Annotated in this window: 43 protein-coding genes and 3 pseudogenes (1 of these 46 running past the window's edge); 16 read left to right on the top strand and 30 right to left on the bottom strand. The window is 56.6% G+C overall.

The genetic code is table 11. The features are described from left to right. From Q1K07_RS17275 to Q1K07_RS17255, 5 genes are all read right to left on the bottom strand, one after another. On the bottom strand, positions 1 to 491 hold the beginning of the coding sequence (locus Q1K07_RS17275; protein WP_300313827.1) for a xanthine dehydrogenase family protein molybdopterin-binding subunit. Its footprint begins 1,774 nt before the window's first position; 491 of the gene's 2,265 nt are visible here — the first part of the coding sequence; its start codon is at positions 489 to 491; its stop codon lies off the left edge, out of view. Positions 492 to 499: 8 nt separating this feature from the next. Continuing rightward, on the bottom strand, positions 500 to 1,486 hold the full coding sequence (locus Q1K07_RS17270) for a xanthine dehydrogenase family protein subunit M (protein ID WP_300313825.1): 987 nt from the start codon (positions 1,484 to 1,486) through the stop codon (positions 500 to 502). A 3-nt stretch (positions 1,487 to 1,489) separates the two neighbouring features. After that, on the bottom strand, positions 1,490 to 2,167 hold the full coding sequence (locus tag Q1K07_RS17265; protein WP_300313822.1) for a 2Fe-2S iron-sulfur cluster-binding protein: 678 nt from the start codon (positions 2,165 to 2,167) through the stop codon (positions 1,490 to 1,492). 239 nt (positions 2,168 to 2,406) lie between these two features. Then, positions 2,407 to 3,306, bottom strand: coding sequence for an AraC family transcriptional regulator (locus tag Q1K07_RS17260; RefSeq protein ID WP_300313820.1), 900 nt, complete (start codon positions 3,304 to 3,306; stop codon positions 2,407 to 2,409). A 710-nt stretch (positions 3,307 to 4,016) separates the two neighbouring features. Beyond that, complete coding sequence (locus Q1K07_RS17255; protein WP_300313817.1) at positions 4,017 to 5,828, bottom strand: NAD(P)/FAD-dependent oxidoreductase; 1,812 nt, start codon at positions 5,826 to 5,828, stop codon at positions 4,017 to 4,019. Between the two features lie 333 nt (positions 5,829 to 6,161). On the opposite strand from Q1K07_RS17255, the gene Q1K07_RS17250 reads away from it, so the two are divergent. Next, positions 6,162 to 8,147: a sigma-54-dependent Fis family transcriptional regulator gene (locus Q1K07_RS17250; RefSeq protein WP_300313815.1), complete on the top strand. Its 1,986-nt coding sequence runs from the start codon at positions 6,162 to 6,164 to the stop codon at positions 8,145 to 8,147. Positions 8,148 to 8,189: 42 nt separating this feature from the next. On the opposite strand, the gene Q1K07_RS17245 is transcribed toward Q1K07_RS17250, so the two are convergent. The 3 genes from Q1K07_RS17245 to Q1K07_RS17235 all read right to left on the bottom strand — a co-directional run bounded on the left by Q1K07_RS17245 (position 8,190) and on the right by Q1K07_RS17235 (position 12,843). Further along, the gene (locus Q1K07_RS17245; RefSeq protein ID WP_300313812.1) at positions 8,190 to 10,082 is read right to left on the bottom strand and encodes an ABC transporter ATP-binding protein; all 1,893 of its coding nucleotides are present in this window, start codon (positions 10,080 to 10,082) and stop codon (positions 8,190 to 8,192) included. A 124-nt stretch (positions 10,083 to 10,206) separates the two neighbouring features. Beyond that, on the bottom strand, positions 10,207 to 11,478 hold the full coding sequence (locus tag Q1K07_RS17240; RefSeq protein ID WP_300313809.1) for a glycerate kinase: 1,272 nt from the start codon (positions 11,476 to 11,478) through the stop codon (positions 10,207 to 10,209). A 21-nt stretch (positions 11,479 to 11,499) separates the two neighbouring features. Then, a complete protein-coding gene (locus tag Q1K07_RS17235; protein ID WP_300313806.1) occupies positions 11,500 to 12,843 on the bottom strand; it encodes an SLC13 family permease in 1,344 nt (447 codons plus the stop codon). A gap of 696 nt (positions 12,844 to 13,539) precedes the next feature. Here Q1K07_RS17235 and Q1K07_RS17230 point away from each other — a divergent pair. Then, positions 13,540 to 14,820, top strand: coding sequence for an MgtC/SapB family protein (locus Q1K07_RS17230; protein WP_300313803.1), 1,281 nt, complete (start codon positions 13,540 to 13,542; stop codon positions 14,818 to 14,820). Positions 14,821 to 14,905: 85 nt separating this feature from the next. Here Q1K07_RS17230 and nhaC read toward each other — a convergent pair whose 3' ends face one another. The 5 genes from nhaC to Q1K07_RS17205 form a co-directional block, all read right to left on the bottom strand. Then, a complete protein-coding gene (gene nhaC, locus Q1K07_RS17225; RefSeq protein WP_300313801.1) occupies positions 14,906 to 16,426 on the bottom strand; it encodes a Na+/H+ antiporter NhaC in 1,521 nt (506 codons plus the stop codon). 214 nt (positions 16,427 to 16,640) lie between these two features. After that, positions 16,641 to 16,907: a DksA/TraR family C4-type zinc finger protein gene (locus Q1K07_RS17220; RefSeq protein ID WP_300313798.1), complete on the bottom strand. Its 267-nt coding sequence runs from the start codon at positions 16,905 to 16,907 to the stop codon at positions 16,641 to 16,643. 301 nt (positions 16,908 to 17,208) lie between these two features. Continuing rightward, positions 17,209 to 17,796: a gamma subclass chorismate mutase AroQ gene (gene aroQ, locus Q1K07_RS17215; protein WP_300313796.1), complete on the bottom strand. Its 588-nt coding sequence runs from the start codon at positions 17,794 to 17,796 to the stop codon at positions 17,209 to 17,211. 172 nt (positions 17,797 to 17,968) lie between these two features. Then, a complete protein-coding gene (locus tag Q1K07_RS17210) occupies positions 17,969 to 18,877 on the bottom strand; it encodes a methylenetetrahydrofolate reductase (protein ID WP_300313793.1) in 909 nt (302 codons plus the stop codon). A gap of 14 nt (positions 18,878 to 18,891) precedes the next feature. Next, a complete protein-coding gene (locus tag Q1K07_RS17205; protein ID WP_300313790.1) occupies positions 18,892 to 20,088 on the bottom strand; it encodes a glycine cleavage T C-terminal barrel domain-containing protein in 1,197 nt (398 codons plus the stop codon). Between the two features lie 398 nt (positions 20,089 to 20,486). Here Q1K07_RS17205 and Q1K07_RS17200 point away from each other — a divergent pair, with 398 nt between their 5' ends. Beyond that, positions 20,487 to 23,054 carry an FAD-dependent oxidoreductase gene (locus tag Q1K07_RS17200; protein ID WP_300313787.1) on the top strand — a complete coding sequence of 856 codons (2,568 nt, stop codon included), beginning with the start codon at positions 20,487 to 20,489 and terminating at the stop codon, positions 23,052 to 23,054. Between the two features lie 59 nt (positions 23,055 to 23,113). On the opposite strand, the gene Q1K07_RS17195 is transcribed toward Q1K07_RS17200, so the two are convergent. Further along, positions 23,114 to 24,193 (bottom strand): GlxA family transcriptional regulator, encoded by a 1,080-nt coding sequence (locus Q1K07_RS17195; protein WP_300313784.1) that lies wholly within the window; start codon positions 24,191 to 24,193, stop codon positions 23,114 to 23,116. A 267-nt stretch (positions 24,194 to 24,460) separates the two neighbouring features. On the opposite strand from Q1K07_RS17195, the gene Q1K07_RS17190 reads away from it, so the two are divergent. The 4 genes from Q1K07_RS17190 to Q1K07_RS17175 all read left to right on the top strand — a co-directional run bounded on the left by Q1K07_RS17190 (position 24,461) and on the right by Q1K07_RS17175 (position 32,641). Continuing rightward, positions 24,461 to 26,188, top strand: coding sequence for a formate--tetrahydrofolate ligase (locus Q1K07_RS17190; RefSeq protein ID WP_300313781.1), 1,728 nt, complete (start codon positions 24,461 to 24,463; stop codon positions 26,186 to 26,188). Positions 26,189 to 26,327: 139 nt separating this feature from the next. Beyond that, positions 26,328 to 28,520: a YccS family putative transporter gene (gene yccS / locus Q1K07_RS17185; protein WP_300313778.1), complete on the top strand. Its 2,193-nt coding sequence runs from the start codon at positions 26,328 to 26,330 to the stop codon at positions 28,518 to 28,520. Positions 28,521 to 28,811: 291 nt separating this feature from the next. Next, complete coding sequence (locus Q1K07_RS17180; RefSeq protein WP_300313775.1) at positions 28,812 to 29,003, top strand: hypothetical protein; 192 nt, start codon at positions 28,812 to 28,814, stop codon at positions 29,001 to 29,003. A gap of 251 nt (positions 29,004 to 29,254) precedes the next feature. Beyond that, positions 29,255 to 32,641: a hypothetical protein gene (locus tag Q1K07_RS17175; protein WP_300313772.1), complete on the top strand. Its 3,387-nt coding sequence runs from the start codon at positions 29,255 to 29,257 to the stop codon at positions 32,639 to 32,641. Positions 32,642 to 32,755: 114 nt separating this feature from the next. Here the strand turns inward: Q1K07_RS17175 and Q1K07_RS17170 are convergent, their stop codons facing one another. Both Q1K07_RS17170 and Q1K07_RS17165 read right to left on the bottom strand, forming a co-directional pair. Next, entirely contained in the window at positions 32,756 to 33,181 is a 426-nt protein-coding gene (locus Q1K07_RS17170) for an organic hydroperoxide resistance protein (RefSeq protein WP_300313769.1), read from the bottom strand. 130 nt (positions 33,182 to 33,311) lie between these two features. Further along, the gene (locus Q1K07_RS17165) at positions 33,312 to 33,767 is read right to left on the bottom strand and encodes a GFA family protein (protein ID WP_300313766.1); all 456 of its coding nucleotides are present in this window, start codon (positions 33,765 to 33,767) and stop codon (positions 33,312 to 33,314) included. Positions 33,768 to 34,098: 331 nt separating this feature from the next. Here Q1K07_RS17165 and Q1K07_RS17160 point away from each other — a divergent pair, with 331 nt between their 5' ends. Continuing rightward, a complete protein-coding gene (locus Q1K07_RS17160) occupies positions 34,099 to 35,739 on the top strand; it encodes a BCCT family transporter (RefSeq protein ID WP_300313763.1) in 1,641 nt (546 codons plus the stop codon). A gap of 175 nt (positions 35,740 to 35,914) precedes the next feature. Here the strand turns inward: Q1K07_RS17160 and Q1K07_RS17155 are convergent, their stop codons facing one another. Further along, a complete protein-coding gene (locus Q1K07_RS17155) occupies positions 35,915 to 36,910 on the bottom strand; it encodes a phytanoyl-CoA dioxygenase family protein (protein ID WP_300313760.1) in 996 nt (331 codons plus the stop codon). A 206-nt stretch (positions 36,911 to 37,116) separates the two neighbouring features. Between Q1K07_RS17155 and Q1K07_RS17150 the strand changes: the two genes are divergently transcribed. The 3 genes from Q1K07_RS17150 to Q1K07_RS17140 all read left to right on the top strand — a co-directional run bounded on the left by Q1K07_RS17150 (position 37,117) and on the right by Q1K07_RS17140 (position 39,466). Continuing rightward, positions 37,117 to 38,091, top strand: coding sequence for an MFS transporter (locus Q1K07_RS17150; RefSeq protein ID WP_300313757.1), 975 nt, complete (start codon positions 37,117 to 37,119; stop codon positions 38,089 to 38,091). Then, positions 38,016 to 38,330, top strand: a complete 315-nt coding sequence (locus Q1K07_RS17145) for a hypothetical protein (RefSeq protein WP_300313754.1) — start codon at positions 38,016 to 38,018, stop codon at positions 38,328 to 38,330. Before Q1K07_RS17150 ends, Q1K07_RS17145 begins: the two co-directional genes overlap by 76 nt. A gap of 203 nt (positions 38,331 to 38,533) precedes the next feature. Continuing rightward, entirely contained in the window at positions 38,534 to 39,466 is a 933-nt protein-coding gene (locus tag Q1K07_RS17140; protein ID WP_300313751.1) for a CysB family HTH-type transcriptional regulator, read from the top strand. A 231-nt stretch (positions 39,467 to 39,697) separates the two neighbouring features. On the opposite strand, the gene Q1K07_RS17135 is transcribed toward Q1K07_RS17140, so the two are convergent. The 5 genes from Q1K07_RS17135 to Q1K07_RS17115 all read right to left on the bottom strand — a co-directional run bounded on the left by Q1K07_RS17135 (position 39,698) and on the right by Q1K07_RS17115 (position 45,928). Then, positions 39,698 to 40,378, bottom strand: coding sequence for a phosphoadenosine phosphosulfate reductase family protein (locus tag Q1K07_RS17135; protein WP_300313748.1), 681 nt, complete (start codon positions 40,376 to 40,378; stop codon positions 39,698 to 39,700). Between the two features lie 148 nt (positions 40,379 to 40,526). Continuing rightward, positions 40,527 to 42,137: a sigma 54-interacting transcriptional regulator gene (locus Q1K07_RS17130; protein ID WP_300313745.1), complete on the bottom strand. Its 1,611-nt coding sequence runs from the start codon at positions 42,135 to 42,137 to the stop codon at positions 40,527 to 40,529. Between the two features lie 59 nt (positions 42,138 to 42,196). Beyond that, on the bottom strand, positions 42,197 to 43,648 hold the full coding sequence (locus tag Q1K07_RS17125; protein ID WP_300313742.1) for a hypothetical protein: 1,452 nt from the start codon (positions 43,646 to 43,648) through the stop codon (positions 42,197 to 42,199). 210 nt (positions 43,649 to 43,858) lie between these two features. Further along, positions 43,859 to 45,007, bottom strand: a complete 1,149-nt coding sequence (locus Q1K07_RS17120) for an iron-containing alcohol dehydrogenase (RefSeq protein WP_300313739.1) — start codon at positions 45,005 to 45,007, stop codon at positions 43,859 to 43,861. 396 nt (positions 45,008 to 45,403) lie between these two features. After that, a complete protein-coding gene (locus Q1K07_RS17115) occupies positions 45,404 to 45,928 on the bottom strand; it encodes a MarR family transcriptional regulator (RefSeq protein WP_300313737.1) in 525 nt (174 codons plus the stop codon). Between the two features lie 279 nt (positions 45,929 to 46,207). Between Q1K07_RS17115 and Q1K07_RS17110 the strand changes: the two genes are divergently transcribed. From Q1K07_RS17110 to Q1K07_RS17095, 4 genes are all read left to right on the top strand, one after another. Continuing rightward, the gene (locus Q1K07_RS17110; protein WP_300313734.1) at positions 46,208 to 48,097 is read left to right on the top strand and encodes an FAD-dependent monooxygenase; all 1,890 of its coding nucleotides are present in this window, start codon (positions 46,208 to 46,210) and stop codon (positions 48,095 to 48,097) included. Between the two features lie 178 nt (positions 48,098 to 48,275). Then, positions 48,276 to 48,893 carry a glutathione S-transferase gene (locus Q1K07_RS17105; RefSeq protein WP_300313731.1) on the top strand — a complete coding sequence of 206 codons (618 nt, stop codon included), beginning with the start codon at positions 48,276 to 48,278 and terminating at the stop codon, positions 48,891 to 48,893. A gap of 659 nt (positions 48,894 to 49,552) precedes the next feature. Further along, positions 49,553 to 49,894, top strand: a complete 342-nt coding sequence (locus Q1K07_RS17100; RefSeq protein ID WP_300313728.1) for a type II toxin-antitoxin system RelE/ParE family toxin — start codon at positions 49,553 to 49,555, stop codon at positions 49,892 to 49,894. Between the two features lie 10 nt (positions 49,895 to 49,904). Then, positions 49,905 to 50,207, top strand: coding sequence for a helix-turn-helix transcriptional regulator (locus Q1K07_RS17095; RefSeq protein WP_300313726.1), 303 nt, complete (start codon positions 49,905 to 49,907; stop codon positions 50,205 to 50,207). Between the two features lie 533 nt (positions 50,208 to 50,740). Here the strand turns inward: Q1K07_RS17095 and Q1K07_RS17090 are convergent. Next, on the bottom strand, positions 50,741 to 52,519 hold the full coding sequence (locus Q1K07_RS17090) for an AAA family ATPase (protein ID WP_300313724.1): 1,779 nt from the start codon (positions 52,517 to 52,519) through the stop codon (positions 50,741 to 50,743). Between the two features lie 671 nt (positions 52,520 to 53,190). Here Q1K07_RS17090 and Q1K07_RS17085 point away from each other — a divergent pair. Next, positions 53,191 to 53,423, top strand: a pseudogene (locus Q1K07_RS17085) (transposase); the annotation flags it as partial. A gap of 156 nt (positions 53,424 to 53,579) precedes the next feature. Here Q1K07_RS17085 and Q1K07_RS17080 read toward each other — a convergent pair. The 7 genes and pseudogenes from Q1K07_RS17080 to Q1K07_RS17050 form a co-directional block, all read right to left on the bottom strand. Continuing rightward, a complete protein-coding gene (locus tag Q1K07_RS17080; RefSeq protein ID WP_300313721.1) occupies positions 53,580 to 54,587 on the bottom strand; it encodes a zinc-binding alcohol dehydrogenase family protein in 1,008 nt (335 codons plus the stop codon). Between the two features lie 117 nt (positions 54,588 to 54,704). After that, positions 54,705 to 55,055 carry an antibiotic biosynthesis monooxygenase gene (locus Q1K07_RS17075; protein WP_300313718.1) on the bottom strand — a complete coding sequence of 117 codons (351 nt, stop codon included), beginning with the start codon at positions 55,053 to 55,055 and terminating at the stop codon, positions 54,705 to 54,707. Positions 55,056 to 55,098: 43 nt separating this feature from the next. Continuing rightward, positions 55,099 to 56,073: a zinc-dependent alcohol dehydrogenase family protein gene (locus Q1K07_RS17070; protein WP_300313715.1), complete on the bottom strand. Its 975-nt coding sequence runs from the start codon at positions 56,071 to 56,073 to the stop codon at positions 55,099 to 55,101. A gap of 61 nt (positions 56,074 to 56,134) precedes the next feature. Next, entirely contained in the window at positions 56,135 to 56,437 is a 303-nt protein-coding gene (locus Q1K07_RS17065; RefSeq protein ID WP_300313712.1) for a metalloregulator ArsR/SmtB family transcription factor, read from the bottom strand. A 214-nt stretch (positions 56,438 to 56,651) separates the two neighbouring features. Then, positions 56,652 to 56,845 (bottom strand): annotated as a pseudogene (locus Q1K07_RS17060) (IS5/IS1182 family transposase); the annotation flags it as partial. A 13-nt stretch (positions 56,846 to 56,858) separates the two neighbouring features. Further along, positions 56,859 to 57,008 (bottom strand): hypothetical protein, encoded by a 150-nt coding sequence (locus Q1K07_RS17055; RefSeq protein WP_300313857.1) that lies wholly within the window; start codon positions 57,006 to 57,008, stop codon positions 56,859 to 56,861. A gap of 214 nt (positions 57,009 to 57,222) precedes the next feature. Beyond that, positions 57,223 to 57,671, bottom strand: a pseudogene (locus tag Q1K07_RS17050) (hypothetical protein); the annotation flags it as partial.

Here is a 57,671-nt window from a genome sequence, read left to right as displayed (position 1 = left end):
GTCTCGTTACCGGCATTGGCCATCTCAGGCGCATAGGTATCGTCAAGATGCGCCTCCTGATCGAAGACACCCGCCTCTTTCTCGTAACGTACTTCGATCAATGCCGCCGCCGCACGCGCCGCTTCGAAGCTTTCCGCCACCACCAGTGCCACGGGCTCGTCGTAATAGCGAATGCGATCACTGGCCAGCACAGGGCGCGCCCGGGTGAAGACTTCAGCACTGACAGGAGGCCCGAACTCGGCCTGAGCAGGCGCATTGCGGTGGGTCATGACATGCAACACCCCCGGCGCCTGCTCTGCGGCTGTGGTATCGATGCCAGCAATGCGCCCCTTGGCAATGGCCGCACCCAGCATGTAGCCATGGGCAGGTGCCCTGCCATCGATATGTTCATAGGCATAGGTGGCGCGGCCCGTGACTTTCAGGGGGCCATCGACACGCTCAACAGGCTGACCGATGGCGCCTTGCTGTGCTTCATTCATGCTGTCCGTCATGCCACACCTCACACCGGTTCGATGGCCGTTGCCAACGTGTGTCGCAACGTCCGCTTGGCCAATGGAATCTTGAAGTCGTTACCGCCATATCCCTGGGCCCCTTCAAGCGCGGCCTCGGCAGCTTCACTGCAGGTCCGCGCGCTGGCGGGTGCAGCCGACAATGCCTGCTCGATGTCCCGCGTGCGCCACGGCTTCGCGGCAACGCCTCCCATGGCGATGCGTGCATGCTCGATACGGCCACCACTCGCGTTGGCGATGATGGCGACCGACACCAGAGCAAAGGCATAGGAAGCACGATCGCGCACCTTGCGATAGAGCTGGCGGCCAGCCGGTGGCGGCGGCAATGTCACTGCCGTGATCATTTCGCCATGGGCCAGCGATGTTTCCACGTGAGGATCTTCACCCGGCAATTGGTGCAGCTCGGCAAGCGGTATGCGCCGCTCATTGCCATCGGCACTCAGCGTTTCGACGCTGGCATCCAGCGCGGCCATGGCCACCGCCATGTCGGAGGGGTGAACGGCAATGCAGGCTTCGCTGCCCCCCAGCACGGCATGCATGCGATTGAAGCCTTCGAGTGCCGCACAGCCGGACCCCGGCTCGCGCTTGTTGCAAGGCATGTTGCGGTCGTAGAAGTAGTAGCAGCGTGTACGTTGCAGCAGGTTGCCAGCCGTGGATGCCTTGTTGCGGATCTGCCCTGAGGCACCCGCCAGCAGTGCTTGTGCCAACAGCGGGTAACGCGAGCGCACCTGGGGATGCGCGGCCAGGTCACTGTTACGCACCTGTGCCCCGATACGCAGGCCGTTGTTCTCGGTCGTCTCGATCCTGGCCAGCGGCAGACGGCTGATGTCGATCAGATGCGTTGGCCGCTCGACCCCCAGCTTCATCAGGTCGAGCAGGTTGGTTCCACCGCTGATGAACCTGGCTTCTGGATGAGAGGATGCCATGGCCACCGCTTGCTGCTCGTCCTCGGCACGTTCATAGGAGAATGGCTGCATGACTCATGCCTCCTCGGCCACGTCGCGGATCGCCGCGACAATGTTCGGATAGGCGGCACAGCGACAAAGGTTGCCGCTCATGCGCTCACGGATCTCGGCATCACTCAGTTCCACCGTCGTGGCGGTGACGTCCTGGCTCACATGGCTCGGCCAGCCGGCTTCGGCTTCATCCAGCATGCCCACGGCAGAGCAGATCTGCCCCGGTGTGCAATAACCACACTGGAAACCATCCCGGGCAACGAAAGCCGCCTGCATGGGATGCAGGACACCGGGTTCGGCCAGCCCCTCGATCGTGGTGATCTCATCGCCATCATGCATGACCGCCAGTGTCAGGCAGGCATTGATGCGGCGGCCATTGATCAGCACCGTGCACGCGCCGCACTGGCCATGGTCACAGCCTTTCTTCGAGCCGGTCAGCGCCAGTTGATGACGCAAGGCATCGAGCAGTGTCGTGCGGGGGTCAAGATCGAGCGTCACTTCACACGCATTGATACGCAGGTGCGTCGACACAGGCGTGATCGCGGCGGCGTTGCCGCTAGCGGTTCCCGCGGTGCGAGCAGCTTCTGCCTGCGCCTGTTGTTCACCCGGCCGCAGCCCCGTTGCGCACAGGAAACTGGCGGCGATCCCCGCCTTGAGCACACTGCGACGCGTCGGCCCGGCATTGTCATCTTGGTCGGTCATCGGATCATCCTGGGCTAGTGGTGATTGGTCCAGCGGTGATACGCGGGCCCCGTCATGTATCCACAAGAACTCGTGGGCAGAGCACGAAGCCCACCCTTTGGCAGCCTAGGCAGGAATCCCTTTGGGTTCTTTCAGGAAAGCGGAGGAACTATCAGTATTCAGGAATAAATTCCGGCAATATTCAGGAACAAACTTGAGCAAGGCTCGGGGGACGAACCAGGCAAGACTCATGAATGAACTCACCCGCCGGGAAGGAACTGCGCGCGGAAGGTTCTCGGTGTCATGCCATTCAGACGCCGAAACGTGGTAGTGAAGTGGCTCTGGCTGGAGAACCCCAGTGACAGCGCCAGCTGACCGATGGGTGTATTGGTCGTGGCCAACAGCTGCCTGGCTCGAGCGATGCGCCGTTCTATCACATAAGCGTAGGGTGCCTGTCCCGTCGCAGATCGAAAGCGTCGAGCGAAGGTATCCACGGGCATGTCGGCAAGGGCGGCAAGATCGGACAGAGAGATATCGCCATCCATATGCGCCTCGATGAAGTCATCCACTCGCGCCAGGGTACGACGATGCAACGGTGCATGCCGCAATACCGGCGACAGCGGTACGTTCTGCGCACTTGCCAGTGAAGACGACACGCGCAGCGCAGCGAGTACGGCCAGATGTTCGATATACGCGGAATCAGGCTGATGTCCCGCCGCCAGTTCCGTGAACAGGCAACGCAGCAGTGTCTCGATCACCGTATCGCTGCCGTTCACCATGGTAGGCAAGTGCGCCAGCTTCTCGCATCCAGGAACCTGGCAATCCGGGTCGATCCACAGCGCGCTGTATGTCAGATCGGCATTTTGATACATGCCTTCCCGCTCCACCCCCGCAGGCACGAAGGAAACCGCCCCAGGACGGTCTTCGCCGTCGTATACCAATGAGCCCCCGGCCTGGATTCGCGTGCGCGAGGTTCTGCCCTGTTCGGTCAGGATGATCACGTGCTGTGGAGCGGTCCAGTGCAGCTCCGTTTCATCACACACCCAGCGCCGGCGGTCGAGGGTAATGGAAGCATCGACCCAGGACGACCTGTGCATGAACTCGGTATGCGAGTCCCGCGAACGAACGCCTCCTTCACCATAGATAGGCCTGATCGACATGCTACCTGTCCTCCCGTGGATAACGGATCTCTTGGATCATGGATCGGAGCCAGGATCCTTCAGGACATTGAACAAGAAAGGAATGACATGATGGTTGTCATTCCTTTACTGGGCAAAGCACTACTAGACAACTCGTTCAAGCTGTCTGGTAATCACCATATCGGAAAATCAGACAGCTCATTATGCATGTTGAGTAATAAGGTGTGTCCGCAAACGCCCAAGACGGCCTGCCGACAGCTGAAACGGCCTGCAAGGACCTGGTACTTCGGCATTCAAACAGACCTACAGCCCTGGAATGCCGATGGGGCCGGGAAGATCGGGAATGGGAGAGCAGCCATTCAACATCATGGTACCCATTGCGAGCAGGGTAAACAGCAGGAACAGCTTCGCTTTTAGCATGTAACGAGTCTCTTGTTGTTGGCCAGGCAATGGCCGCATTGTCAGGGTCGTCTCATGGACGCGGCATTCTGATGAAATCCTTATTGCGCCCAGCACACAGCCGACTCTGTCTGTCCGTGGAAGTTCACTCATTCGCCAGAATGGATAGCCAACGCGACCTGTTCTGAATGACCTGCCCGGAACGACAGGCCTGAATGACGAAGGCCCCGGCATGTTGCCGGGGCCTGTACATGATGGAGAGTCCACGAAACGGTACCGGCCTATACACTTGCCACGCCAGGTGTCACCTCTGGCGCGCACACGTGTACCGATCAGGACAGGTGATGAACTTCCTGCAGCCCATAGACAGGCGTCGGAATATCTTCCATCCGGGCCTTGAGCTGCAGCGCCAGGTACTTGGAGTAGTGACGTGACTGATGCAGGTTGCCGCCATGGAACCACAAGGCTTGCTGCTGGGTCGGTTTCCACATGTTGCGTAACTCGCCTTCCCAGGGCCCGGGGTCCTTGGGCGTGTCGGAGCCCAGCCCCCAGCACTTGCCCACCTTGTCGGCCACTTCCTGGGAGATGATACGGGCCGCCCAGCCGTTCATGGAGCCGTATCCGGTGGCATAGACGATCAAGTCCGCAGGCAGCTCCGAGCCATCCGTCAGGGTCACGGAGCGTGGATTGATACGCTCGATGCTGACACCGCTGCGCAACTTGATGTCACCATTGGCCACCAGGTCGCAGGCGCCTACATCGATGTAGTAGCCGGATCCGCGCCTCAGGTACTTGAGGAACAGACCGGAATCGTCTGCGCCAAAGTCCAGCAGGAAGCCAGCTTTCTCCAGCTTGCGGTAGAACTCGGCATCGCGTTCGCGAATCGCATCGAACGCCGGTCGCTGGAAGTCGGGCAGCACCTTGTAGGGAATCGAGGCAAAGATGAGGTCGGCCTTGTCATGGCTGATGCCATTGCGCACGGCCTCTTCGGAATAAAGCGGCCCGAGCGCCTCCTCCATGAGCGAATCGGATTTCACGACATGCGTGGAGGACCGCTGCAGCATGGTCACATCAGCATCGTGTTCCCACAGCGCTGCACAGATGTCATGGGCGGAGTTGTTGCCTCCCACGACAATGCACCGCTTGCCGCGATAGGCATCCGGCCCGGGGTGACGGCTGGAATGATGCTGCTCGCCCTCAAAGGTTTCCGCTCCGGGAAAGCTCGGGACATTGGGCATGCCGGACATGCCAGTGGCCAATACCAACTGTTGTGGACGCAGAGTGATGTGCTCGCCATTGCGGTTGACCTTGACGATCCACTCGCCGCTGGCCTCGTCAAAGCGGGCACCTTCACATTCCGTGGAACTCCAGTAATTGAGTTCCATCACCTTGGTGTACATTTCCAGCCAGTCGCCGAGCTTGTCCTTCGGCGCGAATATCGGCCAGTTCTCGGGGAAAGGAATATAGGGCAGATGGTCGTACCATACCGGATCATGCAGGCACAACGACTTGTATCGGTTGCGCCAGGAGTCGCCAGCGCGAGGATTCTTCTCGATCACGATGGTCGGCACATCCAGTTGCTTCAGCCGGGCCGCCAACCCGATACCGCCCTGGCCGCCGCCAATGATGACGCAATAGGGCTGACGGCTATAACCCAGCTCAGCCTCTTCACGCTGACGCGCCTCTAGCCAGGTCTCGCGTTGCTTGTTGGCCCCATGCCTGGCCCCCATGGGGCGATGCAGGCCAAGTGACTCGGGATAATCCTTCAGCTCCTGCATGGTGGTCAGCAGCGTCCAGCACTGACCATCTTTCAGGCGCAACATCCCCCGCCCCCTGGCCACCGCCGTGTCGAAGGTGATCCATGCCTCGATGACGCCATTTACCTCACTGGCATCGCCGTCAAGTTGCCAGTTGCAGGGGCAGGTCTCCGGCAAGGTGGCATTGAGCATGGACTGAATCTCGTCCTTGCCCTCCATGGTCTTGAGGTTCCAGGTAAAGGCCACGAGGTCCCGCCAATAGCATTCCTCACCGAACAGAGACATGACCTGTAAAATATCGCGCTGTGCCAGGGATGATTCGAAACGTTCCAGCCACTGTCGTACGTCTTGATTGAGTACGTCTTGATTGAGCGTGCGTGCCATCATCGTTGTTCTCCACTTGTTGTTCGTGGTGATGCAACGTAGCCAACGCAGAATTCATGCCAATCATTCACCTGGCAGGACAAATGCTGTCAAACCACTGAAATACCAATGTAATTTTTACGTCAGATGCAACCTGGCACAAAGCAGCAGGGCCGAATCGATGTAACAGCTGTCACCTGTACTCCGTGACAGCCAGCGTTACACCTGTAACCCCCGACCAAGGGTGAACACCCACGTCATTGACTCCCACTGACGGCAACTTAGGATGAAACTTGTCGCCAGATAACAAACAGGCCGCCGTTCGTGAAGAGCGAAGCAGGCCAAGCGGAGGCAGACATGGCCCTGCGCATCGAGCAACGCCAGCATATCAGTAACCTGATCCGTCTTAGTGAAGGCCACGACATCGGCCTTGGCACCTACCGCGAGGTGATTCATCGCTCCTGGCAACGCTGTGTCGGCGAGTACCAACTGGATCCTGGCTGTCCACGCCCGGTTCGAGTGCTGACCCAGCAGGCCCTACGTGATCACCAGGAACCCATAGATGAGCTGTTGCACGTGGCCCGGGCCGGTGTTGACCAGCTCTATGGCCAGATCGCTCAGTTGGGCTATGTGCTGCTGTTGACTGACCCGCGCGGCATCACGGTGGATTACCGGGGACAATATGATCAGGCGCTACGCCAGGCTGGCCTCTATCTGGGCTCCGACTGGAACGAACGTTACGCCGGTACTTGTGCGGTAGGGACTTGCCTGCATGATGGGCAAGCCATTACCTGCCACCATGATGAACACTTCGATGCGACGCATATCAGCCTGACCTGCACGGCAGCACCGATCACCGACCCTCAGGGACAGATGATGGCCGTGCTGGATATTTCCGCCCTGCAATCGCCTCGCTCCCAGGACAGCCAGACCTTTGCTCTGGCGCTGGTGAATCTCTATTCACGGATGATCGAGGATGCCTATTTCCTGCACCGCTATCGCAACTGCCTGATTCTGCGTTTCGACACGACACGGGAGCTGGTGCATTTCAATGGCCGCGGATTGATCGCCATGGAAGAAGATGGACGCATCATCGCCGCCAATGGCAATGGCCGAGCCCTGATCGAGAAACACCTGCTGCGCTGGCCATCCTGGTCTGACGACAGCAGCCTCAAGGCCACTCAGCTGTTCGACGCCGAGATCGGGGACCTGCTGAGTATCCTGACTTCCCGCGAAGACCAGATCCGGGCCTTCCGCGTGCGGGCCAACGAGATAACCTGCTTTGTCACCCTGGTCGAGCCACGTGGTCGCCAGTTGGCTTTGCATAAGCTGAAGGCGTCTTCCGATCCCGTACCAGCCCTGGACCGCCTGGCCTCGGATGACCCGATGATGCGCCGTGTACTGAAGCTATCGCGCCGCCTGCGTAACGAAGACGTGAGTGTCCTGATCACCGGGGAGACAGGCACAGGCAAGGAGGTACTGGCCCGAGCGCTGCACGACAGCGGCAAGCGCGCCAATGGCCCCTTTGTGGCGGTGAATTGTGCCGCCATTCCGGAATCCCTGATCGAGAGCGAACTTTTCGGTTATCTGCCAGGCGCCTTTACCGGTGGACAGCGCAAGGGAATGCGAGGCCTGATCCAGCAAGCCCACGGAGGCACGCTATTTCTTGATGAAATCGGTGATATGCCGCTCTCACTGCAGACTCGCCTGTTGCGAGTACTGGCCGAACGGGAAGTGATGCCACTGGGCGCCGACACCCCAGTGAAGGTCGACATCCGAGTCATTACCGCGACGCATCGGGACATGAGCAAGCTGATCAGCTCAGGCCACTTTCGCGAAGATCTCTACTACCGGCTCAACGGCGCCCAATTGAAGCTGCCGGCACTACGCGAACGGGTCGATCGCCATTATGTGATTCGTGGTGTCTACAACGCCTTGCTGGAAGAACGTGATCAAAACATTCATCTACGCGCCGATGCCATGAGCGCGCTGTTGAGCTATGACTGGCCTGGCAACATCCGGCAACTCAAGAATGCCTTGTCCTTCGCGTTGGCCACCGCAGAAGGCGAGGAAATCACCTTGCATGACTTGCCGGAAGAGTGTCAGTGCAACCGTCTGCCTGTCACGCTAGCAACAAGAGCTTCCACCAGCACCGCTCTTTTCGCGTCTACCATGGGCCAGGCAAAGGCCCAGACGGATGGCCGTGACCTTCTGGAACTCCTGCAGCGCTCGGCATGGAATGTCAGTCATGTTGCCCGCCAGCTGGGCGTCTCCCGCCCCACCATCTACCGGCGCATGCGCCGCCATGGGCTGGTTCCCCCCAACCAGCGCCAGGTGACATGACAGGCAACGTGGCATGACAGGCAACGTGGCCAAGCCACCGGCTCACGATGCCACCACCGCCTCGCGGGAAGATGTCTCATCCGAATCATCCTCTGCCTCGATACCGAGGAAGCCACCAGACTGCCGCTGCCACAGGGCAGCATACAGGCCATTCTGAGCCAATAACTGCTCATGGCTGCCACTCTCGATAATGCGCCCTTCATCAATCACGACCAGACGATCGAGCATGGCAATGGTGGATAAGCGATGGGCAATGGCAATGACGGTCTTGCCTTCCATCAGGGTATAGAGCTGTTCCTGGATAGCAGCTTCCACTTCCGAATCCAGCGCTGAGGTCGCCTCATCGAGCACCAGAATCGGCGCATTCTTGAGCAGCACACGAGCAATGGCAATGCGTTGCCGTTGGCCACCGGACAACTTGACGCCACGTTCACCGACATGGGCATCCAGGCCACGCCGCCCGCGAGGGTCGACCAGTTCCTCCAGGAAGCTGTCAGCGTGCGCCTGACGCACCGCCCACCAGATGGCTTCTTCGCTCGCCTCGGGGCTGCCATAACGAATGTTGTCGCGCACCGAACGATGCAGCAGAGAGGTATCCTGGGTGACCATGCCGATGCAATGCCGCAATGACTCCTGGGTGACAGCGGCAATATCCTGGCCATCGATACGAATGCTGCCGCCCTCCAGATCATGAAAGCGCAGCAGCAGATTGGCCAGCGTCGACTTGCCGGCACCAGAGCGGCCGATGATACCTACCTTCTCCCCCGGCGCGATGGTCAGACTCAGTCCATCGAAGACCGGCCTGGCCTGACCGCTCGGAAGGTCATAGCCAAAACGCAGGGCCTCGAAACGAATCTCGCCCTGTCTCACGACCAGTTCATCAGCTTCCGGGGCATCCAGCACCACTGGCGTGCGGGCAATGGTGTTGATGCCATCCTGTACGGTGCCGATATTCTCGAACAGGCTGGCCACTTCCCACAGAATCCAGTCGGACATGAAGCGAATACGCATCACCAGGCCAATGGCCACTGCAATCACACCCAGGGATACCGCTTCCAGATACCAGGCGCCTACCGCCATGGCAGCGATACCAACCAGCAATAATGAGTTGAGTAGTGTCAGGCTCACCGACAGCTGGGTCGCCAGACGCATCTGACGATGTACCGTGATCATGAAGGCCTCCATGGCATCTCGGGCATACGCCTGCTCGCGGCGGGTATCGGCGAACAGCTTGATGGTCTGGATATTGCTGTAGCTGTCCACGATACGGCCAGTCATCCGCGCCCGGGCATCGGCCTGGGCCATTGAAACGTCTCGCAGACGCGGTACAAAGACCTTCATGATGCCGACATAGCCCACCAGCCACAGCACCAGCGGGGCCATCAACCATGGCTCGGCACTACCCAGCAACAGCATGGCACCCGTGAAATAGACGGCTACATAGACCAGCAGGTCCATCAGTTTCATGACCGTCTCGCGGACAGCCAGCGCCGTCTGCATGACCTTCTGGGACACACGACCAGCGAACTCATCCTGAAAGAAGGACATGCTCTGACGCAGCATATGCTGGTGTGATAACCAGCGACCCAGCATCGGATAGTTGCCGAAGATGCCCTGATGCGTCAGTAACGATTGCAGCAGTACCAGCAACGGCAGCCCCAGCACCACCAGCAATCCCATTCCCACCAGGCGCACGCCATGCTCGGCGATGAAGTCTTCACGCTCGGCATTGGCAAGCCAGTCGACCAACTCGCCCATGTAATGGAAGAACGCCACTTCCGCCGCCGAGACCAGCGCCGTGGCCAGGGACATCGCCACCAGCAGCCCGGCTACCGGTCGGGAGAAGTGAATGATGAAGGGCAGCAGACCTCGTGGTGGAACCTGCGGCTCTCCCTCGGGGTAAGGATTCACCAGATTCTCGAAAAAACGGAACATATCGACGCTCTCCAACATTGAGCCATGTGTTCACGCACGATATTTCCTCAAGTTAACTTGAGGTCAAGGATCGATCGAGATATCGCTCTGATGGAAAACGTCTATGGCAACGCGCCAGTCCCTTTCACTGTCGACGGCTGCTCAAGCAGAGCGGAGCGCGCTGCAAACCTGCCGGCGGGCTGTCCATGTCTCGCGATAGGGAGACGCTGACCGGGTATAGCGGACATCCCAAGCTGGCAGGGCCTGCCAGGCGCATGCCGACATCGACCAGCCTTACGGCGTCTTCCGTGGCTCTGGTCAGCAGTTTGGCAGCATTGTCGATCGCCTCATCCAGCGTACAAGGACGTTTTAGAATGCAGGAAAAGGCATCAATGCCATGTTCAAAGTTCAGCGCCACACCTTTACCGATGGTGCCCGCCAGGGCAATGACCGGTAGTTTCCGCTGTTTGGCTCGCCGTGCCACCTCGGCAGGCACCTTGCCGAAAGGGGTCTGGCCATCCAGGCTGCCTTCGGCGGTAATGACCAGGTCCGCCTGAGCCATCAGCCGATCGAGGTCGAGATACTGCATCACGATATCGTAACGCGGGTACAGCCGCCCCTTGAGAAGCCCCATGAAGCCTGCCCCCAGTCCACCTGATGCCCCGGCTCCCGGTGCCTGCCCGACCTCGATCCCTGTTGTCTGTGCAATGACCCGAACGTAATTCTCCATCGCCTGTTCCAGAACGACGACTTGCTCCGGTGTTGCCCCCTTCTGGGGGCCAAAGACTCTCGCCACGCCCCTGGGCCCAAGCAGATGGTTATGCCAGTTGACGGCGGCATCCAGACGCACGCTGCTCAGGCGCGGATCAAGCCCCGACATGTCGATTCGGGCAAGATGGCATAGCGCGGCTCCTCCCCGCGCCAGGGGACGCCCTTGCCTGTCGAGAAACCGTATCCCCAGAGCCTCCGCCATACCGGCACCGGCATCATTGATACCACTGTCACCACACCCCAGCAGAATACGCTTCGCGCCAGCATCCAGCGCTGCGCAGATCAGTTCTCCGACGCCATGGCTGGTCGTGAGACATGGATTACGGCGATCGCGGGGTACCAGCCGAAGCCCTGCGGCCGCGGCCATCTCAATGACAGCCGTGGGCATATCCTGGCCTTCGAGGAGACCAAAAAAGGCATCCACGGGCTTTCCTATCGGGCCAGTGACCACAGCAGGGTGCAGTGTTCCTCCCACAGCAGACACCAGGGTCTCGACAAAGCCCTCTCCCCCATCGGCCATTGGTGCCTTGAGAATGTGCGCTTCAGGCATGGCACGCAGCAACCCTGTGGCAATGCAGTCGGCCACCTGGGCGGCTGACAGACTTTCCTTGAACCCGGAAGGCGCAACCAGAACCGTTATCGACATGACGGACCTCTTATCCTTGAGTTATCGGTTTTCCATGGAGACAGGCCCCATCCAGTCGCTATCGACAGGTAGTCCGAGGAGAGGCCAGATGAAGATGGCCAAGACAATCAACAACCCCATGAAGATGGGCAGCAGGATGGTCGCCAGCCGTAGCAGGTCAGGCTTTTCGAACCCTCCTTCTACCGCTGAACTGAACAGAGCAACGGGTTTGGCGGATACCGGTAATGTCTGGCAGAAGCCGGTTCCGAGTGTGATGACCAGCATCAGCGTCACCGGGTTGACTCCCGTCGCGGCAAGCGGAAACGCTACTGCAGGAATGAGCACACTGGCCCGAGCCGTACGCGATGTAATCAGCAGGTGAGCCAGGCTGGCAATCAAGGCCGTGAGCGTAATCACCAGCCAGGCTGCTGGCCCTTGTGGCCCCGTCAGCATCCGCGCAAGGACATGCTCGGTGATATAAGTGATGGCGCCGGAAGTCATCAGGGCCTGGCCAAGCATCAAGGTCGATGCCATGAACAGCAACAGCCCCCATTCCACATCCTTGAGCGCCGTCTTGAGAGACACGCCGGATACCGCCGGGGTCGACAGCGCCAGAGCACTGACCAGCGCAATAATGGCCATGCTCTGACCATGCAACGGGCTGGTGATCCACAGACCAATGGTCAGCACCATGATGGCGATCACTGCAGGTGTGCTGGCAGATGCTGCGGGCCCGGGAATCGCGAGTTCACCCAGCGGTGCGCTGCGGTCTTCACGCGAAAGGAACAACCACTGGATCAGGGCACAGGAAATCAGGCTGGTGAGTAGCGCAAAAGGACCCGCAAGCATGGCCCAGCGCACGAACCCTATCTCCTCGTGGGAGAATTTCGCCATGAAGTCCATGGCAACGAGGTGAGCGCCGGCTCCGGTCAAGGAAGCCCCGGCGGACAGCAGGATCACGCTTGGAAACAGCAAGGAAAGCGCCCGTGTCACACGGGGCCTGCCTATGACTTCCGCCAGTGCCATGAACAGCGGCAGCATGATAGCGGCACGCGCCGATGTCGATGGAATCAGGAAGGCAGTCGATGCGGTGACCAGGGTGATGGTCCAGAAGACACTCGACACCCTGCCGCAGCGAGCGACGCATCGTGATGCCAGCCGCTCTGCGATACCACTTCTGCTCAGCACCGAGGCAATGACGAAGGCGGCAATCAGCAACCAGATAATGTCATTACCAAGGCTCTGGAACAGAAGATTCTCATCGACGACGCCAGGCACAACCAGTGCCAGTGCAGCCAACAGGGCAACTGCGGTGTCCGAGACATCGAGCTTTACCCAGGCGATCAACGCAGCGCAGAACACTATCAGAGTCCATCGACCCGCCATGGGCATTCCATCGAGCCCATAAAGAATGCCAAGCCCACCACACCCCATGAGCACGATGGAACTTATGGTTCGGTAAGAACACCAGGGATTTCGTGGGTAACACGCTAAAGAAGGACGACCTGAAACCCGCGGAGATAATTTTCTCTGCATTGAAACATTACCTCTCTAGCCTTCCTGATCCTGCAAGGAAAGCCGCCAACAATTCATTCCTCGCCTTTTTCTATGAAGGTAAAGAAAAAATCATCTTTTTATCAAAAACCTTTAATATACTGTCGCAAATGAAGCCAAAGATCATGACAAAAACATGACACGACGATTAAAAGAAAATTAACTCTTAATTTTCTTTATTTTTATATATAATCAATGAATAAAAAAAGAAGACAAAAAAGAAAGAATAAGTAACAAACCACTTTACGAAGGAAGGTAGAAAAACAACAAGAAGAAAGTAATCAACAAGAAATAAGAACTTAATGAGCAATGAGCACTTAATGGCAATTCGTCTACCCAGACGCTCTGAATACCATGATGCTGATCCAGAAAGAGAACCGCTTCAGTGGCAGGTTCTCATCAGCGCGCCTATCGTATTGGATAGATAGGGAAATTCTTTCATTCTGCGCCCTCTCGCACTGTCAGTGCCGCTGCCATGCAAGTAATGGCAGCAATTCAAGAGAGCCTGGCAAGGTATCAGCATTGCTCATGGATAATGTCACCAGCCAATTCCTTACTGCCAATGAGACCGCCTTTCGCCTCGGGATAGCCCTGCTGTTGGGTGCCTTGATCGGTATCGAACGAGGCTGGGTGGCACGAGAGCGGAAGTCCGGTGAGCGAGTGGCGGGTATTCGCACTCATGCATTGGTGGGGCTGCTTGGCGGAGTCGCTGCGCTACTGTCGAAAGCGGTCACCTCCTGGGCATTTCCACTGATTTTCCTGGCCGTGGCTGCGATAAGCCTGGTTGCCTGGAGGGAACGTGTCGCTGAAAGTCACGACTACAGCATCACCGGCTTGATTGGGCTATTGCTGACCTTCTGTTTTGGCGCCATCGCCGTCTCCGTTGACCCGGCACTTGCGACGGCCATCGCGGTCATTACCGCGGTGATTCTCGACAACAAGGATGAAATCCACGGTCTGCTGAACAAGCTGCAATCCCATGAGCTCGATGCTGCCCTAAAGCTGCTGGTGATCAGCGCCGTGATGTTGCCACTACTCCCCGATCAGGGTATGGGACCAGGCAAAGTACTCAATCCCTACGAAATCTGGTGGCTGGTGGTGTTGATCGCCTCGATTTCCTTTGTTGGTTACTTTGCTATCCGCGTCGGTGGTGCTGAAAAAGGCATTCTCTTCACTGGGCTGTTCGCCGGTCTCAGTTCATCCACTGCGCTGACACTGCACTATTCCCGTCAGTCGCGCCGCCACCCTGAATTGGGGCCCATGCTGGCAGCGGGAATCCTGGTGGCCTGCGGTACCATGTTTCCTCGCATCCTGCTGTATGCCGCGGTTATCAACCCGACCCTGCTGCCGCAACTATGGTTGCCGGTAACCACTATGGGAGTCGGGCTCTACGTTGCGGCACTGTATATCTGGCGCACCCAACATCGGACGCTCAAGGTCGACCGAATCCAACTGAGCAAGAACCCTCTGGAACTGCGTACCGCACTGCTGCTTGGCACCTTGCTGGCCATGATCATGGTACTAGGCACATGGCTACAAGATTGGCTGGGTAATGCCGGTATCTATCTCCTGGCAGCCTCATCCGGTATCGCCGACCTGGACGCCATCACCCTCTCGCTGGCGCGTATGGTGCCGGATAGAATTGATGCTTCTACCGCTGTTCTCGGTATTGTCATTGCTGCAACCGTCAATAATGTGTTCAAGGCTGGGGTCGCCGTCGTCATCGGTACCCCCCGACTGAAAAGCCGCGTTGCAGTACCCATGGTATTTTCCTTGCTGATAGGTCTGGCGCTGGCCTGGTTGGCTTGAGCAATCCAGAAAGAGCGGCAAGACGAAAACAAAGGCGCCCAGCTCGACAGGCTGGGCGCACTCTTCACATCACACGATGTCAGCTTCAGGGCATTCGAGTGGCGACATCGGCGCCTCTGACAGCAGCGTCAGATTGGCTGGAGACATTGAAATCCATGATTTCCTCGCCATTGGCATGCCACTGCGCCACTTCACTTTCGCTGGCACGCGGTGAGAACCAGCCCAGCCAGGCATACGTCACTCCGATCAGAGGAGAGATCCAGCAGGCAAAGGCCAGGGGAATGTACATCAGACTTTCCAGGCCACCAGCCCCGCTGTTCAGACCCAATGCAGTGATGACCACTGCTCCGCCCGCGTTCCATGGAATCAAGGGGGAAATCAAGGTACCGCCTTCTTCCGTGGCCCGCGATAGATTGAGCAGTGAATACCCTTTACCGCGATAGACAGGACCGAACATGCGCCCAGTCAGCGTGATGGAAAGGTAGGGGTCACCTGCCACCAGGTTGGTGCTGATGGAACTGGCGATGGCTGAGGTCTGCAGCCCGCCAAAGCTTCTTACTCGGCGCACGATGGCCGAGATGATCGCATGCATGCAGCCCGTCCGCTCGAGGATGCCGCCAAACGACAGGGCGATCAGCAGCAAGGTGATCACCCAGGTCATCGATTGCAGGCCGCCACGGTTGAGCAGCCCATCGATCTCGGCCACGCCGGTTTCAATCGAATATCCCGAGAAAGCAAAGGTGAACAACGTACTGATGCTTTCTCCCTGCTGCAGGAATGCCATGACACCCCCCAGCAGCACACCGACGAACAGCACCGGCAGTGCCGGGAAGCGCAACACCGCCAAGGCGATGACCACCAACGCCGGCAACAGTGATGTCGCAGTAATATCGAAATGCTGTGACAGCCCTTCGGTAATGGAGGAGATGCGCTCGAAGGAAGCTGCCTGGTCGCCGACCATGCCTTGCCCAACCATCAGGTATATGACCAGAGCAATCGCCATCGATGGTAGCGTCGTCGGCATCAAATTGCGGATGTGATCGAACAGGTTCACGCCCGTGACGGCTGGCGCCAGGTTGGTGGTATCGGAAAGCGGGGACACCTTGTCACCGAAGAAGGCGCCTGACACTACTGCGCCAGCCGTCCAGTAGGGTGGAATGCCGAACCCCGCCCCGATGCCCATCAAAGCCAGGCCCACCGTGCCGACAGTGCCCCAGGAAGTTCCGAGAGACACGGAAACCAGAGCACATAGCAGAGTGGCCGCAGCCAGGAAGATCTGCGGGCTCAATAGCTCCAGACCGTAGTAGATCAATGTCGGTACGGTGCCACTGGCGATCCACAGGCCTGTGATCATGCCCACCAGCATGAGAATGCCTACGGCCGGCAGGCCAACGCTCACCACATGCAGCATGCCCTTTTCCATCTCCTCCCAGCTCAAGCCGAGATAGCGGCCTACCAGCGCAGTGATGGCAATACCGATGATCAAGGGCACATGCGGAGTGAAGTCATCGAAGATGAATAGCTGCACGCCCAGTACAGCGAACGTCAGCACGATGGGCAGCAACGCCAGTAGCAACCCCGGCCGGGTGGCAGGAGATTGGACCATGGATGGTCTCCTTGTGGTTATTTTTGTCGCAACTCCCCCGGGGTATGCCAATACCTCCGGAAGGACCCTTCATTAATAGCCACCACCCCGCAGAAAGATTGAACAAATGCGACAGATTTCATGGCATGCTCACGACAAGACCCGCTTGTCAGCGGCAAGACAATGCGTTCGGTGACCTACTACCCCTGAGCAGGGCGGAAGACCTGTCGGCCACTCAACGTAACTGGCTATCCTTGCTGCCACGTCGGTTATAACCGCTGAAGGCTTTCTCGTGCTTGTCACGCTCAGCCTGGCAGTTGATGCAAAGACGCACTCCGGGCAGCGCTTCCCGGCGTGCCTGGGGAATGGGTTCGTCACATTCTTCACAATGATGCAGGCTCTCACCATGCGGCAACCGACTGCGCGAGCGATGCACGGCATCCTCGACCGTGTTGTCGATCTGTTCCTGGACATCACCGTCTTTCGACCAACCGCCAGCCATTGCAGCCCCCTTGTATTTATTCGGCCCAGCCGTCTAGCTTATGACGTCACCTGGCGATTGGACAAGACAGGAAAGCTGGCCCACCAAGGGAAACACGTTGCCCTCCGTTACCATTATTCGAAACCTATGGAATCACTGAATAAATCAGCCGAGCGGGATGAAGGCTATGTTCGTTCCTGACGAACCATCGCACTTCCCACATCCATGTGGGTCGCACAAGGCGCACGGAGCACAACCACCGGAGCCTATGGGGTATAGGTGAGGATGGTGAGCACCGCGCAGGCGTTTATGCAGTGTTTCCCTATGGAGCTGCCACTTCGAACAAGGGAGACAAGGCCTCATCCTGAGCTGCGCCTGCAGCATCATCCTGTACAAGCAATGTGGACTGTGCTTCGAGATACGCTCCGATACCGGGGGTCTTGGCCACTTCCTGGAAGTCGTGCAGCGCACCGATCAGCTGTGGTGTCAGTTCATCTAACTTGGGGCGTATGTCATTGGCCAGGTCCGGGGCGTCATCGAAGGGTGGGTGCTGCGCTTGCTGCCATTGTTCATGAAGGCGCTGCTGAACCTGTTTGCTGGCTTCAAACTGGTGCTGGAAAAATGTCTGGGCCAAGGCTTCATCGACACCGGCGCTTGCCGCTTCTGCTACCACGCGTTCCAGTATCTGCGCTTCTCTCTCCGGTGCATTGATCGGTGCACCTGAATTCCACTTGGCCTTTGCCACCTCTGGCGCAATCGCCAGTCGCTCATCAATCAGCGTCAACAACTGATCCACTGTCTGCCTGGCATCTTTCGAAGGCGTTTCGGCATCGGCTTGGCTGATGTTGAACAGCAGCGCCACCAGCATGAGGCAGGTAAACAATGCCCCACGCAAAGAGGCGCGCAACACTGGTTCACAAGAAACTGGTTCACAAGAAAGTGGCTCACGAGAAAGAGGTACACATGCAAGTAGTGTGCGAGAGGTTTTCATCAACGCCGCCATCATGACGATCTGATCTCCATTTGTGGTCATCCCAGGACGATCAGGATAGCGAGACTCCCGTTATTCGTCTCTGCCTCTATTATTCGTCCTCCACAAAGCGATTCCTCCCTTCTTCCTGGCCACCTTCATATCGAGCCAGCCCAGGCTCCTTCAATGACTCCAGCCAGACCAGGGTCGGGGTGACATGATTGAAGGTGTAGACATGCAGGCCCGCAAAGCCACTGTCGGAATCTCCCAGTGATGGCGCCAGGGCTTCCATCAAGGTGTCGGGGTGATAGGTGGATCCGCCCAGCCATCGGCTCATCCGCCGCGACTGGCGCCGCAGCGATCTCACGGAAGGGCCAATGCCCAGGCGCAGGGCGATGCTCAGCAGGCGCTTGCGCTCGATCACCCCAGGTATGCCGGCATGCACTGGCAGTTCGAAGCCAAGCTGCCTCTGCCATTCCCGCCAGCTCAACAGCGGTCGTGCCTCAAAGCACAGCTGAGTGACGGCATAATCAGCCAATGCCACCTTGGCCTCCAGATCCTGCTGCAAGCGTGACGCGTCAATGTGGTGGTGGCCTTCGGGATAGGCTGGCACCCCGACGCACACGGGACGCAAGGACGAGTCGTTCATGGCCTCCAGCAGCGCCAGACCATGAAGAAAGATGCCCACCGGACGTTGGGTATCTCCCCCTACTACGAATACATCATCGATGCCCACAACCTCCAAACGCTGGAGCAGACACTCCAGATGAGCACGATCACGCACTAACCGTGCAGCAAGATGCGGAACTACCTGAAACCCTGCTTCGACAAGCCACTCTGCTGCCTCCAGGGTGCGCTCAAGTCCGTGGCGCGGCGAGCAGGTCACCGTCACCACGGCGCCTTCGGGCAGAGCCCGGGCCGCATCCTGCATGCCTGCGATCGGCAACAGCTCGAAGCGGACCGCCGTCCGGGCAGGGGGCACAAAAGCCGCCGTCAGGGCAGCACGATTGACATCATTCATGATGCCTCCTCAGCTCAGGCCTTGGGAATATCCTTGCTGGGATCGTGGAAAGGCTTGGCCACGACTACCGCGTCCTGAAGGCCGGTATTCGCCTCGATGCGCAGCGGCGTGCCCAGCTCTGTATAAGCCAGCGGCACCATGGCGTAACCGATATTGCGCTCCTGGCGCGGCGAGTGCGTGGCCGAGGTGACCTGGCCGATACGCTCGCCACCGGGTGTCAGCACCGGGAAGACATCGATCATCGAACCATCGGTGAAGTAGCCGACGCTGGGGCCATCGATCTCCACCCCCACCAGCTTGCGCGATACCCCTTCAGCCTTGATCCGCTCCAGGGCAGCGCGGCCGATGAAATCGTCGTCGCCGCGCAAGTCGACCATCCAGTCATAGCCCATGCCCACCTCGAAGGGGTTGGTGTCGTACCAGATGTCACAGCCGAAGGCGAGGATGCCGCCCTCGATGCGACGAATGTGGCACGGACCGATGACCTGCATGTCATGGGGGGCTCCCGCCTCGAAGACCCGCTGCCAGAGCGCCTCGCCATGGCGGCTGGCATCGCGCAGATAGATCTCGTAGCCGATCTCGCCGGAATACCCGGTACGGGAAATCACCACCGACATGCCATCCAGCTCAGCCTCCATCAGGTGGTAGTAAGGCATCGCCAGTACCTCTTCACCGAACAGGTCGACCATCACTGCCTTGGCCCTGGGGCCCTGCACCTGGACAGGGGCCACATCGACTTCCTGGATGGTGACATCGAGTCCAGAGTGATAAGCCAGGCCACGGCACCACAGCACAATGTCGCTATCGGCCAGCGACAGCCAGAAACGGTTCTCCTCGATGCGCAGCAGCACCGGGTCATTGAGAATGCCGCCATCGGGAGCTGTCACGAAGACATACTTGCACTGCCCTACCTGGCACTGACGCATATCGCGAGGCACCAGGCGTTGAGTGAAAGTGAAGGCATCAGGACCACTGATCTCGATCTGGCGCTCCACCCCCACATCCCACAGGGTGACACCCTGAACCAGGGCCCAGTACTCATCGACCGGATCCGTGTAGAGACGCGGGTGATAGTGGTGGTTGTAGACGCTGTACTTGCGCACTCCATGACGCCGCGAAGCATAGAAGAACTGTGACTTGCGAATGCGTGGGTAAAGCAGGATTTCCGGTGCTGCCTGAATGTCCTGGATGCTCTCGATGGCTGGATTCATGACCGCCTCCTGTTCTTTCTCGACACCCTCGTTGTTCTTTCTCGACATCCTCGCCCCAAGGCCATGTCTCGAACTCGAAGCGCTGTCTCAGAGCTCTCATCACGACATCACGATCTCGAGGCCCCGTTACGAAGATCTGTCTCGACACCAAGGAGCGGTCTCGGTCAGCCCCAGGGTTCGATGCCTTCTTGAACTCGACACTTTTGTTCCAAGCTAGACCTGGTGACAGCAGAATATCTTGCTACCGACGTCCAGCTCTTTGGCATTGGCGACAGCCCCTCTAACCACTTGTCGCCGCGAACAAGGGAGGCGTCGCCACGGGATAGCGAGGTGCCATACCCCTGCCCTATGCTGCGGAAAGTATGCTGCGGAAAGAAGACCGTTCCCCGGAGGAAGCCATGGCGACCCTACCCTCGCAAGCGGACGCGGTGATCATCGGCCTGGGCGGCATTGTCGGCGCCTCGGTGTCCCACCACCTGATCGAACGGGGTTGGACCCATCTGGTGGGCATCGATACCTCTGCCATTCCCACCGATGTCGGTTCCACCGCACACGCTTCCGACTTCTGCTTCATGACTTCCCACGACCGCATGGCGTGTTACACCACCACTTACAGCCGCCAGTTCTATGAAGCGATGGGACACTACCACCGGGTTGGCGGCATCGAGATCGCTCGGGTCGGCGACGAAGCGCGTCTGGCCGAATTGCAGCGCAAGGTTGCCTCGGGCAAGGCCTTCGGCACCAACGTCCGCATGATCGACGCCGATGAGGTGGTGGAACGTTTTCCCCTGATCAAGCGCGAGCTGGTGCTGGGCGGCATGTGGGACCCCGATGCCGGCCTGGTGGTACCGCGCTCACAACGCGTGGCCGGCGAACTGGTCGAGCGTGCCGTGGAAAGTGGTCACCTGCGCGCCTTTGCCGACACAGCGGCACAGGACATCGATGTCCAGGACGGCCGGGTATGCGGTGTCCAGACAGCCAAAGGCTATATCGCCACCCCCGTGGTCATTCTCGCCTGCGGTATCTGGGGTCCGCTGCCGGCAGCCATGGCGGGGGTGGCACTGCCATTGATGCCGGTGGAGCATCCTCTGATGTTCTTCGGTCCCTTCGATACCTTCGCCGGCACCAGCAAGGAAATCGGCTATCCGCTGATGCGTGATCAGGGCAACTCCGCCTATATGCGTGACACCGGTGATCCCAGCTCCACGGAAGGAGGAATGCTGGAGTGGGGCTATTACGAAACCACTCACCCCCGCCTGGTTCAGCCGCGCGATATTCTTTCCCGGGAACAGGCCCGGCTATCTCCTTCCATGCATGACCTGGAAGCTGAACAGATTGCCGATCCGTTCGAGCGAGCCGTGGAGCTCACGCCGCTACTTGGCGAACTCGGCTGGGACGAGAAGCACTCCTTCAATGGCCTGCTGTCGGTCACCTCGGATGGAGGTTCTCTAATAGGTGAAGCGCCGGAAACCCGTGGCCTATGGTGCTGCGAAGCCGTATGGGTCAAGGACGGCCCCGGGATGGGCAAGATCCTCGCTGACTGGATCACCGACGGGCATCCCTCGATTGACCCTTGCGGCATCGATATTGCCCGCTTCTATCCTGTGCAGAAGACACCACATCACGTGTACGGCCGCTGCGAGGAAATCGCTCGCAAGATCTACGATCCCGCAGTACACCCCCGCGAGCCTTTCGAGAGTGGGCGCAACCTGAGGCGCAGCCCCTTCTGGCCGCGGGAATGTGAACTCGGTGGTTACTTCATGGAAACAGCAGGCTGGGAACGCGCCCACGGCTACGCCGCCAATGAGACACGCCTGGCGCACTATCTCGATGAGGTGCCCGAACGTCCGGTGGAATGGGATGCCCGCCACTTCTGGCGAGTCTCCAACGCCGAGCACCTGGCGCTCAGCGAGAATGTGGGCATGATCAACCTTTCCCACTTCGCCATCTACGACATCTCCGGTCGCGATGCCGAAGCCCTGCTGGAATATCTCTCTGTGGCCAAGGTCGGCGGCGACACGCCCCTCGGCAAGGGCGTCTACACCCACTTCCTCGATGCCCGTGGCGGCGTCCACTCTGATCTGACCATCGTCCGCCTGGCCAGGGACAGCTTCCGGGTGATCTGCGGCGGTGATACCGGCCATCGCGACCTGATGTGGATCATCCGGCGAGCCGAGGATGCGGGGCTGACGCGCTGGCACCTGGAAGATCGCAGCGACAGCCTGGCCACACTGGGCCTGTGGGGGCCCAATGCCCGGCGTATCCTGCAGACGCTGGCCGACAGCCCCGAAGAACTGACCAGCGAGTGTTTCCCCTTCGCCAGTGCGCGGGAAATCCGGGTGCGTGGCCTTCCGGTGTGGGCTTTCCACATTTCCTATGTCGGCGAGCAGGGCTGGGAACTCTACGTCCCCTTCAGCTATGGCCTGGCCCTATGGGACCTGCTGTTCGAGGCCGGAGTGCCGCCGGTGGGCATCGAGACCTACGCCAACAGCCGCCGCCTGGAGAAGAGCCTGCGCCTGCAGAATGTCGACCTGCTCACCGACTACAACCTGCTGGAAGCCGGCCTGGCCCGACCCAAGGTCAAGAACCTGGACTTCCATGGCAAGGCCGCCCATCTGGCGCAGCGCGAGCGTGATCGCCAGCCGGCCTACCTGTGTACGCTGGTGATGGAGTCACACCTTGATGGTGCGGGCCAGGCACGCTATCCGGTCGGCCAGTCGCCATTGCTCGATCCGGATAATGGCGAAGTCCCGGTGGATGCCCTGGGTCGACGCTCCTATACCACCAGCATGGCTTACGGTCCTTCGATAGGCTGCAACATCGCCCTGGGCTACCTGCCAGCAAGTCATGCCAAGGAAGGCCGCGCCCTGCTGCTGGAATACTTCGGCGAACATTACCCGATGCGAGTAGCAGCGGTGGGTTACCGCGCGCTGTATGATGCGGAGAATATTCGCCCACGCAGCTGAGCCCCAGGCATGCAAACACCTAGGCCAGGCATGCATGAACCTAGGCCAGGCATGCGAACCTAGGAGAGCACGTCTTCGCTTTCCCCTGCGCCATCCAGCGGTGGCTGGCTGTCATTTTCCGACAGCGCCTTGACCTCGGACGGCTCGATAAGATCGGCCTGGCGCTCGTGGCGGCGCTTGCGCTCACTGCTCGGAGAGTGACCGAAATGGTCGTGATAGCACTTGGTGAAGTGCGTCGGCGAAACGAAGCCGCAGGCCAGGGCCACCTCGGTAATCGGCATATGGGTCTGCAACAACAGCAGGCGGGCTCGAGCCAGCCGTAATTCCAGGTAGAACCTGAGCGGTGGACAGCCCACATAGCGTTGAAACAATCGCTCCAGTTGACGCCGCGATAGCCCGGCATAACTGGCCAGTTCATCGAGCCCCAGCAGTTCCTGGAGATTGGCATCCATCAGATTGGCCACCTCCTCCAGCTTGGGATGGCTGTGGCCCAGCCGAAGCCTCAGCGGCATACGCTGGCGATCGGTCACCCCGCGAATACGTTCGTGAATGAACTCCTCGGCAATCGACTCGGCCAGCGCCAGTCCCTGCTGGCGACCAATCAGGTTGAGCATCATGTCCAGGGGAGCGATGCCTCCCGAGCAGGTATAGCGATCGCGGTCCATGACGAACAGCTGAGAGGTGAAGGTCACGTTGGGGAAACGTTGTGCCTCATGAAGGCTGGATATGTGTTCCCAATGCAGGGTACAGCGATAGCCATCCAGCAGCCCCGCTCGAGCCAGCACGTAGCCACCGGTACACACCGCGCCCAGGGGAATGCGCCGTTCAGCCAGTCGCCGGAGCCATGACAGGGTCGCACGATCATCGTAACGCTGGACCTCGAGACCACCACATACCAGCAACAGATCCAGTGCCGGCATGGGTTCCAGCGCTTGATCCACCGCGGTGGCCACATTATTGCTGGCCGTCACGGCCGCCCCATCGCGACTCACGAGGTGCCAAGTGTAGAGAATGCGGTCGGCCAGATGATTGGCCATGCGCAGCGGCTCCAGCGCCGAGGTAAAGGCAAGCTGGGAAAAGCCCGGCAGCAGCAGGAAGCCGATATCATAGTGTCCCTTGGCCGGTATGGAGGTTGACATCACACCTCCTTCCACTCTCGGGTGCAGACGGCGACAGAACCCTCTCCACAGAACCATCTCCGCAAACCATCCCACTAGGCATAGCCTATTCCTTTGACCAACGCCACGCTCATTGTTCACCGCATATGTCGCTGTGCCCAAGGCCATTGACGCCACCAGGCAACCTCATGCCGAATGGCGCGCGATACTGAGCTGAAGGCTGTACTAAAGAACTGGAGTTGTACGACAGAGCGAAAGGTTGCATACAGAGCTGGGGGAGGCATGCCGATGGCCATCCAGGCAAGCGAACAGGTCCCGGCAGGGGCGAGCGACAATTTGAGCATTGCCCGGGCTGCCAGGCTCTGGCCAATCGAGGAGATTGCCCACCATCTGGATCTGCCAGGCGAGGCAGTGGAACCTTACGGACGAGGCATCGCCAAGATCGACCTGCTAGCCATGTCAGTCCTGAGCCAGCGTCCGCGGGGACGTTACGTGGTAGTGACTTCGATGACCCCGACCCCACCCGGCGAGGGAAAGACGACGACCGCCATCGGCTTGGTGCAAGGACTACAACGCCTGGGATACACCGCCACCGTGGCCTTGCGCCAGCCCTCCATGGGCCCCACCCTCGGGCTCAAGGGCGGGGCGACCGGTGGTGGCTACAGCCAGGTGCTGCCCATGGAGCGCATCAACCTGCACCTGACAGGCGACCTGCATGCCGTGGCAGCAGCCCACAACCTGCTGGCAGCCATGGTGGACAACCACCTGCATCATCGCCTGGCGCCCGAGCTGGACCCTCGCGAGATCCATTGGCAGAGAGTCATCGACCTCAACGACCGCGCGCTGAGGAACATCGTGCTGGGCCTGGGAGGCCGTGGAAATGGCATGCCCCGCCAGGGAGGCTTCGAGATCACCGCGGCTTCCGAGGTCATGGCCGTACTGGCCCTGGCGGATTCGCTTGCCGACCTGCGCCGACGGCTGGGTCGTCTGATAGTGGGACTGGACCGTGAAGGGCAGGCAGTCACTGCCGAACATATCGGCGCTGCCGGTGCCATGACGGTATTGCTCAAGGAGGCACTCAAGCCCAACCTGCTGCAGACACTGGAACACGCTCCAGCACTGATCCACGCAGGCCCCTTCGGCAATATCGCCCACGGCAACTCCTCGATCATCGCCGACCACATCGGCCTGCACACCAGTGACTTCCTGGTCACCGAGGCAGGCTTTGGTGCCGACATGGGCGCGGAGCGCTTTTTCAATATCAAGTGCCGCACCTCCGGCCTGACACCCGATGCTGCCGTGCTGGTGGTCACGGTGCGTGCCCTCAAGTATCACAGCGGTCGCCATCAGGTGGTCGCTGGTCAGCCCTTGCCTGCCTCGCTGTTGGCGGAGCATCCGGATGAAGTGCTCGAAGGCGGCGCCAACCTGCTCAAGCAAATCGATAATGTACGCGCCCACGGCCTCACTCCAGTGGTGGCCATCAACGCCTTTCCCAGCGATCACCCCAGCGAGCACGCAGCAATCCGTGAACTGACCGCCTCGGTAGGCGTACGTGCAGAGGTCTCCACTCATGTACGTGATGGCGGAGAGGGAGCCCTGGCCCTGGCCGAAGCGATAGCGGAAGCCGCCGAGAGCAAAAGCGACTTTCACTTCCTCTACCCTGCCGAGTTGCCGTTGGCCGACAAGATCGGGCGTATCGCGACTCGCCTCTATGGTGCCAATGGTGTCGACTTCGCTCCCCAGGCCCGTGAGCGACTCGATACTTGGCAACGCCAAGGGCATGGCAACCTGCCGGTATGCATCGCCAAGACGCACCAGTCGCTCTCCGCCGATCCAAAGCAACTCGGCGCCCCCACAGGATGGCGCCTGCCGGTGCGCGAAGTGCGCCTTTCTGCCGGAGCCGGTTTCGTCTATGCACTTGCCGGTGATATACGCACCATGCCCGGGCTCAGCACATCACCGGCCGCTACTCGCATCGATATCGACGAGGATGGAGAAACGATCAATCTCAACTGAGGCAGGGGTTCCGACTCGAGCGTCGGATACCTTCGCTTGAGTCGTCGATGGACCTCATGAATGGGCAAATGGCACTATTCAGCAACAGAGCCACATTCGTTATACTTTGGTCTAAATCCCGTACCTATAATAATGCCCAATGACCTCTGCGCGACTGTTCCCTTCTCTTGATCAAACCCTGCGTCGCTTATGGACGCTCTCTTCCTTTACCTACAGTCTGCGCGTCTTCCTTGCGCTGGGCAGCGTGATGGCGCTGTGCTGGCAGCTAGGCGACATGAGCAAATTGACGCCGTTGTTTCTTGGCATCATCGCCAGTGCGCTGGCAGAAACTGACGATAGCTGGAAGGGACGACTGCAGGCATTACTGGTCACCCTGGTCTGCTTCACTGTGGCCGCACTGGCCGTGGAGCTGACCTTTTCCCATCCTTGGTGGTTTGTCGTGGGGCTGGCCGTCTCTACCTTTGGTATGACCATGCTGGGCGCGGTGAACCAGCGCTATGCCACTATCGCCACAGCGACCCTGATCCTGGCGATCTACACCATGATCAGCATAGAGCAGCGGGGCGGTGTCTCCATGGGAGAACTCTGGCACGAGCCGCTGCTGCTGGTACTCGGAGCCGCCTGGTATGGCATCATTTCCGTGATCTGGTGTGCGTTTTTTTCTCGCCACCCTATCAAGCTGAGCATTGCAAAAGTATTTCGCGAACTAGGCGTTTACCTGCAGCTGAAGGCAACGCTGTTCGAACCATTGCGAGACATGGATGTAGAAGGCCAGCGCTTGGCGCTGGCACAGCAGAATCGGCGCGTGGTCGAGGCGCTCAACCAGGCCAAGGAGATGATCTTTCGACGCCTGGAACACCAGAACGGCAGATCCAAGCTGAACCGTTACCTGCGCCTCTACTTCATTGCCCAGGACATTCATGAGCGCGCCAGTTCGTCCCATACCCCCTATGGCGAACTGGCAGGAGCCTTCTTTCACCATGACATCCTGTTTCGTGTCCAGCGTCTCCTGAATCAACAGGGACAGGCTTGCCAGGCATTAAGCAAGGCACTGTTGCTGAACCGCCCTTTTGATCATAGCCAGAGCGCCCAAGCGCTGGAGGATCTATACGCTTCGTTGGATCATCTGCGAGCACAGCAGCGCAGTGAGTGGCTTGGGTTGTTACGATCGCTCAACGCATTGGCCGATAATCTGGCGACGCTGGAAGCGCGTCTGGCCAGTGCCTATAACCCGGACGCACTGGCGGAAGACGAAGACAACAGTCTTTACGACCGTTCCCCCAACGGCTGGCGGGATGTCGCAGAGAGAATCCACCACCACCTGACACCGTCTTCACCCATCTTTCGCCATGCATTGCGGCTCAGTGTGACGCTGACAGTGGGATACGGTGTGCTGCACTGGATTCACCCGACACAAGGCTACTGGATACTGCTGACCAGTGTGTTTGTGTGCCGCCCCAGCTTTGGTGCGACACAACGCTTTCTGCGCCAGCGCATTCAAGGGACCATCCTGGGGCTGGTCGCTGGCTGGGCACTGATTACGCTATTTCCGGCGGAGTCCATGCAGGCACTGATTGCCGTTGTTGCTGGTGTTGCCTTCTTCGCCACCCGAGCACGCCGCTACACGCTGGCAACAGCCTTCATCACCCTGATGGTATTGTGCTGTTTCAACCAAGTCGGCGACGGCTTTGGCCTGATCTGGCCTCGCCTGTTCGATACGCTGATTGGCGCCGCGATTGCGGGTCTGGCCGTGATGCTGGTGCTACCCGACTGGCAGGGGCGTAGCCTGCATCAACAGGCGGCTTTCACATTAACGAACAGCGCTGCTTACCTGCGGGAAATTGTTGCTCAATATGCACAGGGGAAGCGCGATGACCTGGCGTACCGTCTGGCACGACGCAATGCACATAATGCGGATGCTGCGCTCGCAACCCTGCTAGGCAATATCCAGCAGGAGCCGGGGCATTTCCGGCGCGATGCCGATATCGGGCTGCGCTTCCTGGTGCATTCCCATACGCTGCTGAATTACCTTTCGGCACTGGGCGCCCATCGTGGGGAGACTCGCCTGGACCAGACACAGGACAAGCAGTGGCTGGAATGCGTGGAAAGCGTTGCCGTTGCACTGGAGACCTTGGCTACACAATTGACGCAGCGCCACCCCATTGAACTGGATGACACCCAATGGGAAGTTGAAGCCAATGCACAGGACACGCTTGCAGAAGAGGCACCAGAAGATGCCAAGCGCCTGCTGCAGATACAGCTGGCCCTGATCTGCCGCCAGCTTGCTCCCCTTAGAGAAACCTCTGAAAGGCTCATCGTAGGCGCCGGTTAACGGCGCTTCGGGAGTTCTACCATTACGGTGTTATTTCCTGGGTTCCATCGGTGATTTTGTTAAATTGATACCGCACAGGAACAAGTTTTCTATAAAAATCAATTAGCTAACATTATCTATTGCTTTTAAAAAAACCGTGGTTTTGTCATGGTGAGAAACAATCCCTTCTTCTAGTCTTTATGATGAGCGGTAAATGATGATCGTATATCTATACCTCTTATTCAAAAGATATTCATATCTTTACTGCCTATTGAACAAGATAAAATTTGAATAAAAGCAATGGAGGCTCCCATGTCATTTTTCGAATTGAAGTCAAGAAAAGAAGCTGCCGTAGAAGGGGCTGGTAGTGGCGGAGGCATCGATGTCAACCAGCTAAAGCAGGTATTCGAAGAAGCTGCAAAAAAATCCATGGAAGTGAGCAAGGCCAAGACTGAAGGCAATACAGAGGTTGATACTGCAAGGTCATCTCGGCCCAATAACTGATGCCATCAATATCTGGTGGGTAGTGGCCATACCCCTAGCCTGTGATTTCCGCCACCATCTGGATGGTTGGCGGAAATCCCCATAACACCAGTAAAGTTTCCTTCTCATATCAATACTTTCCTTCTAACCACAGAATATTCTCCATTGAGGATATACTCTGAACCTGGCTGAAATGGATAGTCTAAATAGCATATATAAAAGCACAATACCCGGTACTTGCTTGTCCTCCCTCAGCCTGGCAGGAATGCACCATGACAACACCAAATCATTCAGTCTCAAGTCATTCACCAGTAGGTTCGCATAATACGGACAACCAAACGCTATGGAAAAAGACGCTTGATGACTTGAGTCTGAAAAACAAGACGGCGAAAGATCCTGATCCTGCCTCGCATGAGAAGGAGGCAGGTAGCGATGAAACGCTGCGCGAGGGTATTTCAAAAAGCGAAAACGAAGGCTATCAGCATGCAGAAACCGATGCTGAAGGTGAACAGACACCAATCGATTACTTGTACATCGGTCCACCTGATGAAGTCGCGCCAGGACTGATCCGCTACGAAAATCAGAAAGGTGAGAAGTTCGTTATCAGCGATCGCGACACCCCTGAGCTGTATGCCAAAGTCAGTCATGACTACGCGCAGTTGAAGGGAATCAATAAAAGCGAAGAGCAAGGCTATCGGCTGGGTGGCCAAGAAACCTCCTGGCCTCCTGTCGCAGGTACTACTGTGGGACCCGAGGGGGAAATGGGACCGGGTCTGATACGCTACCAGAATGGCGATGACAAGGTGATCGTGTCGTATGACAGCAACCCCGACCTATACACCTACCTCAGCGGCATGCATGAAATACTCACCAACCCTGACAAGCGTGGTGCAATTGAGCAGGCCGAGAGAAATGGGGCAACGCTTGCTGGTCACAATGACACGGCACCAGGACCTACTCAGTACAAGCAGCTCGAAATCGGCGCCGACATAATCACCTATCAGACCGAGAGTGGTGACAAGGTAGTTGTGTCAAAGGACCTGACGCCTGAACTATTCGGCAAGGTGGAGCAAGCCAAAGAAACTCACGACATCATCAGTGACAGCATACAGGATGGCTACCAGCTTTCTGGTCCCAATGACTACCTTGAGCAGGGTGATATTACGGTTGTTGGCAGTGTAGAAGAACTGGGTAATGGCTTGATCCGCTATGAAACAAGCGAAGGAAAATTCATTGTTTCCAAAGAAATCAGCCCACAGCTCTATGACAAGGTCAGCGAAACGTCGAATAGTTGGTTCAATATAGATAGCACTCGTGACACGGGCCGTGAGGCCTTTGGCCTTCCCAAGCCAAGCGACATAGATGTCATGAATATGGACACTGGCGTCCATGTCGATGAAAACGACAATGGCTCTCCCACCATGAGCGTTGGTGAGTTAGCCACAAAGTCCTTGCTCGACGACTATCGTCAGCTTCTTGAAGACGGAAAGATCAACAAGGATGATCCACGCGCTAAATTGGTCATTGCGATAGAAGCACAAGCGGCCTACCAGAATGGCCACTCCATCACCGGCTATGAAGAAAAGGTTGACAAGATATTTGGCGACCTTGTCGTTGGAACAACCAGAAAATTCGACGATGACCCCACCCAACTGACTGCCGCCGATATGCACGACATCATTGACGGCCCCAAGCTTGTAGAAGAGCTGACATCCTTGTTCAGCAATGAAACCATTCATAGTGATTACAAGAAAAAGATCAACAGCGCCCTGACCAAGCTTGATAACAAGGAACAGATTGAAAGCCAGCTGAGAGATCTCGTCGAAAATCCAGAGTATATAAAATACCTTGAGTCCCTGAAAAACCAGGGGCTTGATGAAGCAGCAATGCAAGACTTGAACAACGTGCTCAGCTCCCTCGCGGTATTCGATGAAGATGCCGCAACTCGTGCAGCACAAAAGATCCAGCGTGATGCATTGATCGTCGACCTTAATGCCATCATGGGTGACGCAAGCAAGGTGACAGAAGAGAATCAGGCCCTAGCCACCAAGGACCTTTTCTTGCTCATCAAGGGATTGATCAAGGGTGGGATTGATATGCCCCGCCGACTTCAATCCACCTATGAAAAATTCATCAACGAGACGCTTGGAAACAACAAGACCGCAGGGGATGTGGATAAGGCGCTCAAGGAGCTGGGAGAAAAGTTTGAGTGGCACGGCAAGATCAGTCAGGCGGATATCAATACGGCTCTCGCCTCCGGGACATATCTCTCTGTGGCTGAGCGTGGAAATATCGGTAAGATTCTTGATTTTCTCAACCAGAAGGGACTTCTTGGCTCACTCAGCAGTGGTGTCTCCCTTTTCTCAGGTATTTATCAGTTGGTTGGCAAGGGTGGGCAGCTTGGTGACGAGCCCTTGGAGCGCCTCGGAATTGCAAGAGATTTTCTCAGCTTTGCCGGTGGTTCAGAACACTTCGTCAAACTCGGTAGTGCCGTAGCAGAAACCCTTGGAAAAGGTAATCTGATAGATTTCCTTGGTCTGGATAAATCCGTTCCTGAAATATGGGGAAAGGACAAGAGCATCGATCTTGGAAAGTTTAAAAATGCTGCAGGAACACCGATATCAGAAGATATTAAAAAAGCCATCTATGAAAAGCTTTCAACTAATTATTCTTCCATGAAGGAAGCCGTGTACTCGGACTTCCCCAATGGGGATAAGCTCGAAAGCCTGATATCTGAATCCATTGAAACCAAGGGCGGCGCCAAGGTGGCACCAGGCATTGCGTCCAAGCTGGCCGCTTCTGCCCTGAAGGTTATTGGACCTGCTACCGATATTGCAGGGGGCATCGCCGGCATCGTCCTCGGGGCCTTTACCATCAACAATGGCATTCAGTCGGGGCACGAGCTCACCAAGGCCCAGGGCGGTATAGATGTGGCTACCGGTGGCATCGGTCTCATTGCAGGTGCAAGCGGTGTAGCAGGCTTCATGGGGAGTACGCTCGGGGCCGCGCTTACAGGTCCGCTGTTTCTCCTTACTGCCGTATTGGGGGTGATTGGCAGCATCATCAGCTTCTTTGTCGAGCATGATAAAAAACAGCAGGCCACTGACAAGGAAGGCCAGTGGTTCAAGGATCTGGCCAATATTGGCCTGCTGCAGTCAGACTGGGGTGACAAGGTCGAATATGCACGCTACTCCTTTCATCACTATGGTGGTCGCGATGCACCTATGGACGAGAGCATTTTCAAATACCAGCAAAGCGAGTGGGAAAATTTTATCTCGACGCCATCGGAAAATGGTTCATCGAGCAACCGCCTCAATGAAGCGCTTCATAACAATGCCCTTAGTGTATTTGGAGCATCTTTCTATGAAGAAAATCGCGATATCATCGATGTCATTGATGGAAGCTGGACAGCGTGGGGACAGCAATTTGGCGGAGATATGATCGTCAGTATTGATGACCTGAAAAAGATCGCCAAGGGTGAGGAAGGTAACTGGAGTCCTCAAGAGCAGGAAGCGGCTCAGTTCATGCTCGATCATCCACGCTTCATGGACTTGCTGGACACCATGCGCTACGGAGAAAGCACCAGAGACGATATGTTCAGCGACGAGGACATCGCCCTTTGGTTGGAAAAAGCCAAAGGCCAGGAGGAGGTGTCATAACGTTCCGCGAGTTCTGGCGGTGCCAAGCCTGAAATGATCGCGACAAGCACTGCCGCGATCATTCTCGCTTTCTACCTATGATAGGAAAGCCCCATCGTGCAACAGGGCAGACATTCAGGCGAGATGCAGACGCACGTCGATGTTGTTGCGCGTGGCATTGGAATACGGGCAGACGATATGAGCCTTGTCGATCAACGCCTGTGCCTGCTCAGGAGGCAGCCCTGGCAGGCTGATGTGTAGATCGACCTCGATGCCGAAACCAGTGGGAATGGCACCGATCCCGACCTTGCCTGTAATGCTGGTATCGTTTGGCAACGTTACCTTTTCGTTGGCCGCGACAAATTTCAGCGCGCCGAGGAAACAAGCGGAATAGCCAGCGGCAAACAGTTGCTCGGGATTGGTACCCGGTCCTCCCGCACCACCCAACTCCTTCGGTGTGGATAGCTGAACCTTCAAGACACCATCAGAGGATTCGGCATTTCCCTCACGGCCTCCAACGGCAGTGGCCTCGGCTCTATACAGCACTTGTTCAATCGACATGATGCTCTCCTTGGACTTGATGCGTTTTCGCAGCACCGCTAGGCAGGACTGCGCAGGGCAAGAGTAAGTGTATGCCGAGAAGCGCACGATGCATCACTTATCGAGCAGAAAAGTAAAAGCAGCACATGTATCAGCGTGCTGCATATTCTCTCATTAGTGACACAAAGGCATCGGCCGGCGGGAAGCCTTCGAAACTGTGAGTGGCTGGCACCTTGGCCCAGGGGAGTGCTTCGGCGGTGCAGGTTTCGATGAAGGGCTCGATACCGGCCGTCTCATCCAACATGGTGCTGCGGACGTTGACGAAGTCCCCCATCACCTCGGGGAAGCGTGTGAAGACCCAGCTTTTACAGTCATCGCAGAAGGAATGTTCGAGCCCTTCCACCTCCTGAGCCCCTCCACGCACAGGCTGGCCTTGCTCAATGCTGAAGCCGTCGTTCGCGACGGTAAGGCTGAGCGAAAAGGCACTGGCCGTCATGCGCTGACATCCTTTGCAATGACAAGCCATCGTCATGATCGGAGGGGTTGTGATGCGAAAGCGCAGCCGTCCACAGCGGCAGCCGCCCGTTCGAGAGGTCCAGTCGATCATGGTAAAGCTCCTGTTTGCATGGTCCGTGTGACATTGGGCACTGTGTCATCTTTGAAGCCCCAATGCATTGCCAGAGCCTCCGACAGCTCAAGGCAGGCCACCCTGCCCGCCATACACAGTGTCTCCACCATGGTAGTGCATGATCTGGCTTGTGCATTAAAGGAGCCGAGCGTACAGCGCCTGAAGTGCAGATGAAATAAATCATCCATGGAATATGCAGATGTTTATGCTGGGTAAAAGTGGCAGATTGTACTTGGCCGGCATCAAGCCTTTAGACTTTCCATAGAGAAGCTCTGCAAATTCAGTTTTTTATAAAAACAGGAAGCATCCCATGGCTACCTCTAGCGACCCCAAGTCGCCTCCCATCACCAGTGACATGCATACGGATTACACTGTCGGCCAGGACAACATCGTGGGGCAACTAGGCCCCGTCGGTTTCGATATCCACAATCGCGTCTTCGTTATATCAGCACTTGCTTCACTCGTTTTCATCGTGCTAACCCTGCTGTTCCCGGAACAGGCAGGCAGCATCTTCCAGTCCATTGTCAGCTTCGCGACAGGAACGCTGGACTGGTACTTCATGGGGCTCGTGGACTTCTTCATCCTGTTCTGTGTTGCGCTTGTCGTCCTTCCCTATGGATCGATCAGGTTGGGAGGACCTGACGCTCGACCAGAACACAGCTACCTGTCCTGGTTCGCCATGCTATTCACTGCCGGCATCGGTATCGGGCTACTGTTCTTCAGCGTACTGGAACCGGTATATCACGCCAACGTGTCCCTGCCGCTGGGCGTTACGTCTCCCTTTGGAGCAGATGGAAGCTTGAACCCGGAGGCCATTCCCGAGGCCAGCGCCCTGGGTCTTGCCGGCACGTTTCTCCATTGGGGCATACATGGTTGGGCCGTCTATGTGGTCATGGCATTGGCTCTGGCCATTTTCTCCTATAACAAGGGACTTCCCTTCTCCATCCGCTCAGCCTTCTTCCCGATTCTCGGAGAGCGTGTCTGGGGCTGGTGGGGACATGTGATCGACATCCTCGCTGTGTTTTCCACCCTGTTCGGACTAGCCACGGCACTCGGTCTCGGCGCCAAGCAGGCCAATGCGGGAATGAACTTCATCTTTGGTCTGGACGTCACCACCACCACCCAGGTCATCGTGATTATGCTGGTGACGGCAGTGGCCCTGGTGTCAGTCTGGCGGGGACTTGAAGGCGGTGTGAAAAAGCTCTCCGAGATCAACATGGTCCTCGCTGTGCTGTTCTTCTTCTTCGTTCTTTTCGCCGGCCCGACCCTGGTGGGATTGAGTGGGTTCTGGACAGGCCTGGAAACCTACGTGAAGGACTTCATCCCGCTATCTGCCCCCTTCGGCCGCGATGACGCAAGCTATCGCCAGGCGTGGACCATCTTCTATTGGGCCTGGTGGGTCAGTTGGGCACCGTTTGTCGGCATGTTCATTGCCAGGGTGTCACGCGGCCGCACCATTCGCGAGTTCGTGATCTGTGTATTGCTGGTTCCCAGCCTGTTCATTTTTGTATGGATGGGCGTCTTCGGTGGCATCGCGCTGGATCAACTCTATGCAGACCCCGCCGGCAGCCTGGTAAAGGAATACGTTATCGATAACTACAGCCCCGAATTGGCGCTTTTCGGAATGCTGGACAGGCTGCCGATGACAGGCCTGATGTCCACTCTTGGCATCATCCTGGCGCTGATCTTCTTTGTTACCTCTTCGGACTCCGGCTCCCTGGTCATCGATACCATCACTGCAGGCGGCAAGATCGATGCCCCCAGACCTCAGCGAATGTTCTGGGCGACAGTGGAAGGATTGATCGCCATCGTGCTGCTTCTCGGCGGAGGCCTGTCGGCACTTCAGGCAGGCGTAACGGCAACCGCGATTCCTTTCTCCATCGTGATGCTGTTGATGTGTTACTCCATCATCAAGGCGCTGAATGGCGAACTGCGGCGTATACGTGCCTGAAAACACGCCATCTATGTGCCACGCAGAAGGATCAAGCCCTGGCAGCACGCAGGGCTTGATATGGCACGTTCACCAGCGGCTTTCGTGCTTGTTTGATGCAAGGTTCTTGGTATAAAAACCGCCCGGAAGGCGGTTTTTTTTGTACCTGGCAAGCATTTCGTTATTGATCATCATGTCACCAATGCCAAGGACCGCTCTCACCTGGGGAGTGAGCCAGGAAACCTGGCCGTGGGCGAGTCGCTGCATAGGGGGCTAAACAACGATTGTCCCAGCGGTTATAAACGAAAAATACATTGCTGCGTGGATCAGGCGACATGTTGGCATTCGATCCGTGCAACGTGTTGCAGTCGAACAGCAGCAATCCTCCTGCTGCCCCTGTAGGGGCTTCTATTCCATGACGTGCCACCAGTCGAGAGATCACATCTCGGCTGGGAACGCCAATCTCCTGAACCTTGAGAGAGCGCTTGTGGTTCTCTTCCGGAGTTTTTCCCAGACAGGGAATGAAGACCCGGTGTGAACCTGGTATCAGCATCAGTGGGCCATTGAAGGCATGGTTGTTCGTGAGCACGATGGAGGCACTCACCGCATGCATGGCCGGCATGCCGTCCTCAGCATGCCAAGTCTCGAAATCAGAGTGCCAATAGAACCCCTTGCCCTCGAATGCTGGCTTATAGTTGATGCGCGACTGGTGCACATAGGCCTTGCCTCCGAGGATCTGTTCAACTCGCCCCAGCAGGCGTGAATCATGAGCCAACTGCTGGAAGCGCTGTGACAGCAGGTGGACGGCAAAAAGCGAACGAATCTCGTCACTGTCAGGCTCGGTAATACTGAAATCACGTCCTCGATATTCATCGCTCTGCAGCAAAGCTGCCAGCTCATTACACAGCTCATCAAGCTCCTCCCCGACAATGAAGCCCGGTTCAAACAGAAAGCCTTTGCTGGCGAAAGTATCAAGCTGTGCCTGGGTCAGAGGACCATCTTCAGCGCTTCCCTTCACGACCTTCTCATGACGATGCAGCCAAGGCATGTCCAGAGGCCGATGCAACCGAGTGGGATAGGGATCGCTCTTGGTGTTGGGCCAATGATGTGCAGAACACTGAGGCTCTTCTACATCAGCGACCACTGCAGAGGAAGTTCCAGTCAACGAATGGTTGGAAGATGTCACTGACATCCAATCACCTCCTGTGTATCCGTGATTAGTTTCAGTGGGCAGCCACCAGCTGGGGAAGTCCAATTGATCAGGGCGAGGCTCCTGCCTGCATGTCTCGCATGCCCATTTCCCTTCCTTGACCTCAACCTGAGTTGAGGAATTAGGCTGCCTCGACCCATGGTCCAACATAAGGGCCAGATCATCAAATGCTTTCAAGGAAGGAACCCGTGCATACCACCCTGACATCCTCCTCTTCGCGGCAGCAAGGATTCCCCCTGCGCCGCGTCATCCTGCTGGCCATGTTGATAGGGCTGAATCTTCGACCTTCGATGGCAGCCATCGGCCCGCTGGTCGAGCGCATCCAGGCCGATATTCCCATCAGTTATTCTCAACTCGCTCTACTCACCACTCTTCCTGTGCTGGCGATGGGAGCGGGCTGCTTCCTTGCCATGACACTGGCCCGTCATCTGGGACAGAATCGTCTGATCGGGGGTTCCCTGCTGCTCATCGCCTTGGCCGACGGCCTGCGCCTGGTCGGGCATGGCAGCGCAATACTGTTGATCACAGCCCTGGTCGCCGGCATTGGCATTGCCTGTATCCAGGCCCTGCTGCCAACACTGATCAAACATCAGGCAGAGCAACGCACACCGCTGGTCATGGGCTGGTACATTGCTTCCATCATGGGGGGTGCGGCACTCGCCGCCACTTCAGCCCCGACGATGGCTGAACTGACCGGAAGCTGGCAGGCCGCTCTGTCGTCATGGGCGCTGGTGGCACTGGCTGCCCTGCTGGTCTGGAACAACCGTGGACAGCTCCTGCCTGCCATCGACAGCAAGACCAAAGGGCCAGATCTTAGGACTTCATTATATCGCCAGCCACGTGTCTGGACCCTGGCGGTATTCTTCGGGCTCAGTGCCGCGGGCTATGCCTGTGTACTGGCCTGGTTGCCACCCTACTACATTGCGCTCGGCTGGGCGGAGTCCGCCGCCGGCCTGTTGCTCGGCTATCTCACCGCCATCGAGGTCGTCGCGGGCCTGATCCTGCCCTCTCTGGCCCAGCGCCGCTTGGACCGACGCCCAGTACTGATGCTCCCGCTGGGCTGTGCCCTGGCCGGCTTCCTGTGGTTGTGGCAAGCCCCGACAGTTGCCCCCTGGCCATCGCTACTCTGCTGGGCATCGGCCTCGGCGGTCTGTTCCCGCTGAGTCTTATCATCAGCCTGGACCACCACGCCGACCCTCATCGTGCCGGTTCCATTACGGCCATTGCCCAAGGTGCCGGCTACAGCATCGGCGCCCTGTCACCCTGGCTGGCCGGTGCCGTACGCGACCAGTTCGGCAGCTTCGCCTGGGCTTGGGCCGGACTGGCCGTCACCAGCCTGCTGATGGTGTTCATCGGTATGCGTTTCGATCCACGCCACTACGAGCGAGCGATTCGCGACTGAGTCACCGCTATATAGATGGCCTTTCCGTAGCCGGTCGATGACTCAAAATGGAATGGAACGAGTGCAATAGAGACTGATCGAGGTACGCTATCCCCGATTGAGAGCTGATATCCACTTTACTCCGTAAACGTCTCCGCAAATGTCTTCTAAGAATAAAAAAAGTCATTTATATTCCAAAGACACTTCTGACAGATTTGTTCTATATGAACTTTCAACAGCTGCGCATTGTGAGAGAAACCGTACGCCACAATTTCAACCTCACCGATGCGTCCAACGCGCTCTTCACCTCCCAGTCGGGGGCCAGCAAGCATATTCGTGACCTGGAAGAGGAGCTTGGTGTCGAGCTCTTCGAACGTAGAGGAAAGCGTATTCTGGGACTGACGCAAGCCGGCACCAGGTTACTGGAGATCATCGAGCGCATCTTGCTGGACGCAGAGAATCTCAAGCGCTCGGCCCATCAGTTGACCCATGAAGATCAGGGTATCCTGGCCATTGCCACCACCCATACCCCAGCCCGCTATGCGTTGCCGCCAATCATTGCCCGCTTCAAACAGGCCTTTCCCAAGGTTCATCTGGAACTTCACCAGTGCGGGCCCGATGAGATCGTGTCGTTACTGAAAGCCGGCAAGGTGGACATCGGTATCGGCACCGAGGCACTTCACAAGGAGGAACAGCTATTTGCCTGTTTTCCTTTCTACCACTGGTATCACGGCGTCGTCGTGCCCGAAGGCCACCCCCTGGACGATGGAAAGCCACTGACCCTGGCCCGTATCGCTGCACACCCCATCGTCACCTACCACGAAGGCGTCAAAGGACGCTCCCGTATCGATCAGGCCTTCGCCTCAGTAGAGTTAATGCCGGATATCGTGCTGACGGCACTGGATGCTGATGTCATCAAATCCTATGTAGAACTGGGGCTTGGTGTCGGCGTGGTCGCTTCGATGGCCTATCATGAAGAGCGCGACCGAGGGCTCAAGTTGCTTGATGCCAGCGATCTACTACCCCGCAATATCACTTATCTGGCACTGCGTAGGGGACGTTTTCTGCACAGTTTTGCCTACCACTTCCTGGAGCTCTGCCACAGTGACTTGGACACAGCCACCGTCCAACGGGTGCTGGCAGGCAATCCAAGTTAATTCACGACAAGGGCGAGCAACTTGTTTTCCAGGCGCTCAAGTCGTTAGGGAGACGGCATTGGCATGAACACATCCACGACATACTGGAAGTTCATCTCATGCCGTTTCCACTCTCTTCACCGCACCCATTCAGCCTGACCCGGGTTGCCGCAGCTTCGGCGCAGCACATGGCTTATCGACAAAGTGCAACGCGGAAGAGGTCAGGCTTCTCCCATTCAGGACACGAGAGAACTATTTCTTGTGCAGGAATATCCCGCATTCCCGATGCTCTTCGCCCTTGGTTGGGTCGAAGTAGATGTCGTTGTCCGGCAGGCCATTCTCATGGACATATTTCTCGACATCGACTTTCCTCAGGTGGAACATTGGCGCCACCCGCACAGTGCCATGACTGCCCTGGGTGAATACATCCAGGTTTCCGCGATGCGTGTTCTGGTCGTGGCGAATACCATTCAACCAGACATCGGGCTTCAGTTCCTGCATGGCGCGATTGAACGGCTCCAGTTTCACCGTGCGCGAAAAGAAGTCGTGCTCTGGTGTGTCAAACGCAGGAATACCGTTGTAGACAGCGTCGTAGTGCGCAGCCGACATTTTCGGTGCGTAAGTCACCAGGTTGAGATCAAGCTCTTTGATCACTCGATCAATATGGCGGTAGGTTTCTGGCGTGTTGTAACCGTGGTCCACCCAGACCACCGGAATGTCCGGCTTGATACGGGTAACGAGATGCAGAAAGGCCACCGCCAGTGGACGGAAGTTGGTGAAGACGACTGGGTTCTCTGCTCTCTCGAGCGTATAGCGCATGATCTCGCTCGGCAGTGCACCCTTGAAACGGTCGTTGAGCGCCTCGAGGTCAGCGCCATGATGGAAGGTGCGTTCTGGAGCGACGATACTCTGAGTATTGGCGTTCGGTCCCATGGTCCCTATAGCTTCTCTGACAAATGAATAGAGAGCATGCTACCGTTTCTCTAGATCAAAAAGAAATAACAAAAACTGATAACAAAAGATTTAGCTATACACCCTGCTAAATGAAACGAGCTTGAGCATGCGGTAACCAAGGGGCACTTCATTCGGGTGTTGCCGGAGGTGAAGTCGCTCGCCATCGCTGAACCTTCTTGACCAATGTGGATTGGTCGATGCCTAACGCTGCAGCGGCTGCACGAGTATTGCCATGGGCAGCAAGAGCGGATCCTATCAGTTGCTTCTCAAGGGCAGTGACCTGCTCTCGTAGTGTCCTGCCCGGGGGAGGCACTTCTGACACCGGTGCAGATCGGCTGTCTACAGGAAGGTTGCCCGGAGAGATCACGTCCTCGGTGGTGGTGACCACGAGTCGTTCGGTCAGGTTGATCAATTCCCGAATGTTACCAGGCCAATCAAGGGCCGCCAGTAGCTCCAGAGCCTCAGGGTGCCACTGGATATGGCGAGAATATTGCTGGTTGAAATAGTCGAGATAATGATGGAGTAGCGGAATGATCTCCTCGCGGCGTTCACGCAGTGGCGGCAGTGTCAGCGGCACGACTCCGATACGATAGTAAAGATCCTCGCGGAAACCGCCTTCGGCCACACGCTGCTGAAGATCCTGGTGAGTCGCAGTGATCAAGCGGACATCGGTATGGCGAAACTCGGTGCCGCCAACGGGAAGAAATCGCCCTTCCTCGACGACCTTGAGCAGCTTGACCTGCAGGGATACAGGGAGATCACCAATTTCGTCGAGGAAAAGGGTTCCGCCATGTGCAACTTCCAGCAGACCCTGCTTGCCTCGTGAGGAAGCTCCGGTAAAGGCACCGGGGGCATACCCAAACAGCTCCGCCTCCAGCAGACTCTCTGGAAAGGCAGTGCAGTTGAGTTCCAGAAAGGGACCATCGACACGTTGGCTGTGGCGGTGGATATAGCGGGCCAGTTGGGTTTTTCCGGTCCCGGTTTCTCCCTGAATCAGCACCTTTACCTGTGTTGGGGCAATGCGTTGCGCCAAGTCGTAGCAGGCTATCGTCTGGTGACTGGTAATCAGGCACTGTGCCCCTTCATCGCCCGTCACTACCCCGTATGTCTTGCGTATGCGCTGAAGTTGTTCCAGCTGGTCCTGAGCGTGCTTGGCACGCAGGAGTTCGGTCACATCACGGACATTTGTGACCACATACTGCAATTCGCCATCGTGGTCGAACATTGGCATGCCGCTGACCACGATCTTGCGACTGTCGCGAATGGTCTGCACCAGGGTGAGTGGGCGGCGTTCGCGAATGACTTCGAGCGAGACGGACTTCGAGATGTAACCTGCCTTGACGAGATCAGCCATATGGAAGCCCACCACATCTTCCCGACGGATCCCGGTGATGCGTTCATAGGCCTTATTGATGGTTACGGTGACGCCTTGCGCATCGGTAATATAGACACCATCGTGGAGCGCATTCAGCACTGAACGCAGTGGTTCCGTGTTGAAACCATTCTGCGAGATATTGGCCTGGCTTGAAGTGGGAGGAGTGCCTGTCACCCGGTAGCGTATGCACTCCCTGACAAGGCGACCAAGGTCAGCCTCACGCATGGCCATCTCGATATCCGTCTGGGTCAGCACCCCGATGGTTTGGCCTGCATCATCGAATACCTCTACTGCGTCGGCCCCCTGCTCCCGGAACAGAGGGTAGGCCTCTTCTATTGTCAGGTTTTCTTCGATCCGCTGCATTGACTGGACCTCTTTCCAGAAGGCCTGCCGAGGTTGCCGACAGGCGGTGGTCAGGTCAGTCAATTTATGCCAACTCGTGGACTTGAATCCCGTTCTTTCTTGACCGGGACGGGGCCGCTGTCAGTCGCTGGCAATGAATGAGGCTCCAGATCCTTGGCGAAAGTGCCGTCGTTCTCACCAGAAAAGAAGCGCTTGCCATAGATCAGGACACAGAGCAGTACTCCGACAGCGAAAGCCCAGGTGGCTCCCTTGATCACAAGAACAGCAGCGATGATTCCCGCGATGCCCAGGTCGCGTTGGCTGCGTGCTTCCAGGATTCCGATACGCACACTGACATAGCCTTGGATCAGCAGGGTCAATGCCAGAGCGATACCCAGAATTGGCTGCACCAGACTGACGATCGGCAGCAACAGCAGCCCGGTATTGGTGCCCCAACGGAAGGATCCTGAACCACCGAAGATCGAGTTCATGGCCGCCCTGCCCTGCTTGTAGCGCTCTACCGTCACTACCTGCATGGCTGACCATAGCGGGCCGCACATCACGACATCGGGGCCGAGAATGCTCATGCTGAAGTTGCGAGCACCGAAGATCATGTGCGCCCGGTTAGGGCTGTAGTCGATCTTTTCGTCACGACGCTTTTCATCTGCCTCGTCCAGTAGCGCCTTGCTCTGCAATACATCACCGAATAACACGATGTAGGCAGCCAGCACGGTGGGTATCGCAGTGATGAACATCATCAGCGGAGGCAAGCCAACACCGAAGACGGTGTATTCGCGAAACATCAGGGCAAAATCAGGTTGACTGAATCCCCACTCTACATTCGGCCAGGGAGCCTCACCGAACAATGGTGCGATGATGATGGCGAGCACGATAATCGGGAAGATGCCGAGCTTGCCAATGGCGCCCCAGAATCCCCCCCGCGTTTTCAACTGGCTGAAGTGGTGTGAGAAGAGAAGATAGAAGGCCAGGCCGATGGCAATGGTAATGGTGAGGGGGTACTGGTCAAAACGACCGCCTTCATCAAATACCACGACAATGGCAGCAAGGCCCGCTCCCATGATCACTCCGGCCTTGATGGCGGAGGGAATCAAACGGACCACCTTGCTGGCCATGCCGGTCTGGCCGAGGACAATCGCCAGGATCCCGAGCATCATCTGGAACGTTATCAGTGCATGTACTCTGTCCACGCCTTCCGGGAAAGTGCCGACATAGGCCATGAGCAGAGGAATGGCCGGGGTGATCCAGCCGGGGATCACGGGGTCTCCGAGCAGGTGGTGCAGCAGGTATAGCAGGCCGTTGAGCATGACGATGGCCAGGGCGGCTTCGAAGGGCATGCCCAGTAGCTGCATCATCAGGGGAATCGCGGCGAGATCCACCGCACACATGAGCAAACCCTGCAGGTAGTCGGGCAGCTCGAAGCGATAATGCAGGAAAGGCAGGCGCAGCTTGAAAGGCCCCAGGGGAATATAGGGGGACTCCTCCCCGTCGATGCGGTGTTTCCAGGTGCTCATGGCGTGTCTCCAGGCTATTTGATGTTGTTGTATTGTTTTGGGGCTTCTTGTGGTGCGCTGGGTGACCTAGGCTTTGTGTGAAAAGTCGGCGAGCGATGATCAGGCAAGGAGGAATTGATCGAAAAAGCGGAGTTTACAGGGTGTAAATGAGCATTTTGAGATCAGTTCCAACACAGCATGAGCAAGCGCAGGCACTTTTCGTACAAAGCCTTAGTAAGCGGCTCGGTAGATAGCTTCAATATCAGCCAGCACCAACTTCCGCGGGTTGTTGCGCAGGAGCCGATCAACCTTGATGGCCTCGGCCGCCAGTTCGGGCAGTGCCGATTCCGGGATGTCGAAGGAGCGGAGGTTTACAGGAATCTCGACATCGGCGCATAAACGGTGCAGGCGTCGGATGACTCGTTCGGCGGCCTCGTCGTCAGTGAGATTGTCGATCGGCTCACCGAAGGCCACCGCGATATCGCGGAAGCGCTCGACGCAGGCGAGCTTGTTCCATTCCATGACATGGGGGAGCAGCAAAGCGTTGGAAACCCCATGAGCCAGGTGATAACGGCCGCCCAGTGGATAGGCCAGAGCATGGACGGCTCCGACACCGGCATTGCCGAAAGCGAGGCCAGCCATCAGGCTGCCGGTCGCCATGTCCTCGCGAGCCTGGATGTTGTCGGGATTGGCAAAAGCCTTGGGTAGTGCCCGAACGATCAGTTCCATTGCCTTGAGGGCCAGGGCGTCAGTGATCGGGGTGGCAAAGTTCGACAGATAAGCTTCGATGGCATGAACGAGAGCATCGACGCCGCTGGCCGCAGTCACCGAGCGAGGGCAGCTCTGCGACATTTCCGGCGCCACAATGGCAACATCCGGCAGCAGATGATCGCTGACAATGCCTTTCTTCATCTGCTGTTCGGCATCAGACAGGATGCTGATGTTGGTGACTTCCGAACCGGTTCCCGCAGTAGTAGGGATGGCGATCAGGGGAATGTTGCGCTGGCGCACCCGACCTTCACCGAACAGTTCGTGCAGGGGGCCATCGTGTTGCGCATAGACGGCCACACATTTGGCGATGTCCATGGCACTACCGCCACCTACGGCGATTAGCCCATCGTGTTCCCCGCTACGGAAAGTGTCTGTGCACGCCTCGACGATGGCGACTTCGGGTTCCGGTGTCACACCGTCATAAATGGCGTAGTCGGCAGCATCGAGTTGATCGGTGATGAGCTTTAGAGTGCCCGATTGCAGTACGCCACGGTCAGTGATGACCAGTGGCCTTTGCATACCAAGGCGTTGAACCTGAGGCCAAAGCTCTTTCGAAGCCCGGTAACCAGTGATCAGGCGATGAGCGCTCTTGAAATTGCTGACTGTCATGGGCAGGACCTGTGCTTGTTATCATGAGAGGAGGCGCCATTCATGGGCCTCGTTCCGGATTAACTGATAGCAAGGGTCGTGCCAGTTTTTTATTTTCGTAATTATTTGTTTTTCAGGTGTTTTTTGGTCAGCAGTTCAACAGAAGCTCTTTTTTGATGACATTTTTCATCGACATGACGGCTATTTGATGATGAATTTCATCAAATCAGGAAGATCATCGACTTCTGGCCGACCGCCCCCCGACAAGTTGGGCCCCCATCCTGAAACAGAATGATGAGCCCTCTACGCTGTACAACGAGGCCCGGTGGTAGGTTAATCGCACCATCGGTCTGCCGTACCGCGCGCTATAACCCAGCTGTCGCCTCCTCGGACCCACCTGATGGATTCTCCCAGGGGTCATCCTGCCTGGCGAACTGGCACGCGGCTCAGATGATTGTTCTCGTCGGCGATTCGCGCCAGCAGTCGGCAGAGTACCTCCCGCTCGCTCTCGCTCAAGGGCGCGAGAATCTCGTCCTGTACCTCCGCCACCTGCGGCTCGGCGTCATGACGAAGGCACTCACCTTCCTCGGTCAGGGTGACCAGCATGGAACGGCGATCCTCGGGATTACGGCGTCGGGTCACCAGGCCACGCTCCTCCAGCTTGCGCACCACCACGGCCACGGTATTGCGGTCCAACGCCGTATGGCCGCCCAGAGTGATCTGATCGATCGGCCCATGTTCCTCAAGCGCGCAGAGGAGAATGTACTGCAGCTGAGTCAAGTTGTAGGCCTCGCACTTGCGCAGGAAAATCGCGACGCTGATCTGGTGGCAGCGCCGCAGCAGGTTGCCGGGCAACACACTGGCCTGGGTAAGCGGAATTCCGGTCATCGTCTCGTCATCTCCAAGGAGGGTAGCAGGCCGGGCAGGCAGTCGACCCGGCATGGTGAACTCACTTCGCAGAGTGTACGGGTCCGGGCATCCGCTGGCGATCCCGGGCATGGTACGGGCTAGCGGAAGACGCTGACCGGCCATGGGTTGAAAATGATCGCCATAATCACCAGGCAGGCCGCCAGCACAAAGGCTTCTTGGATAAAAGTCTAATTGCTCGTTGATATATCGATCACAATACTGATTATCACAATAGTGACAAATAACCGCCAAGCGGAACCCTTGGTTTCCTCTCGACAACGACTACCCGTAGAGCACGGGATGGGCTAGCAGATGCAGTACTTCCTCGACGGTTACCGCAGTGGAGACCCGCGGATTCAACCCCTGGCCAAGGGCCGCAGCACCGAACAGGGGCCGCTGCCAGACGAGGTGGATGTCCTGATCGTCGGTACCGGCCCGGCCGGTCTGCTGTTAGCAGCCCAGTTGTCGACCTTCCCGGAGATAGTCACTCGCGTCGTGGAGAAGGCCGATGGGCCACTCGAAGTGGGACGTGCCGATGGTATCGCCTGCCGCACGGTCGAGATGTTCGAAGCCTTCGGCCTGGCCGAGAGGATGACCGCCGAGGCCTACTGGATCAACGAGACCCACTTCTGGGGGCCGGCCCCCGACGACAAGGCTCGGATTGCCCGGCTCGGACGGGTGCAGGATGTGCGCGATGGGCTGTCCGAGTTCCCGCACGTGATCGTCAACCAAGCTCGGTTGCTCGATTTCCTGCTCGAGTACATGCTCAACTCCTCCAGCCGCCTGCAGGTCGACTATAGCCACGAGGCGCTCAAGGTTGATGTGCCCGAGGCTGCCGACGAGCGGGTCAACGTGACCCTCAATACACCGGACGGCAAGAAGACCGTCCGCGCCAAGTACGTGGTCGGATGTGATGGCGCGCATAGCATTGTGCGCCAGTCCATCGGACGGGTGCCACAGGGCCACGGCGGAGACAAGGCGTGGGGTGTCATGGATGTTCTGGCAGTGACCGACTTCCCGGACATCCGCTTCAAATGCACGATCCAGTCCGCCGACGCGGGCAACATTCTGCTGATCCCCCGTGAGGGCAGCTACATGGTCCGGCTGTATGTCGATATGGGCAACATCGCCCCGGACGCCTGGCTGACCAAGGAACAGGTGCTGGAAAAAGCCCAGGCGGTACTGGCGCCTTACACGTTCGAGGTGAAGGAGACCGCCTGGTTTTCCGTCTACCGTGTTGGTCACCGGGTCACCGACAAATTCGATGATGTCGAAGACGATCAGATGGAGAGCCGCACGCCTCGCGTTTTCATTGCCGGCGATGCCTGCCATACACATACCGCCAAGGCTGGTCAGGGAATGAATGTGTCGATGCAGGACACCTTCAACTTGGGTTGGAAGCTGATCTCCGTGCTGGAAGGCCGTAGCCCGGCCAGCCTGCTGCACACTTACAACACCGAGCGCCACGTCATTGCAGAAAACTTGATCGAGATGGATACCCGATGGTCTCGAGCAATCGGCGCCGCTCAGGATTCCGACGACCCGCAAGCGGCGATGAAAGGCCTGGCAGAGGTGCAACGGCAGTTCGTCATCAACAGTGAGTTCACCGCGGGCTGCGCCACCCACTACGCGCCGGACCTGCTCACCGGTGATGACACTTACCTGAATCTGGCCACTGGCTTTCCGCCTGGGCGACGGTTCCACTCAGCCGAGGTGATCCGACTCGGCGATGCCAAGCAGGTCCACCTTGGACACGTCCATCGCGCCGACGGCCGCTGGCGGCTCTACGCCTTCGCGGATATGGTCGACCCGCGAAACCAGGGCTCTCGACTGAACAAGCTGATGGATTTTCTCGCCAGTGAGGCATCGCCGATCCGTCGCTTCACCCCCAATGGGGCCGATCCGGACGCAATCTTCGACGTCCACGCCATCATCCAGCAGTCCCATCTTGAGGTCGACTGGGCTGACATGCACGACGTCGTCAAGCCGTGCAAGGGCCTACTTGGACTTCGGGACTACCAGAAGGCCCATGCTCCGGTACTGGGTACCGATCAGGACATCTTCGATCTGAGAGGCATCGACCGTGGCGCCGGCGCGCTGGTGGTGGTCCGACCGGACCAATACGTTTCCCTTGTACTTCCGCTCGATGGTTTCGATGAACTCACCGAGTTCTTTTCCAGTTTCATGCTGGAGCCAAGCTGATGGGCTAGCTCTCATTTCGCCAGAGGTATGAGGGGCCAGCACCACCGAGTGCTGGCCCCTCTTGTCGATCGCGGCACGCAGCATTGGTTGAGTGCTTTGCTTCAGGCTCATACTAGATGCATTATGGTTTCGTTAGCACGACAACTATTCTGGGCGCTCAATGAAAGGAACACCATCAATGCGACTGCTGGGACGCAGCAATTCGACCAATGTCAAAAAGGTCATGTGGTGTGCGGCCGAACTTGGCCTGCCACTTGAGCGCATAGACATGGGCGGGCCCTTCGGCGGCCTGGATAGCCCCGACTTCCGGGAGAAGAACCCCAATGGGCTGATTCCCTGTTTGGAGGATGGCGAGCTGATCCTTTGGGAATCCAATACTATCGTTCGCTATCTCGTCGCAGAGTATGGCGAGGGACGTCTTTCCAGTGAGAGCCCCGCCAGCCGAGCCCGCTGCGACATGTGGATGGATTGGGTACTGTCAACGCTGACCGCCCCCTTCCGTGACCTGTACTGGAACAAGGTGCGGGCTACCGATAGCAACCGTGACGAGGCAGCCATGGAGCAAGGCCAGAAAGATCTCTCCCGTCACTTGACCTTGGTCGATGGTGTGCTTGCCGAACACGCTTGGCTGTCAGGTGAGTCTTTTGGCTTGGCTGATATTCCTCTGGGATGCTACGTCTATGCTTGGTTCGGCATGGATATTGAACGTCCAGAGCTACCGCATCTGTCAGCTTGGTATGAACGCTTGTGCAAGCGTCCTGGCTACCAACAGCATGTGATGCTTCCGCTTACCTGACCACCGGAATATTCCTCGAATTATCCCAAGTGGTACATATTCCTGCTCGAGCCAGAAAAAGCTGCCTTTGGGCGGCTAGTCGGGTCGGTGTCGGGTTCGAGCAGGTGAACTACCCGCGACGATGACCGGAGCCAGCCCATCGTGAGGGTCAGCGAAGAATAGCGCGATGATCTACGTAGGAAATCTACGCACACACAAAAAACCGCCCTCGAAGGCGGTTTTTCATGCTTAGCAAGTGCTTGATTCTAGTGTGTCTTCAATATGGTGCCGACACCAGGAGCCGAACCCGGGACCTACTGATTACAAGTAAAGTATGTTATTCCATAAAATCACATGGTTATAGAAATTTCAGCTACATAAAATCACATGCATCTCTCACTAAAATCAATCAGTTATGGCGCGTAGCTACGCAGCTTTCGGGAGGTTAAAACCGCCCTCTCCTCATTTATTCTTACTCGGTAGTGGTACTCCCATCTATTCGATGATGGATGGGACAACAAAGCCCGAAATAATAGGCGGTTCAAGGTGCTTGGTACTTGCAGTATTGCAGAGAGGCCGGCAAGCCGAAGGGCTGCCGGCCTCTTCATGGTGGCATAATAAGGTTTGACAATAGGCCATTCCCTATATAGGCTTCACCCTATAAGGTAAAGGATGATCAGATGTGGTCGATAGAGCAGACCGAGACTTTTGAAGAGTGGTACTTCTCTCTGGACGAGACTGACCGGGAGAACGTGCTTGCGGCAATCTTTATGCTCCGGGACAGAGGCCCAACATTGCCGCGCCCACATGCCGATACCTTGAGGGGCTCGCAGTATCGCAACATGAAAGAGCTGAGGGTTCAGAGCCAAGGTAAGCCCTTGAGAGTCTTCTTCGCATTCGATCCACGGCGAACAGGCATTCTGCTCTGCGCTGGCGATAAGACCGGCAACAAACGTTTCTATGATGACATGATCCCTGTGGCAGATCAGGAATACACTGCCCACCTGGATTCACTGAAGTGAGGTGAAAGCTATGGCTCGCACACTGGACCAACTCATCGCCAATGAAAACCCTGAGATCGTGAATCGTGCCCAGGAGAAAGCTGATGCGATGTTACTGGAGCTTCGGCTCTCAGAAATTCGCCGCTTGGTGGAGATGACCCAGGCGCAGATGGCCGATGCTTTGGGTGTCAAACAACCAACTATTGCTGGCATGGAGAGGGGCGGGCAGGATCTGCGTTTGAGCTCTATCAAGCGTTACGTTGAGGCCATTGGCGGGAAGGTCCGTCTGGATGTCGAACTACCAGACGGCACCCACCATGGCTTCCCCGTGTGACTTCTCCCTGCGTAGACCACCTGTAGATAAAAGCGCATAAGCCCTCCCCTTCCGGAGGAAAGGGCCATAGGTTCGAATCCTATAGGACGCGCCAAAAAACCAGTAAAAACGGCCAACTAGCGAACAATCGCGGTGGCCGTTTTTCGTTGCTCAAGGTTCTAGGTTCCACATGGCAGAAGCTGAGCTTAGTAACAGAAAACTCTGGCTATTCCATGATGATGAAATGACATAGCCCGTAGCTACAAAGGTACGGGCTTGGGATGGCCTCTAATACAGCGTTGCCACACTCCAAAGATTTCACGACGCTGCGGATACTGATTACAAGTAAAGTTAATTTAAAAATCAACTGGTTAAATATCTCACCTACGTTCAATACTCCATGATAGATTGGATGTAAACATTGCTCCCATATTGCATAAACAAGTGTCAATACCAAAATACATCATGGAAGATTACTTCCTAATTAAACCAAAGAAAGAGCCGGGATCCCACCGGCTGCGACCCTCTCAACACTGTAGACTTAAAAATATATATTAATTCTCCCTATCTTTTTCAATTACCCTTTCTAATTGTTCAAACAAATTATGAAAATTATTAAAAAACTCATCATCCTGATCTATAACCCAGTTTGCAAACTCCCTTTTAGTATTCTTTCTTACTTTTTTTGCCAAGTAAACAAATTCTCCTGGCAAATGGTTTGAGTATAATTCTGTAAGATTAATCTGTGTGGGAAGCTCTGGATCATTAGCTTTAGATATCCGGTCTTCTAGAACCAGAATATTTTGATCTAATGCATCATTGATGACTTGATCTGGAAACATGAACTCAATTGGAATTGGTAGGCTTATTTCACCACCCATTCTCTCATTGATCACTCTCTCCACATCAACCAAATTCTGCGGAAGAGGAAGTAATCCTACATATAAATGTCTTTCAGAGCATACTTCTAGAAAACTGGTATCCTCTATAGTCACATGATCGGAAAATTCCCGAATTTGTTTTCTTCCTTCTTGGTCTCTATCAAATAGTCCAATTACAGCATGCGATAGCTTTTTAGATAAGATTCTAGCTGATTTAATATATGGAGGAATATTATTCGCTCCTTCAGCGTGAACAATATGAAAATTAGGATCTCTATTTGGGTAAAGCTTACGATATGCAGCTTCCATTATGATTTTATCAGTAATTCCTTCCACTATAATATGAGGAGTATTATGTTCGGATAGCTCAGCATCAAGACGCTTTACAGATTCTTTTAACCTCTCGATATTCTCATATGCTTGTTTTGCTCTGTCAGCAATTAAAGCAGCAACACCAAGTTTCCCATCAATTAATTCTTCTGATGTGATTTTCTCAACTTTAGTCTCTCTTCCAGAATCGAGTGACTTTTGGTGTACCAGCCACTTTGATACATTATCACCTTTAAGATCATAAAATGCAGGAGAATGTGTTGTTATAAATATTTGATTCTCCTCACAAAACTCGTCTTTAAATTGCTTGGCCAATTCAAATGCAGGACCAAGTTCAAGGGATGTCTCTGGCTCTTCATAAGCCCATATATGATGCGTTTGTGTATGTCTTGCAATAAAGTCCAAAATAAATGGGATATGGCGACTTTGAACACCATCACCTCTTTTCTGCAAAGGGATACTATGATCATCATACCCTGTAGCAAAATCAAGTGCATTAAATAATACTCGGAGATTTGTAGGAGGTTGAACATTACTTTCGACACCAACACCATCTCGAATTTTGATACTCATTTCAGATGTACTTTCATTAAGAGTATTCATCAACTCTTCTGTTGAACGCAATAAACCTGCCTTTTCATCATCTAGAAGGGCATCATGAAGGAGGGACAAAAAATGAGAGAAAATATCCCGACCTCTTACTGCAGGAATATAATGGAATGAGATTTTATTCAAAAATCTTGCCACTGATGTAGATGTCAGCCCCTTTGGATAAGTTACTTCCGGCTGGTCAGAATATCTATTCCAAACTTTTTTAATAGAAAATTCTTTCGGCAAAGATCTCCAGTTTAAGAAATTTGTAAAATGTACTTTTATCCATATTGTTGCGCGCCCTTTTGTAGCGCGAGCTTCTTCAGAGCGCTTTCTGGTCAAATCATCCATGAAAAAGAAACCCTGACCAAGCTCTGTTTCGTTGTTAAAAAACAAATTCAAAGCTTTTAATACATTTGATTTCCCACTATCATTGCCACCTATTAAAACGTTCAAATCATTTATTTTCTTCAAATCTACCGAATATGTTGACCTAAAATAATTTATTTCTATTTTGCTTATGATTTTCATTTAGTTTTCCTGCGTACTTACTCAACAATGTATTAAGTATTTTGTTTAATATAAGAATGAAATTTTCCATATGGCATTTTCAACTCTTTCACATGCCATGACATTTTAAGTAGCTTTGATGCTATCAAAGGGATGCTCAATGCACAAAATCCTAAGCAACCATCGACCTCATGCCCGAGATACGTTTTCTATGCATAAAAGCGCAGAAATGCGCATGAAAACGCATAAGTCCATTACCCCTTATAACCTTCCCGCCCCCCAGTAACGGTGCGGCTTCATCCCATATCGCATGAGTGCATAAAAACCGACCTATTTAGAGCGCGGGCGGGGCGGGGTGACGATTGCGCTCAGCGGCCTGCAGCCAGGGTGGTGGAGGTACAAAGAAGCCGCCCCTAGGGCGGCTCGTCTGGTCGAGGCAAGGTTACCTGGTTGGATCGAGTGGCATGAGCTCTGGGTCGCCTAGAGTGTACGGTTGAAACCTGATGATTTCCTCGCCCACGAGCTCATTCACCTCCTGGAGAGCAGCCTGCAACGGTTCGAGCTCATTGGCCACGAAGACCCTGGCAGCCTTCTCCACATCGTGCATCACGGGCACCGTAGATCACGGCAGCACTCCACAGTTCTCCTGCAGAACTTTGATCTTCGGGCTTTGCTCCAGGAGGTAGGCAAGGCTGCACCACCTGGATGGCCAGTGGAGGCGCCTGAAACGCTTTCTTGATGATGAGCTGATCCCGCTCTCAACAACAACCAGGCAGAGAACGTCATCCGCCCTTTCCTGGTCGGCCGCAAAAACTGGCTGTTCAGCCGTACGCCGAGTTGCGCACACGCCAGCGCAGCAATCTACAGACTGATCGAGATAGTCCAGGCCAACGGCCGCTCGCCTTATGACTACTTGCAGTTCGTGTTCGAAACCCTGTCCACCCTCGGCGAGGCAACTCTTCATGGCGTTGCCCCGTGGCGGGATGCTCGATTCCTAGAGATGCTTCGAGACAGGAGAGCGGCCAGCGCCGGGCAGGTACCGCCCGGCGAGGCGGGGGGACGGTGGTGTTCGGGGCTTGTCCTAAAAGCCTTCCAGCACGACCTTGCCACGTGAGCGGCCGCTCTCGATCAGAGCGTGGGCACGGCGTATGTTGTCGACGTCGATGGACCCGAAATGCTCGGCCATGGTGGTCCTCAGTACGCCTTCGTCGATCAGGGCGGCAACTCGCTCCAGCAGTTTGTGCTGGCGGATCATGTCCGTGGTCTGGAACATGGCGCGGGTGAACATCAGCTCCCAGTGCAACGACAGGCTCTTGCGCTTCAAGGGCAGCGCGTCGAGCCGCTCGGGGTCGTCGATGAGTGCCAGGCGACCTTGAGGTTTCAGCGCTTCGACCAAGTACGCATAGTGCCTGTCGGTATGGGTAAGGCTGGCAACCATTTCGACCTGATTCACGCCGATGCGCTGCAGTTCCTCGGTGAGCGGCCGGCCATGGTCGATGACGTGGTGCGCGCCCAGCTCGCGGACCCAGTGCTGGGTTTCCGGGCGCGAGGCGGTGCCAATCACCGTCATCCCGGTCAGCTTGCGGGCTAGCTGGGTCAACATCGAACCGACCCCACCCGCCGCGCCGACGATCAACAGCGTCTCGCCCTGACCGCCACCCTCGGCTACGCCCAGGCGGTCGAACAACAATTCCCAAGCGGTGATCGAGGTCAGCGGCAAGGCCGCGGCCTGCGCAAAGCCGAGCGAGACAGGTTTGTGTCCAACGATGCGTTCGTCGACCAGGTGGAGCTGGCTGTAGCTGCCCGGGCGAGTGATATCGCCGGCATAGAAGACATCGTCACCGGGTTGGAACAGGCTCACCTCGCTGCCCACGGCGCGGACGATACCCGCTGCATCCCAGCCAAGCACGCGCGGCTCGCTTACCTGGGTTCCCCTGCGCACCTTGGTATCGACCGGGTTGACCGAGACGGCACGCACCTCGACCAGTATGTCATGTGGCCCAGGCATCGGTTCGGGAAAGTCGAGTTCGACCAGAGCGAGCGGGTCGTCGATGGGTAAGCCGTGCTGGGTATAGGCAATAGCTTTCATGTGGCGGTCCTCGCATCAAGACAATCATCGGGGAAGGATTCGGCTATGTTGCCGTGCACTTGCATGGCCAAAAACAGCGATATGTCCAATGGCCAATTGCTTAACGCCCACAGCCTCCTAAGACCCGGGCATGACCGGGTCAAAGATGCTGTTCTGATCATCAGGCCCTCCAGCAGAAAACGCTGCCCCCTCAATATGGTAGACCTTCGGTTCTTCCGAAAAATATTCCTCCAAGCCCATCATGAACACCCGATGGTCTTCACTCGCCTCGAAGCCCGGCGTGTGATCCTCAAGGGATTGCCATCGCACGATCAGGTTGAATAACTCGGGCGCTTCGATGCCTTGCGCGAGCATGTGACCACCGTAACCCTTGGCGCGGCTGAGCAGAGGAGCAACTTCGGTGAATGCACGTCTGAACTGTTCAATGTGCTCTTTGCGAACGGGCAGTAGAGCGATTTCATAAACCATGGGACATTCCCTCAGATTGATTTCAACGGTATAACATTCGCACCTACGAGATGAGCGATGGCTCGACGGCAATCGCGATTTTTCCTCGAATACCGTTGTTGGAGCTCTCCAGCAGCGCGTGGGCAAGACCAATATCAGCAAGCGAGTAGACCGCACCAACATGTGGCCGCAGCTGACCGCGTGCTATCAATGCGCTCAGCTCATCCAATTTGCCGCGGTTCTGTCTTGTAAAAACGAAGTGATAACTGGCGTTCTTGCCCCACGCCTCAATGATGTTTTGTGGCTGTGCAATGTCCACAATCGTGACCACACGGCCAAGTTGGGCGAGCGCGTCGGGGCTGCGCGACAATGTGTTGCCGCCGATGGTGTCGAACACTACATCGACACCGTGTCCATCGGTTTCCCGCAGGATGGCGTCGACGTAATCTTCTTTCTCGTAGTCGATGACTACATCGGCACCCAGACTCCGTGCGAACTCAAAGTTTGCTTCGCGCACGGTGGTGAACACCCTGGCGCCCATGGCTTTTGCCACTTGGATCGCCACATGGCCGACGCCTCCCGCACCGCCGTGCACCAGGATGCTCTCCCCCACTCTAAGCGCAGCACGCACGACCAGTGCTTCCCACACCGTCCCGCCAACCAGGGTCAGGCTGGCCGCCTCGAGATGACTCAGCGAGGGCGGCTTCTTCCCGATAATGCTCTCGGCTGCAACGTGGTACTCGGCATAACTTCCAGGGCCGTCAAAAATTTGCGGGGTGTACCAGACTTCATCGCCTGGCACGAAGCCCGTCACACCCGGCCCGACGGCTTCGACAACACCAGATACGTCATGCCCGGTAATGGCCGGCAACGGCACCAGGTCGGAATAATCGCCACGTCTTACCTGGTAATCCAACGGATTGATGGAAGTTGCGTGTACCCGCACCAGAACTTGTCCCGCGTGCGGCACTGGCTTGGGTACCTCGCTGAGCTCGAACGACTCCGGGCCGCCAAATGTTTTCAGTATCAGCGCTTTCATGGTAGATCCTCACTTCGGAAAAAAGGAATATCGGTATTTATCGATATGTTAGCGTAAAAAATTACAGCTCTTTAGCTATCATCTCGGCTAGAGCACTTATCGTTTCTTCATTGCGCTTGTAGTAGGTCCACTGCCCGATGCGTCTGACTTCAACCAGTCCCGCTCGCTGCAGAGTTGCAAGGTAATCAGACACCGTTGACTGCGACAGTCCGACGCCTTCTTGAATGCTACTGACGCAAACGCCCACAGTATGTACGTCCCCTTCATCCTGAGGGGGGAAGTTCTTTACTGGATCCTTCAAACCCTTCACGATTTCAAGACGCGTACGGTTTGAGAGGGCTTTGAATATGTCGATAAGTTCCATAGCCCGTCATGGTATCGAGATTTTCCGATATGTCAATAGCCTTTCGCATAAAACGCCACTCGGATCGTCCTAATAATCCCTAATCCATTGGGCTGGCACAAGATCTATCCTCCTCCCCCCCCGCTTTGTGACGCTGAGTGGGTATCGACCCAGAGTTTAGGGCGTAATGGCCGTGCTTTAGCCTGTGCAGCTCAACAGGGGCTCACTTCACCACCTAGGTCCAGAAAATGATGATCCCAGCGAGGATGATGGCGTCGAGGAAGATATCATCGCATCGCTCATAGCGGGTCGCGACGCCGCGCCAGTTCTTGAGGTGGCCGCGGCGTTCTCGATACGCTTGCGATAAAGGCGCCTGCTGTATCTGGCTGGTTTCCTGCGTTTCTTCCTCGGAGGGATGCAGGAACGGATGCTTGAACAAGCCTCAGATGTCGATTTCCGACCCATCCGGGTTTGCCTTGATGTGGTACTCACCGCTTTCGCGGAAGCTGCGAACGGTGGCGAAGGTGTCTTCCATGAACTGGACATAGGACAGTTTGCCGTTTTCGCCGCGACATCCAGCTTGCTGGTGCACACTGTACCGACTACACGCGATGCACCGAGTTGCTTGGCGATACCAGGGAATGCCGCGGCAAGCCCCCCAAACGCACCATGAATGAGGACACTCTCGCCTTGCGTCAGAGCGACATGCGCCATCGCAGCGTTGGGAATGACCGCTTGTGCAAGCGCCCCGGCTACCAACAGCATGTGATGCTTCCGCTTACCTGGCCACTGGAATATTCCTCGAATTATCCCAGCTGGTACATATTCCTGCTCGAGCCAGAAAAAGCTGCCCTTGGGCGGCTGCTCGGGTCGATGTCGGGTTCGAGCAGGTGAACCACCCTCCCTCTGGGCAGCTCGGTGCGGTCGATGTAGTTCGGCACCCACCAGCACCGGTCGGCATTCGGTCCTCCACGGCGCATATACTTGGCACGCAGGTGACGGAAAGGCAGCAACTTGCCCAGCCTGCCGCGAACCTCTTCAAGATAACCGTTACCGAATACCAAGTAGTCCAGCGCCAAACCACTGAATGCCTGGCGGCCCAGCAGTGGATGAAGTTTGAAGGTGCGCAGGAGGATATTGCGCTTCACCTGGAGAGCTGACCCATGGTGCGCCGTTGCACGATAACTTTTGGCGAGGATCTCCAGAGGGATCGGTGGTTCGTACCACTCATCCGGAGTGAGCAGCAGCCCTTCAT

It is taken from the genome of Halomonas sp., from assembly GCF_029263665.1.
In the GTDB taxonomy this organism is placed as follows: Bacteria; Pseudomonadota; Gammaproteobacteria; order Pseudomonadales; family Halomonadaceae; genus Halomonas.
This window is presented reverse-complemented; position numbering and strand designations above follow the sequence as displayed.

What these genes read in the sequence shown, in the direction of transcription:
- Q1K07_RS17270 (WP_300313825.1), bottom strand. Translation starts at nt 1,486, where the DNA reads ATGCAGCCATTCTCCTATGAACGTGCCGAGGACGAGCAGCAAGCGGTG.
- Q1K07_RS17265 (WP_300313822.1), bottom strand. Translation starts at nt 2,167, where the DNA reads ATGACCGACCAAGATGACAATGCCGGGCCGACGCGTCGCAGTGTGCTC.
- Q1K07_RS17260 (WP_300313820.1), bottom strand. Translation starts at nt 3,306, where the DNA reads ATGTCGATCAGGCCTATCTATGGTGAAGGAGGCGTTCGTTCGCGGGAC.
- Q1K07_RS17255 (WP_300313817.1), bottom strand. Translation starts at nt 5,828, where the DNA reads ATGATGGCACGCACGCTCAATCAAGACGTACTCAATCAAGACGTACGA.
- Q1K07_RS17250 (WP_300313815.1), top strand. Translation starts at nt 6,162, where the DNA reads ATGGCCCTGCGCATCGAGCAACGCCAGCATATCAGTAACCTGATCCGT.
- Q1K07_RS17245 (WP_300313812.1), bottom strand. Translation starts at nt 10,082, where the DNA reads ATGTTCCGTTTTTTCGAGAATCTGGTGAATCCTTACCCCGAGGGAGAG.
- Q1K07_RS17240 (WP_300313809.1), bottom strand. Translation starts at nt 11,478, where the DNA reads ATGTCGATAACGGTTCTGGTTGCGCCTTCCGGGTTCAAGGAAAGTCTG.
- Q1K07_RS17235 (WP_300313806.1), bottom strand. Translation starts at nt 12,843, where the DNA reads ATGGCGGGTCGATGGACTCTGATAGTGTTCTGCGCTGCGTTGATCGCC.
- Q1K07_RS17230 (WP_300313803.1), top strand. Translation starts at nt 13,540, where the DNA reads ATGGATAATGTCACCAGCCAATTCCTTACTGCCAATGAGACCGCCTTT.
- nhaC (WP_300313801.1), bottom strand. Translation starts at nt 16,426, where the DNA reads ATGGTCCAATCTCCTGCCACCCGGCCGGGGTTGCTACTGGCGTTGCTG.
- Q1K07_RS17220 (WP_300313798.1), bottom strand. Translation starts at nt 16,907, where the DNA reads ATGGCTGGCGGTTGGTCGAAAGACGGTGATGTCCAGGAACAGATCGAC.
- Q1K07_RS17210 (WP_300313793.1), bottom strand. Translation starts at nt 18,877, where the DNA reads ATGAATGATGTCAATCGTGCTGCCCTGACGGCGGCTTTTGTGCCCCCT.
- Q1K07_RS17205 (WP_300313790.1), bottom strand. Translation starts at nt 20,088, where the DNA reads ATGAATCCAGCCATCGAGAGCATCCAGGACATTCAGGCAGCACCGGAA.
- Q1K07_RS17200 (WP_300313787.1), top strand. Translation starts at nt 20,487, where the DNA reads ATGGCGACCCTACCCTCGCAAGCGGACGCGGTGATCATCGGCCTGGGC.
- Q1K07_RS17195 (WP_300313784.1), bottom strand. Translation starts at nt 24,193, where the DNA reads ATGTCAACCTCCATACCGGCCAAGGGACACTATGATATCGGCTTCCTG.
- Q1K07_RS17190 (WP_300313781.1), top strand. Translation starts at nt 24,461, where the DNA reads ATGGCCATCCAGGCAAGCGAACAGGTCCCGGCAGGGGCGAGCGACAAT.
- yccS (WP_300313778.1), top strand. Translation starts at nt 26,328, where the DNA reads ATGACCTCTGCGCGACTGTTCCCTTCTCTTGATCAAACCCTGCGTCGC.
- Q1K07_RS17180 (WP_300313775.1), top strand. Translation starts at nt 28,812, where the DNA reads ATGTCATTTTTCGAATTGAAGTCAAGAAAAGAAGCTGCCGTAGAAGGG.
- Q1K07_RS17175 (WP_300313772.1), top strand. Translation starts at nt 29,255, where the DNA reads ATGACAACACCAAATCATTCAGTCTCAAGTCATTCACCAGTAGGTTCG.
- Q1K07_RS17170 (WP_300313769.1), bottom strand. Translation starts at nt 33,181, where the DNA reads ATGTCGATTGAACAAGTGCTGTATAGAGCCGAGGCCACTGCCGTTGGA.
- Q1K07_RS17165 (WP_300313766.1), bottom strand. Translation starts at nt 33,767, where the DNA reads ATGATCGACTGGACCTCTCGAACGGGCGGCTGCCGCTGTGGACGGCTG.
- Q1K07_RS17160 (WP_300313763.1), top strand. Translation starts at nt 34,099, where the DNA reads ATGGCTACCTCTAGCGACCCCAAGTCGCCTCCCATCACCAGTGACATG.
- Q1K07_RS17155 (WP_300313760.1), bottom strand. Translation starts at nt 36,910, where the DNA reads ATGTCAGTGACATCTTCCAACCATTCGTTGACTGGAACTTCCTCTGCA.
- Q1K07_RS17140 (WP_300313751.1), top strand. Translation starts at nt 38,534, where the DNA reads ATGAACTTTCAACAGCTGCGCATTGTGAGAGAAACCGTACGCCACAAT.
- Q1K07_RS17135 (WP_300313748.1), bottom strand. Translation starts at nt 40,378, where the DNA reads ATGGGACCGAACGCCAATACTCAGAGTATCGTCGCTCCAGAACGCACC.
- Q1K07_RS17130 (WP_300313745.1), bottom strand. Translation starts at nt 42,137, where the DNA reads ATGCAGCGGATCGAAGAAAACCTGACAATAGAAGAGGCCTACCCTCTG.
- Q1K07_RS17125 (WP_300313742.1), bottom strand. Translation starts at nt 43,648, where the DNA reads ATGAGCACCTGGAAACACCGCATCGACGGGGAGGAGTCCCCCTATATT.
- Q1K07_RS17120 (WP_300313739.1), bottom strand. Translation starts at nt 45,007, where the DNA reads ATGACAGTCAGCAATTTCAAGAGCGCTCATCGCCTGATCACTGGTTAC.
- Q1K07_RS17115 (WP_300313737.1), bottom strand. Translation starts at nt 45,928, where the DNA reads ATGCCGGGTCGACTGCCTGCCCGGCCTGCTACCCTCCTTGGAGATGAC.
- Q1K07_RS17110 (WP_300313734.1), top strand. Translation starts at nt 46,208, where the DNA reads ATGCAGTACTTCCTCGACGGTTACCGCAGTGGAGACCCGCGGATTCAA.
- Q1K07_RS17105 (WP_300313731.1), top strand. Translation starts at nt 48,276, where the DNA reads ATGCGACTGCTGGGACGCAGCAATTCGACCAATGTCAAAAAGGTCATG.
- Q1K07_RS17100 (WP_300313728.1), top strand. Translation starts at nt 49,553, where the DNA reads ATGTGGTCGATAGAGCAGACCGAGACTTTTGAAGAGTGGTACTTCTCT.
- Q1K07_RS17095 (WP_300313726.1), top strand. Translation starts at nt 49,905, where the DNA reads ATGGCTCGCACACTGGACCAACTCATCGCCAATGAAAACCCTGAGATC.
- Q1K07_RS17090 (WP_300313724.1), bottom strand. Translation starts at nt 52,519, where the DNA reads ATGAAAATCATAAGCAAAATAGAAATAAATTATTTTAGGTCAACATAT.
- Q1K07_RS17080 (WP_300313721.1), bottom strand. Translation starts at nt 54,587, where the DNA reads ATGAAAGCTATTGCCTATACCCAGCACGGCTTACCCATCGACGACCCG.
- Q1K07_RS17075 (WP_300313718.1), bottom strand. Translation starts at nt 55,055, where the DNA reads ATGGTTTATGAAATCGCTCTACTGCCCGTTCGCAAAGAGCACATTGAA.
- Q1K07_RS17070 (WP_300313715.1), bottom strand. Translation starts at nt 56,073, where the DNA reads ATGAAAGCGCTGATACTGAAAACATTTGGCGGCCCGGAGTCGTTCGAG.
- Q1K07_RS17065 (WP_300313712.1), bottom strand. Translation starts at nt 56,437, where the DNA reads ATGGAACTTATCGACATATTCAAAGCCCTCTCAAACCGTACGCGTCTT.